This window comes from Streptosporangium sp. NPDC020072 (genome assembly GCF_040631445.1).
Classification (GTDB): Bacteria; Actinomycetota; Actinomycetes; order Streptosporangiales; family Streptosporangiaceae; genus Streptosporangium.
The window spans coordinates 56813-114483 of sequence record NZ_JBEYAB010000018.1 but is presented as its reverse complement, the minus strand read 5'-3'; the positions used below and the strand labels follow the sequence as shown (position 1 = coordinate 114483).

General features: G+C 71.7%; 44 protein-coding genes (1 of these 44 cut by a window edge). 33 read left to right on the top strand and 11 right to left on the bottom strand.

The genetic code is table 11. From position 1 onward, the window contains the following. The 6 genes in view from ABZ470_RS35640 to ABZ470_RS35615 are tightly spaced (at most 24 nt apart) and all read left to right on the top strand, a layout consistent with a single transcriptional unit that may run on beyond the window. Positions 1-1718 carry the 3' portion of a CRTAC1 family protein gene (locus ABZ470_RS35640; protein ID WP_362916997.1) on the top strand. Its footprint begins 250 nt before the window's first position, so 1718 of the gene's 1968 nt are visible here — the last part of the coding sequence; its start codon lies beyond the left edge, outside the window; it ends in the stop codon at positions 1716-1718. Further along, positions 1715-2698 carry an enediyne biosynthesis protein gene (locus ABZ470_RS35635; RefSeq protein ID WP_362916995.1) on the top strand — a complete coding sequence of 328 codons (984 nt, stop codon included), beginning with the start codon at positions 1715-1717 and terminating at the stop codon, positions 2696-2698. The genes ABZ470_RS35640 and ABZ470_RS35635 overlap by 4 nt, the downstream gene beginning before the upstream one ends. Then, positions 2695-8535, top strand: a complete 5841-nt coding sequence (locus tag ABZ470_RS35630; RefSeq protein WP_362916993.1) for a type I polyketide synthase — start codon at positions 2695-2697, stop codon at positions 8533-8535. The genes ABZ470_RS35635 and ABZ470_RS35630 overlap by 4 nt, the downstream gene beginning before the upstream one ends. Continuing rightward, positions 8535-8972 carry an acyl-CoA thioesterase gene (locus ABZ470_RS35625; RefSeq protein ID WP_362772111.1) on the top strand — a complete coding sequence of 146 codons (438 nt, stop codon included), beginning with the start codon at positions 8535-8537 and terminating at the stop codon, positions 8970-8972. The genes ABZ470_RS35630 and ABZ470_RS35625 overlap by 1 nt, the downstream gene beginning before the upstream one ends. A 24-nt stretch (positions 8973-8996) precedes the next feature. Next, complete coding sequence (locus ABZ470_RS35620) at positions 8997-9575, top strand: flavin reductase family protein (RefSeq protein WP_352012643.1); 579 nt, start codon at positions 8997-8999, stop codon at positions 9573-9575. Next, positions 9572-10978 carry a cytochrome P450 gene (locus ABZ470_RS35615; protein WP_352012642.1) on the top strand — a complete coding sequence of 469 codons (1407 nt, stop codon included), beginning with the start codon at positions 9572-9574 and terminating at the stop codon, positions 10976-10978. Before ABZ470_RS35620 ends, ABZ470_RS35615 begins: the two co-directional genes overlap by 4 nt. Positions 10979-11066: 88 nt before the next feature. Here the strand turns inward: ABZ470_RS35615 and ABZ470_RS35610 are convergent, their stop codons facing one another. After that, on the bottom strand, positions 11067-11813 hold the full coding sequence (locus ABZ470_RS35610; protein ID WP_352012641.1) for an AraC family transcriptional regulator: 747 nt from the start codon (positions 11811-11813) through the stop codon (positions 11067-11069). A 550-nt stretch (positions 11814-12363) separates the two neighbouring features. Between ABZ470_RS35610 and ABZ470_RS35605 the strand changes: the two genes are divergently transcribed. From ABZ470_RS35605 to ABZ470_RS35595, 3 genes are read left to right on the top strand one after another with little or no spacing between them, the layout of a single operon-like run. Beyond that, a complete protein-coding gene (locus tag ABZ470_RS35605; RefSeq protein ID WP_352012640.1) occupies positions 12364-12933 on the top strand; it encodes a DUF5987 family protein in 570 nt (189 codons plus the stop codon). Then, positions 12930-14585 carry a GMC family oxidoreductase gene (locus ABZ470_RS35600; RefSeq protein ID WP_362916991.1) on the top strand — a complete coding sequence of 552 codons (1656 nt, stop codon included), beginning with the start codon at positions 12930-12932 and terminating at the stop codon, positions 14583-14585. Before ABZ470_RS35605 ends, ABZ470_RS35600 begins: the two co-directional genes overlap by 4 nt. A gap of 54 nt (positions 14586-14639) precedes the next feature. Beyond that, the gene (locus ABZ470_RS35595) at positions 14640-15689 is read left to right on the top strand and encodes a carboxymuconolactone decarboxylase family protein (RefSeq protein WP_362916989.1); all 1050 of its coding nucleotides are present in this window, start codon (positions 14640-14642) and stop codon (positions 15687-15689) included. Positions 15690-15783: 94 nt separating this feature from the next. Here ABZ470_RS35595 and ABZ470_RS35590 read toward each other — a convergent pair whose 3' ends face one another. Then, the gene (locus ABZ470_RS35590) at positions 15784-16305 is read right to left on the bottom strand and encodes a hypothetical protein (protein ID WP_362916987.1); all 522 of its coding nucleotides are present in this window, start codon (positions 16303-16305) and stop codon (positions 15784-15786) included. A gap of 254 nt (positions 16306-16559) precedes the next feature. Between ABZ470_RS35590 and ABZ470_RS35585 the strand changes: the two genes are divergently transcribed. Further along, positions 16560-17681: an NAD-dependent epimerase/dehydratase family protein gene (locus ABZ470_RS35585; RefSeq protein WP_362916985.1), complete on the top strand. Its 1122-nt coding sequence runs from the start codon at positions 16560-16562 to the stop codon at positions 17679-17681. A gap of 101 nt (positions 17682-17782) precedes the next feature. Then, on the top strand, positions 17783-19324 hold the full coding sequence (locus ABZ470_RS35580) for an acyl-CoA carboxylase subunit beta (protein WP_362917096.1): 1542 nt from the start codon (positions 17783-17785) through the stop codon (positions 19322-19324). Positions 19325-19357: 33 nt separating this feature from the next. Here ABZ470_RS35580 and ABZ470_RS35575 read toward each other — a convergent pair whose 3' ends face one another. Beyond that, positions 19358-20053: a TetR/AcrR family transcriptional regulator gene (locus tag ABZ470_RS35575; protein ID WP_362916983.1), complete on the bottom strand. Its 696-nt coding sequence runs from the start codon at positions 20051-20053 to the stop codon at positions 19358-19360. Between the two features lie 84 nt (positions 20054-20137). Between ABZ470_RS35575 and ABZ470_RS35570 the strand changes: the two genes are divergently transcribed. The 6 genes from ABZ470_RS35570 to ABZ470_RS35545 all read left to right on the top strand — a co-directional run bounded on the left by ABZ470_RS35570 (position 20138) and on the right by ABZ470_RS35545 (position 27149). Beyond that, a complete protein-coding gene (locus ABZ470_RS35570) occupies positions 20138-21289 on the top strand; it encodes a carotenoid oxygenase family protein (RefSeq protein WP_362916981.1) in 1152 nt (383 codons plus the stop codon). Positions 21290-21567: 278 nt separating this feature from the next. After that, a complete protein-coding gene (locus ABZ470_RS35565) occupies positions 21568-23322 on the top strand; it encodes a non-ribosomal peptide synthetase (RefSeq protein WP_362916979.1) in 1755 nt (584 codons plus the stop codon). Positions 23323-23382: 60 nt separating this feature from the next. Further along, complete coding sequence (locus tag ABZ470_RS35560) at positions 23383-23598, top strand: MbtH family protein (RefSeq protein WP_362916977.1); 216 nt, start codon at positions 23383-23385, stop codon at positions 23596-23598. 240 nt (positions 23599-23838) lie between these two features. Beyond that, positions 23839-24888: a pyruvate dehydrogenase (acetyl-transferring) E1 component subunit alpha gene (gene pdhA / locus ABZ470_RS35555; protein ID WP_362917094.1), complete on the top strand. Its 1050-nt coding sequence runs from the start codon at positions 23839-23841 to the stop codon at positions 24886-24888. 27 nt (positions 24889-24915) lie between these two features. Next, a complete protein-coding gene (locus ABZ470_RS35550; RefSeq protein WP_362916975.1) occupies positions 24916-25893 on the top strand; it encodes an alpha-ketoacid dehydrogenase subunit beta in 978 nt (325 codons plus the stop codon). Further along, a complete protein-coding gene (locus tag ABZ470_RS35545) occupies positions 25890-27149 on the top strand; it encodes a dihydrolipoamide acetyltransferase family protein (protein ID WP_362916973.1) in 1260 nt (419 codons plus the stop codon). The genes ABZ470_RS35550 and ABZ470_RS35545 overlap by 4 nt, the downstream gene beginning before the upstream one ends. 60 nt (positions 27150-27209) lie before the next feature. On the opposite strand, the gene ABZ470_RS35540 is transcribed toward ABZ470_RS35545, so the two are convergent. Continuing rightward, positions 27210-27620: an SgcJ/EcaC family oxidoreductase gene (locus ABZ470_RS35540; RefSeq protein WP_362916971.1), complete on the bottom strand. Its 411-nt coding sequence runs from the start codon at positions 27618-27620 to the stop codon at positions 27210-27212. Between the two features lie 592 nt (positions 27621-28212). Between ABZ470_RS35540 and ABZ470_RS35535 the strand changes: the two genes are divergently transcribed. After that, positions 28213-29772 (top strand): 4-hydroxyphenylacetate 3-hydroxylase N-terminal domain-containing protein, encoded by a 1560-nt coding sequence (locus ABZ470_RS35535; protein WP_362772130.1) that lies wholly within the window; start codon positions 28213-28215, stop codon positions 29770-29772. A 207-nt stretch (positions 29773-29979) separates the two neighbouring features. Beyond that, positions 29980-31326, top strand: coding sequence for an ATP-binding protein (locus tag ABZ470_RS35530; RefSeq protein ID WP_362916969.1), 1347 nt, complete (start codon positions 29980-29982; stop codon positions 31324-31326). Positions 31327-31650: 324 nt separating this feature from the next. Here ABZ470_RS35530 and ABZ470_RS35525 read toward each other — a convergent pair whose 3' ends face one another. Together ABZ470_RS35525 and ABZ470_RS35520 are read right to left on the bottom strand one after the other, a co-directional pair. Continuing rightward, the gene (locus ABZ470_RS35525; RefSeq protein WP_352012626.1) at positions 31651-32277 is read right to left on the bottom strand and encodes a response regulator transcription factor; all 627 of its coding nucleotides are present in this window, start codon (positions 32275-32277) and stop codon (positions 31651-31653) included. 176 nt (positions 32278-32453) lie between these two features. After that, positions 32454-33113 carry a restriction endonuclease gene (locus ABZ470_RS35520; RefSeq protein WP_362772135.1) on the bottom strand — a complete coding sequence of 220 codons (660 nt, stop codon included), beginning with the start codon at positions 33111-33113 and terminating at the stop codon, positions 32454-32456. Positions 33114-33575: 462 nt separating this feature from the next. Here ABZ470_RS35520 and ABZ470_RS35515 point away from each other — a divergent pair, with 462 nt between their 5' ends. The 3 genes from ABZ470_RS35515 (at position 33576) to ABZ470_RS35505 (ending at position 39302) form a co-directional block, all read left to right on the top strand. Beyond that, the gene (locus ABZ470_RS35515; protein ID WP_362916967.1) at positions 33576-34526 is read left to right on the top strand and encodes a LysR family transcriptional regulator; all 951 of its coding nucleotides are present in this window, start codon (positions 33576-33578) and stop codon (positions 34524-34526) included. 244 nt (positions 34527-34770) lie between these two features. After that, on the top strand, positions 34771-35118 hold the full coding sequence (locus tag ABZ470_RS35510; protein ID WP_352012623.1) for a hypothetical protein: 348 nt from the start codon (positions 34771-34773) through the stop codon (positions 35116-35118). Between the two features lie 710 nt (positions 35119-35828). Beyond that, positions 35829-39302, top strand: a complete 3474-nt coding sequence (locus ABZ470_RS35505; RefSeq protein WP_362916964.1) for a M28 family peptidase — start codon at positions 35829-35831, stop codon at positions 39300-39302. 80 nt (positions 39303-39382) lie between these two features. On the opposite strand, the gene ABZ470_RS35500 is transcribed toward ABZ470_RS35505, so the two are convergent. Together ABZ470_RS35500 and ABZ470_RS35495 are read right to left on the bottom strand one after the other, a co-directional pair. Continuing rightward, a complete protein-coding gene (locus ABZ470_RS35500) occupies positions 39383-41266 on the bottom strand; it encodes an ABC transporter ATP-binding protein (RefSeq protein WP_362916962.1) in 1884 nt (627 codons plus the stop codon). After that, positions 41263-43083 (bottom strand): ABC transporter ATP-binding protein, encoded by a 1821-nt coding sequence (locus ABZ470_RS35495; RefSeq protein ID WP_362916960.1) that lies wholly within the window; start codon positions 43081-43083, stop codon positions 41263-41265. Before ABZ470_RS35495 ends, ABZ470_RS35500 begins: the two co-directional genes overlap by 4 nt. A gap of 308 nt (positions 43084-43391) precedes the next feature. On the opposite strand from ABZ470_RS35495, the gene ABZ470_RS35490 reads away from it, so the two are divergent. The 9 genes from ABZ470_RS35490 (at position 43392) to ABZ470_RS35450 (ending at position 53936) form a co-directional block, all read left to right on the top strand. Continuing rightward, positions 43392-43898 (top strand): hypothetical protein, encoded by a 507-nt coding sequence (locus ABZ470_RS35490; protein ID WP_362916958.1) that lies wholly within the window; start codon positions 43392-43394, stop codon positions 43896-43898. Positions 43899-43908: 10 nt separating this feature from the next. Beyond that, a complete protein-coding gene (locus tag ABZ470_RS35485; RefSeq protein WP_362916956.1) occupies positions 43909-45021 on the top strand; it encodes a histidine kinase in 1113 nt (370 codons plus the stop codon). Further along, positions 45018-45728, top strand: coding sequence for a response regulator transcription factor (locus ABZ470_RS35480; RefSeq protein ID WP_362916954.1), 711 nt, complete (start codon positions 45018-45020; stop codon positions 45726-45728). Before ABZ470_RS35485 ends, ABZ470_RS35480 begins: the two co-directional genes overlap by 4 nt. A 213-nt stretch (positions 45729-45941) precedes the next feature. Continuing rightward, positions 45942-46031 carry a K(+)-transporting ATPase subunit F gene (locus ABZ470_RS35475; protein WP_352012616.1) on the top strand — a complete coding sequence of 30 codons (90 nt, stop codon included), beginning with the start codon at positions 45942-45944 and terminating at the stop codon, positions 46029-46031. Further along, positions 46031-47692 (top strand): potassium-transporting ATPase subunit KdpA, encoded by a 1662-nt coding sequence (gene kdpA / locus ABZ470_RS35470; protein WP_352012615.1) that lies wholly within the window; start codon positions 46031-46033, stop codon positions 47690-47692. Before ABZ470_RS35475 ends, kdpA begins: the two co-directional genes overlap by 1 nt. A gap of 2 nt (positions 47693-47694) precedes the next feature. Next, entirely contained in the window at positions 47695-49848 is a 2154-nt protein-coding gene (kdpB, locus tag ABZ470_RS35465) for a potassium-transporting ATPase subunit KdpB (protein ID WP_362916952.1), read from the top strand. Then, positions 49849-50697, top strand: a complete 849-nt coding sequence (locus tag ABZ470_RS35460) for a potassium-transporting ATPase subunit C (protein WP_362916950.1) — start codon at positions 49849-49851, stop codon at positions 50695-50697. Positions 50698-50730: 33 nt separating this feature from the next. Further along, positions 50731-53271: a sensor histidine kinase KdpD gene (locus ABZ470_RS35455; RefSeq protein ID WP_362916948.1), complete on the top strand. Its 2541-nt coding sequence runs from the start codon at positions 50731-50733 to the stop codon at positions 53269-53271. Continuing rightward, the gene (locus ABZ470_RS35450; RefSeq protein WP_352012611.1) at positions 53268-53936 is read left to right on the top strand and encodes a response regulator; all 669 of its coding nucleotides are present in this window, start codon (positions 53268-53270) and stop codon (positions 53934-53936) included. The genes ABZ470_RS35455 and ABZ470_RS35450 overlap by 4 nt, the downstream gene beginning before the upstream one ends. Before the next feature lie 69 nt (positions 53937-54005). Here ABZ470_RS35450 and ABZ470_RS35445 read toward each other — a convergent pair whose 3' ends face one another. The 3 genes from ABZ470_RS35445 to ABZ470_RS35435 form a co-directional block, all read right to left on the bottom strand. Further along, positions 54006-54650 carry a 4'-phosphopantetheinyl transferase superfamily protein gene (locus tag ABZ470_RS35445; RefSeq protein WP_362916946.1) on the bottom strand — a complete coding sequence of 215 codons (645 nt, stop codon included), beginning with the start codon at positions 54648-54650 and terminating at the stop codon, positions 54006-54008. Next, entirely contained in the window at positions 54647-55486 is an 840-nt protein-coding gene (locus tag ABZ470_RS35440) for a metallophosphoesterase (protein ID WP_352012609.1), read from the bottom strand. Before ABZ470_RS35440 ends, ABZ470_RS35445 begins: the two co-directional genes overlap by 4 nt. 200 nt (positions 55487-55686) lie before the next feature. Continuing rightward, complete coding sequence (locus ABZ470_RS35435; protein WP_362916944.1) at positions 55687-56073, bottom strand: hypothetical protein; 387 nt, start codon at positions 56071-56073, stop codon at positions 55687-55689. Between the two features lie 180 nt (positions 56074-56253). Here ABZ470_RS35435 and ABZ470_RS35430 point away from each other — a divergent pair, with 180 nt between their 5' ends. Together ABZ470_RS35430 and ABZ470_RS35425 are read left to right on the top strand one after the other, a co-directional pair. Continuing rightward, positions 56254-56871, top strand: coding sequence for an SIS domain-containing protein (locus tag ABZ470_RS35430; RefSeq protein WP_352012607.1), 618 nt, complete (start codon positions 56254-56256; stop codon positions 56869-56871). Then, complete coding sequence (locus tag ABZ470_RS35425) at positions 56868-57572, top strand: SIS domain-containing protein (RefSeq protein ID WP_362916941.1); 705 nt, start codon at positions 56868-56870, stop codon at positions 57570-57572. Before ABZ470_RS35430 ends, ABZ470_RS35425 begins: the two co-directional genes overlap by 4 nt. Positions 57573-57671: the final 99 nt, after the last annotated feature.

Here is a 57671-nt window from a genome sequence, read left to right as displayed (position 1 = left end):
TCGCGATGAACGACCTCGACGGTGACGGCCTGTCCAACGACCTGTGCCTGGTCGACCCGCGCATCGACCAGACCGTGGTCACCCCCGTCCCCGGCGGGAAGACCGACAGGTACGCGCCCTTCGCGCTCGACCCCGGCGCGCTGCCCATGAACGACCACATCGCCCCCATGGGGTGCGTCCCCGGCGACTTCAACGAGGACGGCCGCCTCGACCTGCTCGTCTACATGTGGGGCCGTACGCCGATCCTCTACCTCGCCAGGCCGGGCGCCGCCAGGCTCGGCCCCGGCGCCTACCGGCCGGTCGAGCTGGTGCCCGGCCCCAACGCCACCGGCGGCCTCTACAGCGGCCCGCAGTGGAACACCAACGCCGCGACCGTGGCGGACTTCGACGGCGACGGACACGACGACGTCTTCATCGGCAACTACTTCCCGCAGAGCGCGGTGCTCGACTCCCGCGGCACCGGCCTGGTGCGCATGAACCACTCCATGTCCGACGCGCACAACGGCGGGGACGACTTCTTCTTCCGCTGGACCGGCTCGGTCACCGGAGCCGACCCCTCGGTCACCTACCAGCGGCTCGACGACGTCCTGCCCGAGACGGCCTCCAAGGGGTGGGAGCTCGCCGCCGCCGCCACCGACCTCGACGGCGACCAGCTGCCCGAGTTGTACCTCGCCAACGACTTCGGTCCCGACCGGATGTTCTACAACCGCTCGACTCCCGGCCACATCAGGCTCTCGCTCGTCGAGGGGGTGCGCTCGCCGCTGATCCCCAAGTCGAAGACGATCGGCCACGACTCCTTCAAGGGCATGGGCCTCGACTTCGGCGACCTCAACGGCGACGGCGTCTACGACATGTTCGTCAGCAACATCACCACCTCCTTCGGCATCGAGGAGAGCAACTTCCAGTTCATGTCCGCCTCCGGCGACAAGGCCGCCCTGCGCGAGAGGCTCAGCCGGGGCGAGGCGCCGTGGACCGACCGCAGCGCCCAGGCGCGCACCGCCTGGTCGGGCTGGGGCTGGGACGTCAAGATCGACGACTTCGACAACGGCGGGGACCTCAGCATCGTCCAGGCCACCGGGTTCGTGAAGGGCGAGGTCGACCGCTGGCCGCAGCTGCAGGAACTGGCCACGGCCAACGACCAGCTGCTGCAGAACCCCTACTGGTGGCCGAACGTGCGCGCGGGCGACGACGTCGCGGGAACCCAGACGCTGCACTTCTTCGTCAGGTGCCCCGACGGCACCTACGTCGACGTGGCCAGGGAACTCGGGCTGGCCGTACCGGTGCCGACGCGGGGGGTCGCGACCGGTGACGCCGACGGCGACGGCAGGCTCGACTTCGCGGTCGCCAGGCAGTGGGGCGAGCCCGTCTTCTACCGCAACCAGAGCCCCTCACCCGGGGCCTTCCTCGAACTGCGGCTGACCCGCGAGGCCACCCCGGTTCCCGGCGCGCTGCCCGCCCCCGGCTCGCCGGTGACCGGCGCGCAGGTCACGGTGACGACGCCGGACGGGCGCAGGCTCCTCGGCAGGGTGGACGGCGGCAGCGGGCACTCGGGCAAGCGCAGCAGCGAGGTGCACATCGGGCTCGGCAGGAACGTCACCGGTCCCGTGCGGGTCAACCTGCGCTGGCGCGACCGGGCCGGACAGGTACACGACCAGGATCTTCAGCTGACGCCGGGCAGGCACCGCCTCGAACTCGGCGGCCAGGCCAAGGAGAGATGACCGAGATGTCTGACAGGACGCACAACCCCCCGCGCCACGACCCCAAGGTCACCATCGCACTGCGCAACTTCGCGATATCCATCACGGTCTTCAACACCGTCGGCTACATCCTCCTCGGGTTCGAGCAGCCGTGGCTGTGGCCCTTCGTCGCCGTGGCGACCGGCTACGTGGTGGAGATCGCGCTCGAGTTCGTCTCGGCCAGGGCCGAGGGACGGGCGCCGCGCTACACGGGCAACGGCCCGCGCGGCCTGATGGAGTTCCTCTACCCGGCGCACATCACCAGCCTGGCCATGAACATGCTCATCTACGTCAACGACCAGATCCTGGTGATGATCTTCGGGGTGGTCGTCGCGGTCGGCGCCAAGTGGGTGCTGCGGGCACCGGTCCGCGGGAAGATGCGGCACTTCATGAACCCGTCGAACTTCGGCATCGCCGTCATCCTGCTGATCCTGCCCTGGGCCAGCATCGCGCCGCCGTACCACTTCACGGAGAACGTCGACACCTGGATCGACTGGCTCATCCCCGCGATCATCATCCTCGGCGGCAGCATGATCAACGGCAAGCTCACCGGGCGGATGTGGCTGATCGCCGCCTGGGTCGGCGGCTTCGCCGTGCAGGCGGTCCTGCGCGGCCTGTTCTTCGGCACCTCTATCTCCGGGGCGCTGGGCATGATGACCGGCGTCGCCTTCATCCTCTTCACCAACTACATGGTCACCGACCCGGGGACGAGCCCGTCGAGACCCGCGGCGCAGATGCTCTTCGGCGGCGGCGTCGCCCTGACGTACGGCCTCCTCACGGCCGTGCACATCCCCTACGGCATCTTCTTCGCCACCGCGGCCGTCTGCCTCGTCCGCGGGGTCTTCCTGTGGTCGCTCCACTTCGTGGACAAGGGCCGCGAGCAGCGCGAGACCCTGGCGCGCCTGACCGCGCGCGCCCAGGACGGCCTGGCGAGCACCGGCAAGGAGGTCGCCTCGGTATGAGCAGGATCGCGATCGTCGGCATGGCGTGCCGCTATCCCGACGCCGCCTCGCCGAGGGAACTGTGGGAGAACGTCCTGGCCGGACGGCGGGCGTTCCGCAGGCTGCCCGACACGCGCATGCGGCTTGAGGACTACTGGGACGCCGACCCGGCCGCCCCCGACCGCTTCTACGCGCGCAACGCGGCCGTCATCGAGGGCTACGCCTTCGACCGGATCGGTTACAAGATCGCCGGAAGCACCTACCGCTCGACCGACCTCACCCACTGGCTGGCGCTCGACACGGCCGCGCTCGCCCTGGCCGACGCGGGCTTCCCCGGCGCGGAGGGACTGGCCAGGGAACGCACCGGCGTCATCGTCGGCAACACCCTCACCGGGGAGTTCGCCAGGGCCAACCTGATGCGGCTGCGCTGGCCGTACGTGCGGCGCACCGTCGCGGCGGCGCTCAAGGAGCGGGACTGGGACGACGAACGGCTCGCCGGTTTCCTCGACGACCTGGAGGCCGCCTACAAGAGCCCCTTCCCCGTTCCCGACGAGGACACCCTGGCGGGCGGGCTCTCCAACACGATCGCCGGGCGCATCTGCAACCACTTCGACCTCAAGGGCGGCGGCTACACCGTGGACGGCGCCTGCTCCTCCTCACTGCTGTCGGTGGTCACCGCGGCCAGGGCCCTGGCCGACGGCGACCTCGACGTGGCCGTCGCGGGCGGGGTCGACCTGTCCATCGACCCGTTCGAGATCGTGGGCTTCGCCAAGACCGGCGCCCTGGCCAGGGGGGAGATGCGGCTCTACGACCGCGGGTCGAACGGCTTCTGGCCCGGCGAGGGCTGCGGGATGGTCGTGCTGATGCGCGAGCGGGACGCCGTCGAGGCCGGAAGACGGATCTACGCGACCGTCGCCGGGTGGGGCGTCTCCTCGGACGGAAGGGGCGGCATCACCAGGCCCGAGGTCAGCGGGTACCGGCTGGCGCTGCGCCGCGCCTACGAACGGGCGGGCTTCGGCATCGAGACCGTCGCCATGTTCGAGGGGCACGGCACCGGCACCGAGGTCGGCGACAGGACCGAGCTCACGGCCCTGACCCAGGCCCTCTCCCACGCCGGCGGCCCGCGTGCGGCGATCAGCTCGATCAAGGGGATGATCGGGCACACCAAGGCCGCGGCCGGGGTCGCCGGGCTCATCAAGGCCACCCTGGCGGTGCACCACCAGGTGCTGCCGCCGACCACGGGCTGCGTCGACCCGCACCCGGTGCTGACGCAGGAGACGGCGCGGCTGCGGGTGCTGCGCAAGGCGGAGCCGTGGCCCGGCGGGACGCCGGTGCGCGCGGGCGTGACCGCCATGGGCTTCGGCGGCATCAACACCCACGTGGTCCTTGAGAAGCCCGGCCCGCGCAGGCAGGCCAGGTTCGACGGCAGGACCAAGGCGCTCGCCTCCTCGGCCCAGGACGCCGAACTGCTGATGCTCGACGGCGCCTCACCGCCCGAGCTGCGCGAACGCCTGGCCGAGCTGGCGGACTTCGTGCCCGCCCTGTCGTACGCGGAGCTGGGCGACCTGGCCGCCACGCTCCAGCGTGAGCTGCGCGGCCTGCCGTACCGGGCGGCCGTCGTCGTCTCCTCGCCCGAGGACGCCGAACGCGGGCTGCGCCGGGTGCTCGCGGCCCTCGACGCGGGGGAGATCCCGCTGTTCTCCGCCGACGGCAGGGGCTTCCTCGGCCACGTGAGCGGGCCGGGCAGGATCGGCTACCTCTTCCCCGGGCAGGGTTCGGGCAGGGGCACCAGCGGCGGTGCCCTGCGCAGGCGTTTCGCCGAGGTCGAGGAGGTCTACCTCAGGGCGGACCTGCCCTCGGGCGGCGACATGGTCGCGACCGAGGTGGCCCAGCCGCGCATCGTCACCGGCTCCGTCGCGGGCCTGCGCGCCCTGGCCGTCCTCGGCGTCGAGGCGGACGTCGCCGTCGGCCACAGCCTGGGCGAGCTGTCCGCGCTGCACTGGGCGGGGGCGATGGACGAGGAGACCCTGCTGCGGGTCGCCGCGGCCAGGGGCAGGGCCATGTCCGAGCACGCCGCCTCGGGGACCATGGCGGGCATCGCCGCCTCCCCGGACGCGGTCACCGCCCTGACCGGGGACCTGCCCGTCGTGATCGCCGGATACAACGGCCCCCGGCAGACCGTCGTGGCCGGCCCGGCCGACGCCGTACGGGAGGCCGGGCGCAGGGCCCTCGCGGAGGGGCTGCAGTGGACCCCTCTGCGGGTGTCGCACGCCTTCCACTCGCCGCTCGTCGCGCCCGCCGCGCGGGAACTGGGCGAACGGCTGGCCGGAGAGGAGTTCGACCGGGTCGGGGCGCGCGTCGTCTCCACGGTCACCGGGGAGGCGCTGACGCCGGAGACCGACATCCCGGCGCTGCTGCGCAGGCAGGTCACCGACCCCGTGCTGTTCGCCCAGGCGGTGGAACTGGCGGCCAAGGACATCGACCTGTTCGTCGAGGTCGGCCCCGGACGGGTGCTCAGCGGGCTGGCCGCCGCGGTGACCGACGTGCCCGCGGTCGCGCTGGACACCGACGAGGAGTCGTCGGCCGGGCTGCTGCGGGTGGTCGCCGCCGCCTACGTCGCCGGAGCCCCGGTCGCGCACGAGGCGCTCTTCCACGGCAGGCTGGTCAGGCCGCTGCGGCTCGGCGCGCCGCTGTCGTTCTTCGAGAGCCCCTGCGAGCGGGCCCCCGAGGTACGGCTGAGCCCCGCCGTACGGCCCGCGGAGCGGCGGGAGACCCCGCGGGCCCCGCAGCCGCCGCAGGAGGGCGGCGAGGGGGAGAGCGCCCTGGACATGCTGCGGAGGCTGGCCGCGGAGCGCGCCGAGCTGCCCATGGACATGGTGCGTGCCGACAGCCACCTGCTCGACGACCTGCACCTGAGCTCCATCACGGTCGGGCAGATCGTCAACCAGGCGGCCCGGCGGATGGGCCTGTCCTCGGCGCAGGCGCCGACCAACTTCGCCACGGCGACCGTGATGGAGCTGGCCGACGCCCTGGGCACGCTCGCCGAGACAGGACAGGGCCAGGAGACGGCGGCGACGGTCGCCGGCGCCGCCGCCTGGGCCAGGCCGTTCTCGGTGGACCTCGACGAGGTGCCGCCGCCCGCCGCACGCGTACGGGAGGACAACGGCCGCTGGACGCTGCACACGGCGGGGGAGCACCCCTTCGCCGAGACGCTGCGCCGGGAGCTCGAAGGGGCGGGCGTCGGCCGGGGAGTCCTGGTCTGCCTGCCGCCCGAGTGCGCGCGGCAGGACCTGGAGCAGGCCCTGCTCGGTGCCCAGGCGGCCCTGGCGGCCGAGCCGGGGACCCGGTTCGTCCTGGTACAGCACGGCAGAGGCGCCGCCGGACTGGCCAGGACGCTCTTCCTTGAGGCGCCCCACCTGCGCACGACCGTCGCGCACGTGCCGGTGACCGGACAGGCCGTCGGCTGGGTCGTCGGCGAGGTCGCGGCGACCACGCGCTACGCGGAGGCCCACTACGACGAGGAGGGCACACGCCGGGTGCCGACCCTGCGCGCCATGCCCGCACGGCCCACCCGGGTCGTCCAGCCGCTGGACGGCACGGACGTGCTGCTGGTGACCGGAGGCGGCAAGGGCATCACCGCCGAGTGCGCGCTCGCCCTGGCCTCCGACAGCGGCGCCGCCCTCGTCGTCGTCGGACGCTCCGACCCGGAGCAGGACGAGGAACTCGCGGCCAACCTGCGGCGGATGTCCGACACCGGGGTGACCGTCAGGTACGCCAGGGCCGACGTCACCGACGCGGACGGGCTGCGCGCGGCCGTGGCGGAGGCGACGGCGGAGACCGGGCCGGTCACCGCGGTGCTGCACGGAGCGGGACGCAACGAGCCGGGGGCGATCACCGGCCTGGACATGGCGGCCTTCCACCGCACCCTCGCCCCCAAGGTCGACGGGCTGCGGGCGGTGCTCGACGCGGTCGATCCCGGCTCGCTGCGCCTGCTGGTGACCTTCGGCAGCATCATCGGCCGGGCGGGACTGCGCGGGGAGGGGCACTACGCCACCGCGAACGAGTGGCTGGCCTGCCTCACCGAGGAGGTCGCCCGTGACCACCCCGGCTGCCGTGCCCTGTGCGTCGAGTGGTCGGTCTGGTCGGGTGTCGGCATGGGGGAGCGGCTCGACGTCGTCGAGACGCTGTCCCGGGACGGCGTCACCCCGATCACCCCCGACCAGGGGGTAAGGATCATGCGCAGGCTGCTGGCCGACCCCGAGACGCCCACCGTCGTGGTGGTCAGCGGGCGCACCGAGGGCGTCGGCACCGTCCGCCACGACCTGCCCCCGCTGCCGCTGCTGCGCTTCGTCGGCAGGCCGCTGGTCCGCTACCACGGCGTCGAACTGGTCGTCGAGACCGAGCTGAACGCGGGCACCGACCTCTACCTCGCCGACCACCACCTCGACGGCAACCTGCTCTTCCCCGCGGTCTTCGGCATGGAGGCGATGACCCAGGTGGCCGTGGCGACCCTCGGCACGGCCCGGGAGAGGCCGCCGACGATCGAGCAGGCCGAGTTCCTGCGGCCCATCGTGGTGCCGCCGGACGGCACGACGACGATCAGGATCGCCGCCGCCGTCACCGGGGACGAGACCGTCGAGGTCGCCGTGCGCAGCGCGGAGACCGGCTTCGACGCCGACCACTTCAGGGCGCGGCTGCGCTTCGACGGGGAGGCGGCCCAGGACGGGCCGCCGGAGCAGGTCGCCGAGGGGCTGCCCCCGGTGCCGCTCGACCCGGCGGCCGACCTGTACGGCGAGATCCTGTTCCAGGGCGGGCGTTTCCAGCGGCTGCGCCGCTACCACAGGGCCGCGGCCAGGCACGTCGACGCCGACGTGGCGGCGGACGGGGACACCGGCTGGTTCGCCGGGTTCCTCTCCGGTGAGCTGCTGCTCGGCGACCCCGGCGTACGCGACGCGCTGATGCACGGCAACCAGGTCTGCGTGCCGGACGCGACGCTGCTGCCCTCGGGGATCGAACGCCTCCAGCCGGGCGGCGCCGCGCTGGCCGAGGCGGGCGGGTTGCGCTACTGCGCGACCGAACGGCTGCGCGACGGCGACACCTACGTCTACGACATCGCCGTGCGGGACGGCGCGGGCCGGGTCGTCGAACGCTGGGACGGGCTGCGGCTGCGGGCCGTACGTAAGGGGGACGGGCGGGGGCCGTGGGTCGCGCCGCTGCTCGGCCCCTACCTGGAGCGTACGGTCGAGGACCTGACCGGGGCCGCCGTCGCCGTCGTCGTCGAACCCGGCCCCGCCGAGCCTGACCCTGGGCCCGGCCCCGACCTGCGGAGCCTGCCCGACCTGCCCCACCTGCCGGAACGGACCGGGAGCACGGCGGAGCGCAGGGCCATGACCACCGTGGCGGCCGGGCGCGCCCTCGGGCGTCCCGTCGAGGTCCGCCACCGCCCCGACGGGCGGCCCGAGGTGGACGGCGGCAGGACGGTCTCGGCCTCCCACGGCGCCGGGCTGACCCTGTGCGTCGTGGCCGTCGGCACGACCGGCTGCGACGTCGAGGCCGTGCGGGAACGGACGGTCGAGGACTGGCGGGGACTGCTCGGCCCGCACTTCGGGCTCGCCGAGCTGGTCGCGATGGAGCTGGGCGGCAGCCTGGACGCCGCGGCGACACGCGTGTGGGCCGCCGCCGAGTGCCTGCGCAAGGCGGGCCTGCCCCCTGGGGCGCCGCTCACCTGGACCTCGGAGCGGCGGGACGCGTGGACGGTCCTCGCCTCCGGCGGCCTGCGGGTCGCGACGCTGGTGACGACGCTGCGGGACGCCGTGGAGCCGGTGGTCTTCGCGATCCTCACCGAGGGGCGGCGGTGATGGGCAACTACTTCGAGTATCTGCACACGGTCGGCTTCGAGGAGACCAACCTCGTCGGCAACGTCTACTACGTCAACTACCTGCGCTGGCAGGGGCGCTGCCGGGAGATGTTCCTCAAGCTCCACGCCCCCGACGTACTCGGCGAGCTGCAGGAGGACCTGAAGCTGTTCACGCTGCGGGTGGACTGCGAGTTCTTCGCCGAGATCACGGCCTTCGACGAGCTGTCCATCAGGATGCGCCTGGTGGACCTCGCCCAGACCCAGATCGAGTTCGGCTTCGACTACGTCCGGCTCGACCCGGGAGAGGCCCCATGCGGGGAGACGCTGGTCGCCAGGGGCAGGCAGCGGGTCGCGTGCATGCGCGGCCCGAACAGCCGGACCGTCCCGGCCAGGGTCCCCGAGCCGCTGACCCGCGCGCTCGAACCATACCTGTCCTAGGAACGGCCAACCGGGGAGATCAGTATGAGCGTCAATCCTGAGCCGTCCCACGAGACGGGTTCCGCCGGACCGGAGCCGGAAACCGGGACGAGCGCCGTGGCGGACCCCAAGGCGATGCGCAGGGCGTTCGGGATGTTCGCCACCGGCGTCACCGTGGTGACCGTCGGCGGCGGCGGTCCGCACGCCATGACGGCCAACTCCTTCACCTCGGTCTCGCTCGACCCGCCGCTCGTGCTGGTCTGCGTCGACCGCGGCGCGATCATGCACGGCTGCCTCGCCGCGGAGGGGACCTTCGGGGTCTCCGTCCTGGCCGCCGGCCAGGAGCCCCTGGCCAGGCACTTCTCCAACCGGTGGCGGCCCCTGGGAGCCGCCCAGTTCGACACCGTCGACTGGCTTCCCGGGCCGCTCACCGGCGCCCCGCTGCTCGCGGGCACACTCGCGCGCTTCGAGTGCGAGCTGTGGCGCGCCTACGACGGAGGCGACCACTCGATCTTCGTCGGGCGGGTGCTCTCCATGGAACAGCAGGACGACCGGGACGGCCTGCTGTTCTTCCACGGCAGGTTCCGCCGGATCATCCCAGATCGAAGCGAGGTGACAGCTTGAACCCCACCGGAGGAGGCGCCGCGGCCGTGCCGGGCGGCGGGGCGTCGTCCCCGGCGCCCGGCCGGCTGAGACCGCCCGGACCGCCGCGCAGAGCCGCGATGGGCCTGTTCCTGAAACTGGCCCGTGACCGGCTCTCGCTGATGACGTCGGCCGCCGAGCGGTACGGCGACGCGGTCCGGATCTCCCTCGGGCCGAAGACGCTCTACTTCTTCAACCACCCCGACCACGCCAAGCACGTGCTGGCCGACAACAGCGCCGGCTACCACAAGGGGATCGGACTGGTCCAGGCGCGCCGTGCCCTCGGGGACGGGCTGCTGACCAGCGAGGGCGAGCTGTGGCGCAAACAGCGCAGGATGATCCAGCCCGCCTTCCAGCACCGGCGGATCGCCCAGCAGGCGGGTGCCGTCGCGGAGGAGGCGGCGGGACTGGTCGGCAGGCTGCGGGCGCACCGGGAGGGCGAGCCGGTCGACGTGCTGGGGGAGGTGACCGCCCTGACGCTCGGGGTGCTCGGCCGTACCCTGCTGGACGCCGACCTGGGAGCCTTCGGCTCGGTCGCGCACTCCTTCGAGGCCGTGCAGGACCAGGCGATGTTCGAGATGGTCACGCTCGGCGCGGTGCCGACATGGCTTCCGCTGCCCAGGCAGCTGCGCTTCCGCCGGGCCCGTGAGCAGTTGCAGCGGGTCGTCGACCGCCTGGTGGCCGAACGTTCGGCGCGCGGCGCGGCCGAGGGGGACGACGTGCTGTCCCGGCTGATCGTCTCGACCGGGCAGGAGACCGATCCCCGGGTCGGCGGCAGGCGGATGAGGGACGAGCTGATCACCCTGATGCTCGCCGGGCACGAGACGACGGCCAGCACCCTGGGGTGGACCTTCCATCTGGTGGACCGCAACCCCGGGGTGTGGGACGGGCTGCACGCCGAGGCGGTCGAGGTGCTCGGTGACCGGCTGCCCGGCTACGAGGACCTGCACCGGCTGAGGTACACCACGATGGTGGTCGAGGAGGCCATGCGGCTCTACCCGCCGGTGTGGATCCTGACGCGCAGCGCGCAGCGGGACGACCTGGTCGGCGCCTACCACGTGCCGGCCGGGGCGGACGTGCTGATCTGCCCCTACACGCTGCACCGGCATCCGGGGTTCTGGAGGGACCCTGAGCGCTTCGACCCGGAACGGTTCGCCCCCGAGGGAGCCGCCTCCCGGCCGAGGTACGCCTACATTCCCTTCGGCGCCGGTCCCCGCTTCTGCGTCGGCAACAGCCTGGGCATGATGGAGGCGGTCTTCGTGGTCGCGATGGTCGCCAGGGAGCTGCGCCTGACCGGGGTTCCCGGCCACCGGGTGGTCGCCGAGCCCATGCTCTCGCTCAGGATGCGCGGAGGGCTTCCGATGACGGTGCGCCCGGCCGGGTGAGGGGGTTTCGGGGCGGGAGGTTCCCGGGACGGGACGGCGACGGCCGCAGGCCTTCATGGCTGCGGCCGTTTCCGATGGGCGCGGGAGGTCAGCTCGCCACCGAGTTGAGCGCCACCAGGCGCACGTCGAGCAGGGCGAGCAGCACCGGGGGGTCGAGGGTTCCCATCGGCCGCAGCTGTACGTCGGCGGGCTTGACCACGACGTCGCGCCGCACCGTGATCGGTCCGTAGCTCCCGACGTAGAGTGACGGGTCCCTGCCCAGACTGCTGATGATCTTCTCATTTCCCGGGGCGACGGAGTGGGCCAGCAGATGCCAGGTGCCCTGGGGCACCCTCTCAAGCACGTAGGGGCCGGGCCTGCGCAGCACCGTGCAGCGGACCGGCGGCCCCTGTGGGATACAGGTGGGGAAAAGCCCGACGAAGATGAGGCCGCACTGACCCGTGGTCGGAGCCCAGATCTTGCCCTGGACGGTCGTCAGCCGGGTCTCCTCACCGTCGTTCCTGCCGCTGGTGAGGATCAGCGGGGCGAAACCGCCGTGCTGCCGGTAGGTGGTCGGCGCGAGACCGACGCAGCTCTTGAAACGGGAACTGAAGGTGCCGACGCTTGAGTAGCCGACCTGGATGCTGATGTCGGCGACGCTCAGCGAGGTCGACAGGAGCAGCCGTTTGGCCTCCTGCAGCCGCAACGCCGACAGGAAACGCCCAGGTGAGATACCGGTTACCTGTCTGAAGACCCGGGAGAAGTGAAATTTGCTGAACATGGCGGTGCGGGCCATGTCATCGATGGTGAGCTCGTCGCCGAGATGCTCACGCATGGTCTCGATAACTCGTCTCACAGCTTTCTCAAGAACTTCCTCCATCATTCCTCTCCGTGTGTTGAATATTCATCAATATGAATGACGGGAAAGGTCGGCCTGTAGTCGGCTGGTCGTCTCGGAGAGTTCGACTCCCATATTCATTCGCCCCTTCCGGGGCTTGTATGTGCCAGTCGAACGACTAATAAAAAAGATCGGCATCAATATTTCTAAATCAACATCTGACTGCTGTCAACTGTGCTAGTGAAGCGTGCTCACCGTGTCTGAGCTGCTACTCTAGGTTGTGAGCGGCGTTAATTGGGTGTTAGTGCGCCACAGAAAACCCTGAAGAATGAGGCTTGACAGGACGGCAATTCAGAAGATGCGTCGGACGGGGTGCCGCTCGGACGATGGATCAGACCGGAACTGAATTCGATATGTGAGTTCCAATTGGTCGCAGATCCCGCCGTGCCGGGCCAGGGCCTCGACGTCCCGCGCCCGCTGCCGGGCCGGTCCGTGAAACGAGGGTTCGGCCGACGCGCCGGCTTCCGGCCCCCACGCCGCACCCCCTCGCCGACAGGAGGAAACGCCGGTGCAACCGGGTATCCCAGACGAAGAACAGGCCAGGACCATGACGCTGGAGGCCTTCGCGGACACGATCGTCCCCGGTGAGAAGCGCTCACCCGGCGACGAGGCGGTCGCGGGGGCGGCGGCGGGCGGGGGCGCGGTCGCCGCGGGCGCCGTCGAACTGCTCGAAACCCCCGCGGCCGGGCTGGCGCCCGCGCTCGGTGACCTCGCCCGGCTGCTCAACGAGCACGCGCGGGCCTACGCGGACCAGAACGGGATCGACCTGACCGCGGCGCTGCCGCCGTTCGTGGCCCTGCCGTTCCCGCATCGGACCGCCCTGGTCGGGATACTGACCTCCCCCGGTCACCCGGAGCGGGAGGTGTGGGTCAGCGTCGCGCTGTTCAGCAACATGGCCTTCGACACCGCGGCCCACATGCACACCCTCGACGCCCTGGCCGCCGGTCACCCGGGGCTGACGGCGATGGGCTTCTCCGGGCCGCAGGAGGACGGCCTGTGGCGCTTCCCCGTCTACTCCTACGGCCGCGAACTGGCCCGCCTCCACCCGGCGACGACCTCAACGGGGAGCCCCGCATGACCGTGACCGAGACGACGGACGTCCTCGTGGTCGGCAGCGGCTTCGGCGGCGCGATCACGGCCTACCACCTCGCGGCGGGCGGCGCGCGGGTCGTGGTGCTCGAACGCGGTCCCTGGCTGCAGGGCGAGGACTTCGACCACGACTTCAAACTCGGGTCGAGCTACACGCGGATCTTCGACTTCGTGGTCGGCGACGGCATGAGCCTGCTCGGCGGCAACTGCGTCGGCGGCGGCAGCGTCGTGTACTTCGCCGCCATGCCCCGCGCCCCCCGCTTCGTCTTCGACCGCAGGGGGGCCATCGGCCGCAGGATGTGGCCCAAGGCCGTCACCCGCGACACCCTGGAGCCCTGGTACGACCGGGTGGCCGAGGCACTGCCCGTGACCAGGCAGGACTGGGACGCGGTCACCTACTCAGGCGGCCTGTTCGCGGCGGCGTGCGCGCACGCGGGGCGCACGGCCAACCCGGTGCCGGTCGCCATCGACGGCGAGAGGTGCACCAACTGCAACTGGATGATGGCCGGGTGCCGCTTCGACGCCAAACGGTCACTGCTGTTCAACTACCTGCCCGCCGCGGTGGCGCACGGCGCCCAGGTACGGCCCATGCACGAGGTGCAGCGCCTGACCAGGAACGACGACGGCGGCTACCGGGTGCACTACGACATCGTCGACGACGAGGACTACCGGGTGCACACCGGGAGCGGGACGATCGACGCCAAGATCGTGATCCTGGCCGCGGGCGCCGGGGCGACCCCGGTGATCCTGCAGCGCTCCGCGCCGGACCTGGGGGCCATGCCGTACGCGGTCGGCAGGTACTTCTCCGGCAACGGCGAGCGGCTCAACACCGCGATCCTCAACGAGGACAGGGTCCGTGACCTGCTCGGGCTGTCCCGCGGAGACGGCCCGGCCTACGCGGCCTCCCAGATCGGCAAGGGGCCGTGCGTGGCGAGCTGGGACCGCCTGGACGGCACGCTGCCTGAGTACTCCCGCTACTCGCTGGAGCAGCTCTACTTCCCGCCCGGCTTCGGCACCATCCTCGCCCAGGTGCCCGACGCCACCGGCCCGACCTGGTTCGGCGCGGAGAAGAAGGAGATCGTACGGCGCTGGCAGTCGTGGCTGACCGTCTTCACGATGAGCGAGGACGACAACGAGGGCGTCTTCGGACCGCCTCCGCCGACGGGCAACGCCGTACGGATCTCACAGCAGATGCTCGGGCGCGGCCCCATCCAGTACCGCCCGACCGCCAACACGCTGCGCGGCTGGGAACTGGCCGACGCCGAGGTCCGCGACATCCTGGAGCGCGACGGGCTGTCCAGGGTGATGCCGTGGACCAACGACGTGGTCGGCGCCTACACCGTGCACCCGCTGGCCTCCTGCCGCATCGGCGACGACCCCAGCACCTCGGCGCTCGACGACCGCCACGAACTGCGCGGGCACCCGGGCATCTTCGTCACCGACGGCTCGGCCGTGCCGGGGGCGCTGACGGTCAACCCGGCGATGACCATCGCGGCGCTGGCCGAACGCGCCGTCCCGGGCATCGTGCGGGCCGCCAGGCAGCGCGGCGTCGAGGTCACCTACGGCGCCCCCTCCCCGGACGGCGCCACGAGCGGCAGGCGCGCCGCGCTGCCGTTCGTGGCCGGCCTGACGCACAAGTAGCCCCCCGGGCGCGGGCGGGTGAGCCCGCGCCCGGCCGACCTCAGGGAGCGCGCGATGGAAACGACACTCCTGCGGCGGGTCCTCAGGAAACCGCTGCGCGGCTCGCTCCGCCAGGTCAGGCACGTCCGCCCGGTGCCGCCCGCGCGGGCGCGGGGCCTGGTCGCCGAGGTGTACACGCGCTCGGAACGGGAGTTCGGCATGCTGGCGCCGCCGGTCGCCCTGCACTCGCCCGCCCCGGAGATCCTGGCCGCCTGCTGGATGATGCTGAGGGAGACGCTGCTGACCGGCGGCGGACCGGGCCGGGCGGTCAGGGAGGCGGTCGCGACCGGCGTCTCGCTGGGCAACGCCTGCCCCTACTGCGCAGACGTGCACGGCGCCGCCCTGGGCGGCCTGGTCCCCCCGGAGGGTGGCGCGCGGCGTGACCTCGCGCCGGTCGAGGAGTGGGCCAGGGCGAGCGGGACGCGCGGGCGGGCGACGCCGTTCCCCGGGGAACAGGCCGCCGAGCCCGTCGGGGTCCTCGTCGGAGTCGCGGTCACCTTCCACTACCTCAACCGCATGGTCAACGTGTTCCTCGACGAGACGCCGCTGCCGCCGCGGACACCGGGGATGGCACGCGGCGCCCTCATGCGGACGCTGGGCCGGCTCATGCGGCCGACCGGTGGGGGCGTCGAGCCGGGCGGCTCGCTCGACCTGCTGCCCATGGCCCCGCTGCCCGGCGACCTGTCCTGGGCGGCGGGCGCGCCGGGCGTCGCGGGCGCCTTCGCCCGCGCGGCCTCGGCGATCGAGGCGGCGGGCCGCCGTTCGGTGCCGGGCCCCGTCCGTGACCTGCTGGCGGCCAGGCTGGCGGCCTGGGACGGCGGCCACCCCGGGCTCGGCGGGGCGTGGGCGGAGGAGGCGGTCGCGGACCTGGCCGCCGAGGACCGCCCCGCCGGGCGGCTGGCCCTGCTGACGGCCTTCGCCTCCTACCGGGTCGGCGAGGCCGACGTGGACGCCTTCAGGGAGAGCCGCGGGACGGGAGACCGGGAGCTGGTCGAACTGACCGCGTGGGCGAGCATGGCCGCGGCCAGGACGGTGGGCGGCTGGACGCGCGGGGAAAGTCCGTGAATCCCTTTCCCCGGCCGGTGGAAAACGCCCGGCCGCGGCACGGGAAACGCGCCGCGGCTGGACATTCGAGAAAGCTTTCCTTTTCCGGGGGCCCTCAGGCGCGCGCCGTCGCGCAGCCACACGCCATGGCCGACCGCTCGGATTCGTTCGGACGGCGGTGCAGGACCATCGCGACCACCATCGGGGCGAAGACGACGGCGTTGTAGAACAGGTGCAGCTCGACCCGGGGAAAGAAGACCTGCAGGACGCTCGTGGGGACCGGCCTGCCCATCAGGTGGTTGCCGGTCATCGCCTGCAGGAGCAGCAGCAGGTGCTCGAAGTGGTGCCAGACCTGGATGCCGAGTGAGATGTTCCACCAGGTGCGGGAACGGCCGGTGAACCCCTTCCTGAGCATGACGAGACCGATGAGCATGAACAACGCGTAGCCGTAGTGCATCCACTCGGAGGTCACCAGCCACGGGAACGGCAGCCCGAGCACGCCGCGCGCCTGCGGGACCGGCCAGCCGAGGACGTAGATCTGCACGGCCTGCGCCACGTGCTCTGCCCAGTGGGCGACGACGAGCACGAGGAAGACGTTCAGCCAGGTCCTGTGCCGGGGTCCGTTGACAATTGCCATTCTTCCAGGAAAGCGACCCGCCGAAGCCGCCTCAGAAGCCATGCGGAAACCTCCGCTCTCGCGCCGAACAATTTCTCTGACGTTGCGACGACAACGTCGTCAACCGTAGCGGTGCCGAATCGGCCGCTTCTTCTCCTGGATTGCCGAATTCGCCTTACGCGGACGATAACGCCGGTCCGCTGAAAGCACAATGGGAGAAGACAATGGGATCTTCACTCGTGCACGCTTGCTGCGAAACGCCCAGTGATTCCGCCATGAGCGAGGTATTTCTGATGCTGGTGAGCGTGACAGGCGGCACCGGATTCGTCGGGGCCCATTCGGTCGCGGCGTTCCTGCGGGCGGGGCACCGGGTCCGCCTGCTCGTCCGCGAACCGTCCGGGGTCGCCCGCGCCCTGGCCCCTCTCCTGCCCGGCCCGGCGCCGGGCGGGAGCGCCGACGAGGACACCTTCGCGGACACCTTCGGGGACACCTTTGGGGACGTCGTCGAGGTGGTGACCGGAGACGTCACCGACGGCGAGGCGGTCGGCCGGGCGGTGCGGGGGGCGGACGCCGTGCTGCACGCGGCGGCGGTCTACACCTTCGACAGCAGGCGGCGCGCGAGTGTGCGGCGGACCAACGAGCGGGGCGCCGAGGTCGTGCTCGGGGCCGCGCGCGCGGCGGGAGCCGACCCGATCATCCACGTCTCCAGCGTCGCGGCGTTGTTCCCCGCCCCCGGCCGGGTCGTCCGCGAGGACACCCCCGTCGGCAGGCCCCGCGAGCCGTACATGGCGAGCAAGGCGGCGGCCGAGGCCGTGGCCCGGGGCCACCAGCGGGAGGGCGCCCCGGTGGTGATCACCTACCCGCCGGCCCTGCTCGGCCCGCACGACCCCAGGCTCGGCGACCAGACCGCCAGGCTCCGTGACGTCCTGCGGGGCCTGATGCCGGTCTGGCCGCTCGGCGGGCTGCCCCTCGGCGACGTGCGGGACACCGCCGCGCTGCACGCCGAACTGCTCACGCCGTACGGCGGCGGCCCGGCCAGGCACTTCGGGCCCGGCCACTACCTGACGACCCGGCGCTATGTGGAGGTGCTGCGCGAGGTGACCGGACGCCGCCTGCCGACGCTCTTCCTGCCCGCCCGCGCCATGCTCCCGGCCGGGCTGCTGGCCGACCTCGCGCAGCGGGTGTGCCCCTGGCACATCCCGGCGCAGTACGGCGCCGTCTACGTGTGCGCCTGCGCGACACGGGTGGCGAAGGGGGCGAGCACCGGCGGCGTCGTCCCGCGTCCCGTCGCCGAGACGGTCGGCGAGACCGTGCGCTGGCTGCACGCCAACGGGTCGCTGTCGGACCGGCAGGCGGGCACGGCGCGCGGGGACCTGACGCCGGTGAGGGCGTCGTGACCCCGGCAGGCAGGCGGACCGGCCTGCGGGACGACGTCAAAGATGTGCCCGCCCCCTCCGGCGCGGGAGGGGAGGACGGGCCCGGCGAGCCGCCACGCTCGATGGACCTGCTGCGTGAGCGGCACGACAGGCTGCGCGGCCGGATCGCCGCGGGCTCCCGGGCCGCGGTCGAGCGGCAGCGGTCGCTGGGCAAACGGACGGCGCGGGAGCGGCTCGACCTGCTGCTCGACGAGGGCTCCTTCACCGAGATCGACATGTACCGCCGCCACCAGGCGAACGACCTGGGGATGGGTGAGCGGCGCCCGCACACCGACGGGGTGGTCGCCGGCTCGGGCACGGTGGACGGGCGCCGGGTCTTCGTCTACGCCCAGGACTTCACGATCTTCGGCGGCTCGCTGGGCCACGCGCACGCGGCGAAGATCCACAAGGTGATGGACCTGGCGATCGCCACCGGAGCGCCCCTCATCGGGCTCAACGACAGCGGCGGCGCCCGTATCCAGGAGGGGGTGATGTCCCTGGACGGCTACGGCGGCATCTTCCGCCGCAACGTCCAGGCCTCCGGAGTGATCCCGCAGATCAGCGTGATCCTCGGCCCCTGCGCCGGGGGAGCGGCCTACTCCCCGGCCCTGGCCGACTTCACCTTCATGGTCCGCGAGACCGCGCGGATGTACCTGACCGGCCCCGACGTCGTCGAGGCGGTCAGCGGCAGGCGGGTCACCCACGACGAACTGGGCGGCGCCGAGGTGCACGGCGGTCGCTCCGGGGTGGCCACCTTCGTGCACGACGACGAGGAGAGCGCGCTTGAGGACGTGCGCTACCTGCTGTCCCTGCTGCCGAGCAACAACCTGGAGCCGCCGCCCGCCGGGCCGCCGCGCCAGGCCACGACCGACCACCGGCCCGGGTTCGCCGAGATCGTGCCCGTCGAGCCGAACAGGCCGTACGACATCCGCTCGGTCGTCGCCGAACTGGTCGACGACGGCGAGTTCCTCGAACTGCAGGAGGGCTGGGCGCCGAACGTGGTGTGCGCGCTGGCCCGCGTCGACGGCGAGGTGGTCGGCCTGGTCGGCAACCAGCCCATGGTGCTCGCGGGGGTCCTGGACGTCGCGGCGTCACAGAAGGCGGCGAGGTTCGTCCGCTTCTGCGATGCCTTCGGCATCCCGCTGGTGACACTGGTCGACGTCCCCGGCTTCCTGCCCGGCCCCGACCAGGAGCACGCGGGCATCATCAGGCACGGCGCCAAACTGCTGTACGCCTACTGCGAGGCCACCGTGCCCCGCGTCCAGGTCATCCTGCGCAAGGCGTACGGCGGCGCCTACATCGTGATGGACTCCCGCTCCATCGGCTGCGACCTCTCCCTGGCCTGGCCGACGAACGAGATCGCCGTGATGGGCGCGCAGGGAGCGGTCAACGTCATCTTCCGCAAGGAGCTGGCCGCCGCGGCCGACCCGGCCGAACTGGCCGCCGAACTCGTCGCCGAGTACTCCGAGCGGCTCATGCACCCGCACTACGCCGCGGAACGGGGGCTGGTCGACGACGTGATCGACCCGGCGGAGACACGCGCCGCGGTCGCGCGCGCCCTGGCCATGCTGCGCAACAAGCGCCAGACGCCGCCGCAGCGCAAACACGGCAACATCCCCCTCTAGGTTCCGTTCCGCGGAGCCTCACGCCCGCCGCGGTCACGCAGGCGGTGCCTCGCGGAACAGGCCCTGACCTCCGGTCTCCTCGACCTCGGCCCGCATCCGGTCCCTGGACAGGGCGACCGATCTCCTCGCGCTGTCCAGGTCGTCCCCCGAGCTGACCATCAGGGCGGTGAGCTGGGCCTCGAAGCAGCGCTCGGCGTCGTAGGGGGCGATGAGGTAGCCGCCGAGCTCCAGGGTGACCAGCCCGTGGATCGCGCTCCACATCTGGTGGGCGACGAGTTCGGCGTCCTCCGCCCTGAACCGGCCCGTCTCGAAGCAGCGGGTGGCGCACTTGACGACGTTGCCCAGCGTGTAGCGCCCGTGCTGGCGGTCCTCCTCCGTCAGGGAGAAGCCGGCCAGCGACGCCCCGCCGAACATCACCGCGTACAGATGCGGGTTGGCCAGCGCGTTGTGGCGGTAGGCCCTGCCGAGCAGCGCCATGTCGGCCACCGGGTCACCGGTCTGGCGCACGTGGGTGAGATGGCGCTGCAGCCGGGCGAACCCCTCGTGCACGATCTCCCGCACCAGCCCGCTCATGCCCCCGAAGTGGGTGTAGACCGCCATCGTCGAGCTGTCGGCCTCGGTGGCGAGCCGCCGGGTCGACAGGGCCTGCGGTCCCTCCTCGGCGAGCAGCCGGGCGGCGATGTCGACCAGTGCGGGACGTGTCCTGGGGTCTGCTCGGCGGGGACTCATGTTGACAAGTATTACATAACGCCGATATGTTTCTAAGCACAACACCGTTATGGTATTGCTGACCCCGCCCGGAGGAGGCGCCTCATGGCCGCCCCAGCTCGCGCGTCCGGCCAGGCCCCCGCCTGGGTGCCGTCACCGTTGCGGCTCCCCGTCGAGGGAGCCCTTCCCGAGGGGCTCGACGGGTGCTTCCTCCAAGCCTTCCCGCATCCCCTCGGCGACGGCAGGACCCTCCTGTCCGGCGTCGGCCTGCGCGGGGGAGAGGCCTTCCGGCACCGCGCCCGCACGACCGTCCCCCCGGCGAGCCCCTTCGGGCCGGTGCCCGCCCTGGCCCCCGCCGTACGGCCCGCGAACCCCGGCGGCCGGGTCCCCGGGCCCCTCTCGCTCGCCAGGCCCGTCCGCGACCCCGCCACCGGCCGGTGGCACGCCGTCGCCTCCTACCCCGGGCTGGGACACGCCGAGCACCTGGTCGCCGACTCCGGCGGCGCCGTCCGCCACGCCCGGCCCTTCGCCCTCGACGGCGCGCCCCTCATGAGCGCCGCCGCCCTCACCGGGCACCACGTCGTCGTGTTCGACCCGCCGGTCCTCCACGACCGCGCCGCCGCCCTGGCCGGGACCCGCCCGCCGTACTCCTGGCGGCCGGGCGCGAGGGCGCGCGTCGGCCTGCTGCCCCGCGAGGGGGCGCCGGAGCCGCGCTGGTTCGAGATCGGCCCCTGCCACGTCTCCCGGGCGGTGAACGCCTACGAGGAGGACGGGAAGGTCGTGGTCGACGCCGTGCGCCACCCCCGGGCCTATGACGGGGCTCCCGGCCCGCAGGGGTCGCCGCGGCTGTGGCGCTGGACACTCGACCCGGTCACCGGCGCCGTCGGGGAACGGGAGCTGGCACCGGGGGCGGAGACGGCCCTGGCCGACGAACGGGCGACGGGTCGCGCGCACCGCCACGTGTTCGGCTCCCGTGACCCGCGGGAGGGCGCCGCGCTCGTCCGGTACGACCTGACGACCGGCGGCCTCCGGGAACACCGGCTCGGCGCGGGGAAGCGCGCCGGGGACCCCGTGTTCGTGCCCCGGGGGCCCGCTGAGGGCGACGGCTGGCTCCTCGTCTTCGTCCGGGACGACGCCAGGCGAGAGGGCGGGTTGCTGGTGCTCGACGCGCTCGACCTGGCGGCCGGGCCGTACGCCGTCGTCCACGTCCCCTGCCCGCCGCCCGCCTACGGCCGCGCCGCCTGGCTGCCCGCCTGACCCCGGCGGAGAGCCGCACCGGAGAGCACCGGAGAGCGCCGGAGAGCGCCGGAGAGCATCGCAATCCGGGAGATGCGCTGTACAGCGGGCGGATGTGACGCTGACTGCGTGACCGGACGCGACGGCGGCCGTCCACGGCGGGGGTGACGGCCCCGGCCGCCGGCGCCCGCCCGTGCCCGTCGTGCCCGCGAATCCGCCCCGCCCCCGGCCCCCGGCTCCCGCCCGCGCGGGCGGCCCGCACGGCGGGCTCAGGCGGAACGAACGGATTGGAGTACGCGATGGCTTCCCCTTCCACCCAGGGTTCCGTCCAGGGACGCTTCGCCGCCCAGGCGGCGCTGACCCCGGACGCGACGGCCGTCTCCTTCGGCGACCTCCGCCTGACCTACCGGGAGCTGGACGAACGGGCCAACCGGCTCGCGCACCTGCTGCTCGGACGGGGAGCCCGTCCGGAGAGGCCGGTCGCGGTGCTGATGGAGCGTTCGGCCGACATGGTCGCCGCCATCCTGGCGGTGCTCAAGACCGGGGCGTTCTACCTGCCGCTGCACACCTCCCACCCGCCGGAGCGCATCCAGTGGATCATGGACCACGCGGGCGCGCCGATCCTGCTCGCCGACGCGACGACCCTCGGGCGCGGCCTGCCGGAGGGCGGCCCGCTCGTCGTCGTCGACGGAGGCCGTGAGTCGGCGGGGGAGTCCCCGGCCGACCCGGGCGTGGACTCCCACCCGGACCAGCTCGCCTACCAGATGTACACCTCGGGCTCGACGGGAGAGCCGAAGGGCGTCGGCGTCACCCACCGGGGCGTCCTCGGGCTGGCCTTCGACTCCTGCTGGGAGGGCGGGCGGCACGAACGGGTGCTGATGGTCGCGCCGCACGCCTTCAGCGTCTCCACCTACGAGCTGTGGGTGCCGCTGCTGAACGGCGGCCGGATCGTCGTCGCGCCCCCCGGCGTCCTCGGCGTGGCCACCCTGGGCAGGCTCGTGACCGAGGAGGCGATCACCGGTCTGCACCTGACGGCCGGGCTGTTCCGGGTGCTCGCCGAGGAGGCGCCCAAGTGCCTGGCCGGGGTGCGCGAGGTGCTGACCGGCGGGGACGTGATCGCGCCCGAGGCCGTACGGCGGGTGCTCGACGCCTGCCCGGACACGGTGGTCAGGGCCATGTACGGCGCCACGGAGACGGCCCTGTTCGTCACCCACGGCCCGATGACCGCCCCCTACACCGAGGAGGGCGCCGTACCGGTCGGCGGCCCGCTCGACGACGTACGGCTGCGCGTCCTCGACGAGACCCTCACCCCCGTCCCGCCCGGCACGGTCGGCGAGCTGTACGTGGGCGGCACCCGCCTGGCGCGCGGCTACGCGGGCCGGGCCGACCTGACCGCGCAGAGCTTCGTCGCCGACCCGTTCGCGGGACCCGGCGAGCGGATGTACCGCACCGGCGACCTGGTACGGCTGACCGCCAAGGGACAGCTCGACTTCGTCGGCCGCGCGGGCGACCAGGTGAAGATCCGGGGCTTCCGGGTCGAACCCGCCGAGATCGAGGCGGTCCTGGCGAGACACCCCGGGCTCGCCCACGTCGCGGTCGTCGCCAGACGGGCCGAGGACGGAGAGAGAAGACTGGCCGCCTACGTCGTGCCCGGACCCGGTGGCGCCGACGTGGAGGCGTTGCGCGCCCACGCGGCGCGGGCGCTGCCGGACTACATGGTGCCCGCCGCGTTCGTCGTGCTCGACACCCTGCCGCTGACCCCCAACGGGAAACTGGACCGCGCGGCGTTGCCCGAGCCCGACTTCACGGGCCTGCCCGCCTACCGAGCCCCGAGCGGCCGGCTTGAGGAGACCCTGTGCGCCCTGTTCGCCGAGGTGCTCGGCGTGACGCGGGTCGGCGTCGACGACAGCTTCTTCGACCTCGACGGCCAGTCACTGCTGGCGATGCGGCTCATCAGCCGCATCCACGCGGAACTGGGCGAGGACCTGCCGATCAGCGCCCTGTTCGACACCCCGACGGTCGCGGGCCTGGCGGCGCGGTTCGGTGGCGCCTGACGGCTTGTCAGCTCTTCGAGCCCTCGCGTCCGAAGCCCGGTAACGGAGAAGGAGAACGAGATGGCCAACCCCTTCGAGAACCCGGACGGAACCTTCCTCGTGCTGGTCAACGAACAGGGTCAGCACTCCCTGTGGCCCGTCTTCGCCGCCGTGCCCGCGGGATGGGCCGTCACCCACGGCCCCGCGGGGCGTGAGGACTGCCTCGGCCACGTCAGGCGGCACTGGACCGACACCCGGCCCCGTGGCCTCGCCGCCCACCTGGACACCCCGCGCTGAACGCCCGGGCCGGGGCCGTACGCCGCGATCCGCCCGGGTCCCTCACCGGCCGTTCGCGGGTTCCGCGGACACGCGGGGGCCCGCACCCACGGACACCACCGGCAACCGGCCGCGCGCCGGTTCCCGACCACCGCAACGCACGAGGAGTGGCACGTGACCATCGACGCCGCGCGCGGTACGCCCCCGGGGACCGTCACAGCGCCCCCGCCGCCCCCGCCGCCCCCGCAGGAACCCGTCCGGCTGCTCACCCCGGACGGCAGGCGGGTCGAGCACCCGGACTACGACGCCGTCTTCACCGCGCGGGAGGTCAGGAGCCTCTACCGGGACCTGGTGATCGTCAGGAGACTCGACGAGGAGGCCCTGGCCCTGGCCAGGCAGGGAGAGCTGGCCGTCTGGCCCTCGCTGCGCGGCCAGGAGGCGGCGCAGGTCGGCTCGGCCCGCGCCCTGCATCCCGGGGACATGGCCTTCCCCAGCTACCGCGAGCACGGCGTCGCCTGGTGCAGGGGCGTCGACCCGGTGCGGGAACTCGGCTCCTTCCGGGGGATCAACCACGCCGGGTGGGACCCCAGGGAGCACAACCTGCACCTGCCGACGATCGTCATCGGCAGCCAGGTCCTGCACGCGACCGGCTACGCCATGGGCGTCCAGCGCGACGGCGCGGAGGACGCGGTGATCGCCTACTTCGGTGACGGCGCGACCAGCGAGGGCGACGTCAACGAGGCGTTCGCCTGGGCGGCCGTGCAGAACGCGCCGATCGTGTTCTTCTGCCAGAACAACCAGTGGGCGATCTCCGAACCCACCGAGCGGCAGTCACGCGTCCCGCTGCACCGGCGCGCGGACGGCTTCGGCTTCCCCGGCGTCAGGGTGGACGGCAACGACGTGCTGGCCTGCCTGGCGGTGACCGCGAGGGCGCTGGACAACGCGCGCAGCGGGCAGGGGCCGACGCTGGTCGAGGCGTTCACCTACCGGATGGGGGCCCACACGACGACGGACGACCCCGGCCGCTACCGCCCGCGCGCCGAGACCGAGGCCTGGCTGCTCAAGGACCCCGTCGAACGGGTCAGGACCTACCTGCTGTCCTGCGGCGCCGCGGACGAGGCCTTCCTCGCCGAGGTCGAGGCGGAGGCGGAACGGATCGGGGCGGACCTGCGCACCCGGTGCCGGGAACTGCCCGATCCGGACCTCGACGAGCTGTGGGACAACGTCTACGCGGCCGAGCACCCGCTGGTCGAGGACGAGCGCGCCGCCTTCGCCGCCTACCTCGCCTCCTTCGAGGACACGCCGCGATGAGGGAGACACGCGAAGGGAGGCACGACGGTGGGCGTTGAGACCCTGTCTTTGTCCCGGGCGATGAACGAGGGCCTGCGCAAGGCCATGGAACGCGACCCCAGGGTCCTCGTCATGGGGGAGGACGTCGGCAGGCTCGGCGGTGTCTTCCGGGTGACCGACGGCCTGCAGAAGGACTTCGGCGAGAGCAGGGTCATCGACACGCCCCTGGCCGAGTCGGGCATCGTCGGCACGGCCATCGGGCTCGCGCTGCGCGGCTACCGCCCGGTGTGCGAGATCCAGTTCGACGGGTTCGTGTTCCCCGCCTTCAACCAGATCACCACCCAGCTCGCCAAGATGCGGTTGCGTTCCCTCGGCACACTCGAACTTCCCGTCGTCGTCCGGATCCCGTTCGGCGGCGGCATCGGCGCCGCCGAACACCACAGCGAGTCCCCCGAGGCGTACTTCACCCACACCGGCGGCCTGCGCGTGGTCGCCTGCTCCAACCCCTCCGACGCCTACACGATGATCCAGCAGGCCATCTCCTGCCCCGACCCGGTGATCCTGTTCGAGCCGAAACGGCGCTACTGGGACAAGGCGCCGGTCGAGCTCGACCCGTCGGGAGCGGTGCCCCTCGGCCGGGCCGTGGTCGCCCGCCCGGGGCGGGACGTGACGCTGCTGGCCTACGGCCCGGCCGTACGGACCTGTCTCGAAGCCGCCCAGGCCGACGAGAGCCGCTCCGTCGAGGTCGTCGACGTCCGCTCGCTCAGTCCCCTGGACGAGGCGACGGTGCTGTCCTCGGTGCGCAGGACCGGCCGGTGCGTCGTCGTGCACGAGGCCCCGGTGTTCAGCGGGTACGGCGCGGAGCTGGCGGCGAGGATCACCGAACGGTGCTTCTACGACCTGCGGGCCCCGGTGCTGCGGGTCGGCGGCTTCTCCACGCCCTACCCGCCCTCGCGCCTCGAACGGCACTACCTTCCCGACCTCGACCGCGTCCTCGACGCCGTCGACCGGACCATGGCCTGGTGAGCATGAGCGAGCTGAGACGGTTCGCGCTCCCCGACGTCGGTGAGGGGCTCGTCGAGGCGGAGATCGTCAGGTGGCACGTGCGCCCCGGCGAGCCCGTGCGGGTCAACCAGGTCGTCCTTGAGATCGAGACGGCCAAGGCCGTCGTCGAGCTGCCCTGCCCCTTCGCGGGCGTCGTGGGGGAACTCCTCGTCGAGGAGGGTACGACGGTCGAGGTCGGCACACCGCTCATCACCGTGGCCGTCGGCGGGGACGCCCCCCGGGTGGCCCCGCCCGTCGCCTCTCGGGAGCAGGAGCGGGTTCCCGTGCTCGTCGGGTACGGGGCCATGCCGGGCGCGACGAGCCGCAGGCCGCGCAGGCGGACCGCCCCTGAAAGGCCCGGAAGATCCGAAAGGCCCGGAGGGAGCGGAGACGGTGGCGCGGGCGAGCCGACCGTCCGCAGACTGGCCAAGGACCTCGGCGTCGACCTGGCCGCCCTCGCCAGGACCGGCCCGGGAGGATCGGTCACCCACGAGGACGTCCGGCGGGCGGCGGCCGTACCGGACCCGGAGCCCGGCGGCGGGCAGGAGCGGATCCCGGTCAGGGGGGTGCGCAGGCGCACGGCGGAGGCGATGGTGCGCTCGGCGTTCACCGCCCCGCACGTGACCACCTGGCTGCAGGTCGACGTCACCGCGATGACGGAGCTGGTCACGAGGCTGCGCGGGCTGGCCGACTTCGCCGGGACCAGGGTCTCGCCGCTGCTGCCCGTCGCCAGGGCGCTGGTGATCGCGGTCAGGCGCAACCCGATGATCAACTCCTCGTGGGACGAGGCCGCCCAGGAGATCGTGCTCTGGCGGCGGGTGAACCTCGGCGTCGCCGTCGCCACGGAACGCGGGCTGATCGTCCCCAACGTCAAGGGAGCCGACGACCTGTCGCTGCCCGCCCTGGCCCGCGCCCTGACGGAGCTGACCGAGACCGCGCGGGCGGGCGGGACCACCCCCGGGGACCTGTCGGGGGGAACCGTCACGATCACCAACACGGGCGTCTTCGGGGTGGACGCCGGAACCCCGATCCTGCCGCCGGGTGAGTCGGCGATCCTCGCGCTCGGCCAGATCAGGGACATGCCCTGGGTGCACGAGGGACGGGTCACGGTCCGCAGGGTCGCCACGCTGGCGCTGTCGTTCGACCACCGGATCGTGGACGGCGAACTGGGCGCCACGGTGCTCCGCGAGATCGGCGCCATGCTGGAGGATCCGCTCCTGATGCTCGCCTGGTCCTGACCGGCCCCGGCACGAGGACGCCGCCCGGCCGTGGGGCCGGGCGGCGTCCGCGCGGGCGGGTCAGGCCGGGTTGACGGGGCTGTTCTGGTAGGCGGCGAGCCGCCACTGGCCGTCCTCCTTGACGACCAGCCAGGAGGCCCGGATGGCACGTTCCGGGGAGACCTCGGTCTCACCCGGAGTCAGTACGCCGCCCTGCGTGATCAGCACCCCGGTCGTCTCGCCGAGGAACCTGATGTCGATCGGGCGCCCGGTCACCTGGGTGCCCTTGAACGGGCCCTCGAACGCCTCCGCCATGAACGAGTGGATCTCCTGACGGCCCTTGCGGTAGAGGCCGGGCAGGATCATGCTCCCGTCCTCGGTGAAGACGCCGGCGAAGGCCTCCGCGTCGTGTTCGGCCCACGCGTCGACGACGCGCTGGGGGACGGCCGCCACGGCGGCCCTGTCAGCGTCCGAGGGGCTGGTCGTTGTCATGTTTCTCCCTTTCTCCTGGCTGTCCGATGGTCGTCGGGAAGTCTCAGGCGGCCTCGTCCGGAATCTCCCAGGCGGGGGACGGGCACGCGCGGGCACGCGCCGCCCTCCTCCGTGCCAGGGTCCAGGTCACACCCTCCGTCTCCTTGTCGTCCCCCGGCGGACAGGACGGGTCCTCCCGCCGGGCCGGGGGCAACTCGGACACGCGGCCGGTCGGCCGTCCTGATGCGGGAACGTCGGCGGTCAGCACCATTTCCTCCTGGGAACCAGCTGGGAACTAGCGGATGAGAACCGGGAGGCGTGCCGCTCGTACGGTCACGGAAGGCGGGAGAGCGGTGGTCCCCATGAGACGGTCGGGAACCGCCCGGAGCCGGACGCCCCTGTCATCCACTGTCATCCACCGGCGATGGCGGCGACCGCCTCCGGTGTGCTCACCCTCCGACCGTCCCACCCGGTCCGGGGGCCCCGCATCTCTCGGATTGCGCTGTCCGGGAGAACCGCGGTGATCAGCGCAATCTGGGAGAAAGGCATCGCCACCACCGGGTGCCACCATTGAGTTCCGCGGCGCCGCCCACAACTTCCCCGAGGAGTCGAGGTGCGAGACGAGCAGACAGGCCCCGTGACCCGCCCGCTGACCGGTGAGGAGTACATCGAGAGCCTGCGTGACGACCGTGAGATCTACGTGTACGGCGAACGCGTCAAGGACCCCACGACCCACCCGGCCTTCCGCAACCCCATCCGGATGACGGCGCGGCTCTACGACGCGCTGCACGACCCGGCCAGGCGCGAGGTCCTCACCGCGCCGACCGACACGGGAAGCGGCGGATACACCCACAGGTTCTTCACCACGCCGCACAGCGCCGAGGACCTCGTCGCCGACCAGCGGGCCATCGCCGAGTGGGCGCGCATGAGCTACGGCTGGATGGGCCGCAGCCCCGACTACAAGGCCTCCTTCCTCGGCACGCTCGGCGCGAACGCCGACTTCTACGAGCCCTTCGCCGACAACGCGCGCCGGTGGTACGCCGAGTCGCAGGAGAAGGTCCTCTACTGGAACCACGCCATCGTCCATCCCCCGGTCGACCGCAGCCGCCCGCCGGACGAGGTCGCCGACGTCTTCGTCCACGTGGAGCGGGAGACCGACGCGGGCCTGGTCGTCAGCGGGGCCAAGGTGGTCGCCACCGGCTCGGCGCTCACCCACTACAACTTCATCGCCCACTACGGACTGCCGATCAAGAGACGGGAGTTCGCGCTGGTGGCCACGGTGCCGATGGGCGCGCGGGGGATGAAGCTGATCTGCCGCCCCTCCTACACCGCCGCCGCAGCGGTGATGGGCAGTCCCTTCGACTACCCGCTCTCCTCGCGCCTCGACGAGAACGACACCATCCTGGTGCTGGACAAGGTCCTCATCCCCTGGGAGAACGTCTTCGTCTACGGCGACGTGGGAAAGGTCCAGCTGTTCACCGGGCACTCCGGCTTCATCGAGCGCTTCACCTTTCACGGCTGCACCCGCCTGGCGGTGAAACTGGAGTTCATCGCGGGCCTGCTGGCCAAGGCGCTTGAGATCACCGGCACCAGGGACTTCCGGGGCGTGCAGAGCAGGATGGGCGAGGTCCTGGCCTGGCGGAACCTCTTCTGGGCGCTGTCGGACGCCGCCGCGCGCAACCCCGTCCCGTGGCGCAACGGCGCGGTGCTGCCCAACCCCCAGTACGGCATGGCCTACCGGTGGTTCATGCAGGTCGGCTACCCCAGGATCAGGGAGATCGTGCTGAAGGACGTCGCCAGCGGGCTGATCTACGTCAACTCCAGCGCCGACGACTTCAAGAACCCGGACATCCGTCCCTACCTGGACAGATTCGTCCGGGGCTCGAACGGGGTGGACGCCGTCGAGCGGGTCAAGGTCATGAAGCTGCTGTGGGACGCGGTCGGCACCGAGTTCGGCGGCCGGCACGAGCTGTACGAGCTCAACTACGCGGGCAACCACGAGAGCACCCGCGTCGAGCTGCTGCTCGGGCAGGGCGCGTCGGGGCAGATCGACGACTACAAGGCGTTCGTCGAGCGGTGCCTCGGGGAGTACGACCTGAACGGCTGGACCGTCCCCGACCTGTCCTCCTTCGACGACCTGCGCCACGCCAGGAACGACCTGCTCAACGGCTGACCCCGCCGCGCCGTCCGGACACGCCCGGACCGGGACAACCGTGGGTTCGCACCGTTCCGCGGGCGGCGCGGCCTGAGGTGGCCACGCCCTCCGCATGGCGCGGGCCGCGTCTTCGGTGAAGACTGACGGGGAAGTACACGGGGGTGTGACGGGGGGTGTGACGGTCGGCGGACCCCGGAACGGCGCCGGGGAGAGTGGAGAGAACGGGTGCGGCGCTCATGCTCCCTTGGCTGGCGTGACTCCGAGTACCTCGCGGCCCGGCCGGGACGGGATCGGGTCAACCGGTTCGTCGTGATGCTGCTGGTCCTGCAGCGCGCGAGCTACCTGGTGCCCGCCGTCGCGGGAGTCTTCAGCGCCGACCGCCTCTACCGGAGCGCCGCGCTGAACGTGGTCCTGCTGGCCGTCGCGGTCGCCTGGAACGCCGCGCTGGTCGTGACCACCCGGCGCCGGGGCTGGTTCGCCCGCTGGGCGGTGGCCGCGGACGTCGCGGTGACCTGCGGGCTCCTGCCGGCGGTCGGCGCCAACTGCCTCGGTGACTCCCGAGCCCCGGCGAACTGGTCGTCGTCGGCCCTCATGGCCACGGGGGCGTTGACCGGGGCGGTCGCGGAGTCCCTCGCGTGGGCGTGGGCGCTGCTGCCGCCCGCGCTGGCCTACCTGGTGGCGCACGCGGGCGACCTCGGCAGCAGGTACCCGTTGCCGATCGACATCGTGGTGCGCCTGAACTCCTACCTGTGGTTCGCGGTCATCGTCTGCTTCATCCACCGTTACCTGCGGGCGCAGGCGAACCGCCTGGACGACCTGGCCGACCGGCGGCTGGCCACAGAGACGGGCCACGTCGCCGACCAGGCGCGTTCCGCCGAGCGTCTGGCGCACTACCGGCGGCTGCACGACACGGTGCTCACCACCCTGACGGCCATCGCCCGTGGCGGTCTCGACCACAGGGAGGAGCAGGTACGGCTGCGCTGCGCCGCCGACGCGGAGTACGTCAGGCTGCTCATCGGGCGCGAGGGCACCGGAACGGCCGCCCGCCTGGAGGACAGCCTGGCCAAGGTGATCACCAGGGCCTCCGGGCTCGGGCTGCGGGTCCGCTACGCCGCGGCCTGCCTGCCCGAGCGGGTGCCCGCGGCCGTCGTCTCCGCTCTCGCGGACGCCTCCCAGGAGGCGCTCAACAACGTGGCCCTGCACTCGGCGACGAAGGAGGCATGGCTGACGGTCATCGGCGAGGACGCGCACGGGAACGTTCCTGAGGACGGCCGGGGCCGTCGGGTGACCGTGCGCGTCGTGGACCGGGGGAGAGGCTTCGACCCGGCCTCCACAGCCCCGGGCTTCGGGCTCGCCTCCTCCGTCGCCGGCCGCATGCGGGAGGTCGGCGGTCAGGTCACCGTCCTGTCCGCCGAAGGCGAGGGCACCTGCGTCGAACTGGTCTGGCCCGGTGACCCGGCAGGGAGCGGGACGGGGCCGATCCTCGACGGTCACGTCAACCGAGACGGAGCCCGGCCCCCCACCGGGCCCGGAGGGGCCGGGCGTCAGAGTGACCGCGGCGCACACGGCTGACCCGCGGTGCACGACCCCGTCGTGCCCTCCACCAAGTGGCCCGCAGAAGGACCCTCAAGAGATCCCCTCGCCCGTGAGGCGCCTTACGGGGTTCCCCACTGTCTCCGACGCCAGAAGTGAAGAGCGTCGGCTTGTGCCTTACCCGGTGTCGTGCGCGAGGGGTTTGACCTTGTGCTTTACCGGCGCCAAGTATGAGGGGTTTCGGCTTGGGCGCGTCGGCGCTTGGACTGAGGAACGCAGGAGCACAGCGACGGAGTGACGAGGGAAAGCGCCGACTCGAAGCGCCCAAGCCCGCGACGCCGAAGGCGGAGCAAAAAGACACAGCTATCTCAACCAGCCGTCCTCCCTCACCCGGGTGGCGAGGTCGAGTTTGGTGTAGGCGGGTCTGCCCGCTCTGCGGTACTTCTCCTTGACCCGGTCGAGGTAGTTCTTGGCGGTTCCCGGCTGGACTCCCGCGCTGCGGGCCGCCGCGGACAGCGTCATCCCCGACGCGTAGGCCAGCAGTACGGCCCGTTCCTGGGGGGAGAGCACGGGGCGGTCGGCGGCGCGGTCGGACAGCCAGCAGAGCGCCAGTTCGGGGGAGTGCGTGCTTCCCCGGGTGGCGACCTCGCGGACGGCGGAGGTCAGCACGCTCAGGTCGTGGTCCTTGGTGAGGTATCCACCGGCTCCGGCCCTGACGACCTGGGAGCCCATGCTCGGTGAGGTGATCACGCTGACCACGAGCACCCGGCTGCCCGTGGCCACGATCCTGCGTACGTTGCCGATCGGGTCGGAGCGGTCGGCCAGGAGCAGGTCGAGGATCACCACGTCGGCGGGGGCGTGTCCTCTGGAGAGCAGTTCTGTGACCGTGCGGGCGGTGCCCGCCAGGCGTATGTCGGGGACTCCGGAGAACCAGGCGGTCAGTCCGTCGAGCAGCATCCGGTCGTCGTCGACCACTGAAACCGCGATCATGGTTGCCCTTCCCGGCACCGAGGAAACGGGGTGGTCTCGCCGTGATATGAACGCGTCAAAATCCCATTATGTCCTTACTTTTCGACCTGACTAACATAGATCATTAAGCCGGTCGAAGTGCGAAATATGACATATACCAAGGCATACAGCGCCTGAGTCACGCCCGGTGGGAGGGCTCAGCCCCCGCGAGCCGTACGGCCGGGCAGGAGGGCCTCGCCGCCGAGCCAGGCGGCCAGCCGCTCACGCTCGACGAGGATCAGCCCGCCCTGGTTCGCCTCGGTCAGGGCGGGGCGGGTGAGGCGGCCGGAGGTGACCAGGACGCCGGTGTGCCCGGCGAAGGCGTGGGCCAGCGCGCCGAGGAAGTCGCGGACCTGGGGGGCGCCGACGCTGCCGGTGTAGCGCTTGCACTGGAAGGCGAAGGGACGGCCACCGGGGCCGATCGCGGTCAGGTCGACGCCCCGGTCGCCCGCGCCGCCGAGCAGCCTGACATGACGGAAGCCGTCCCGGCGCAGCAGTTCCGCGGTGAGCCTCTCGAACTCCGCCCCCGTCAGCCGGTCGACCCGCTCCAGCTCGGAGTTCTCCCGGAACCACCTGCGCTCCCGCTCGGCCGTCACTCTGGCACGCGCCACGGCGAAGGCCGTGGCCAGGACGAGCGCGGCGACGGCGGCGGCCACGAACCACGGCCAGTTCCGCTGCAGGAAGGGCAGGGCCGCCCTGAGCAGCAGGAACACCAGCGCGGCGCCGAAGAGCCAGAGCAGGAGACCGGTCTCGCCTCCCTTCCCGCGCTTTCCCGCGCCCGAGGGTCGTCTTCTTCCGGCCGGTCGCCGGTCCGCCATCGTGTCAGCTCCCGTCGTCAGGGGGTCGAAGCAGTGAGTGTGAACGACGTCTCCGACAGAAACGGTCATGAGAGGAGGGAGAGTTCCCCCTTTCGCGGAAGAAAGTCCCCCGGGGGCCGATCGCGTTGGCGAGGCCGTACGAAAGGGAAAAACCATAAAAGAGCGGATAGTTCGCCATATAAGGCTTATGGAGAGAACGCGAACTTCATTTGGGTGCCGCCCCGTGGCCCCGAGGGGCGCCGCCCGGATCGGGTCCCGGTACGGCCCGGCGGGGGCGAGGTGGCGGTGCCGCCGTACCGCGCGGTGGGGGGCGCCGGGGCGCGCGGGGCGGCGGAGGACCGGGGAGCGCTCTCTCGTTTGACCCGGAAAGATGTGCACAGTCTTGGAACCCTGTGAAATCGCTATTGGATTTTGATTTAAAATGGTAGGGTTTCTCCCTATCATCGCCGCATGGACATGGAAATGCGCCATCTTCGGGTCATCCATGCGATCGCCGAGCACGGCAGTATCTCCAAGGCGGCCTCCTCCCTCGGACTGTCCCAGCCCGCGCTGGCCGGTCAGCTGCAGCGCATAGAGCGCATGCTCGGCGGCCAGCTGTTCGAACGGGCCCACGAGGGCAGCCGCCCGACCGCGCTCGGCGGATGGATGCTGGAGCGGTCGAGTTCGCTGTTGCACGCCTTCGGCACCCTGCAACGGGATGCGCGCCACTACGTCGAGCGGGGTACGGGGAAACCTCTCGTGCGGGTCGGCTGTGCGCCGATGTCGCTGGCGGGATACGTCAGCAACTGCATGTACGACCTGGTGCCCGGGGTGGACTTCACCATCCGTACCGAGGAGTGCATGGACACCCTGCACTCCTTCATGGAGACGGGCAGGCTGGAACTGGCCGTCCTGGGTGACTATCCGGGCTACGAGCTGACGCCGCCGCCCGGGGTGGTGTACGAGATCCCGGTGATCGAACCGATCTTCATCGGGCTCGCGGAGTCCCATCCGCTGGCCCGGCAGGAGGAGATCGACCTGGCCGACCTGGCCGGCGACGACTGGGCGATGCCCCCGCAGGCGGAGGTGGGCCACAGGGAGCACTTCTGGGACGCCTGCAGGAAGCACGGCTTCGCCCCCAGGCTGAACTTCTCGGTCAGTCCCGCCCTGGCCTACGACCTGATCAGAGCGGGCAGGTGTGTGGGAATGTTCCAGGCGATCTACCAGCCGCACCCGGGGATCGTGGTCCGCCCGCTGGTGGGCACCCCCATGTTGTTCCGCTACATCATCGCCTGGACCCGGCACGGTCCGCTGGCCGAGCACGTGGTCTCCCTGATCAGCAGTGCGATCCGCAGGTACTGGAGCGAGGCGCTGAAGGTCCCCGTCTACGCGGCCTGGCTCGAACGCCACGGACAGCCCCTGCGTTTTCCGTAGTGTCCCATGCCGGTCGTCTTGATGGGGTTCATGCGGCAAATCTGGTTCGAGTGAAAAAATTGGAAAAGTGAAGACGTATCATATCAAGGGGAAAGATTTTCATCTTCCGGATGAGCGTGCCGAGAAGGCTGTGGCCGATGCTTTTGAGGCCACAAACCATGGGATTAGACCGCTGCTGCTCATGTTCTGACATCGTGGAAACGCCGCAATGATCAGCGGCTCAGAACACGATTCCGGAGGATCAATGAAGCTCTATCGCTCATCGCTCCGAAGCGCCGCGACGGCCGCCGCCGTCGCGGCGCTTCTCGGGAGCGGATTGACCACCGTATCGGCCATTCCCGCCCAGGCGGCCCCCTGCACCGTCAACATCTACAAGGTCAACACAGGTCATGGCGGGTCGAGTGTGTACGTCAGTTACATGGGCGCCGAGCTGGTCTATCAGGATCCGAAGGCGGATGATTCCCCCGTTACCGGGCCAAGTTCCTATGTGATGAAGCCCAACCAGGTCAATGGCAGACGTGCTGTCTACCTGGCCGGTGGCCGTCTGGCCTGGATGTACGCTCCGGCGCTGGAATACGAAACCTGTCGTTAGCCGGATTCGAGAGGGCGGCCCGCGACCGTGCGGCGCCGCCCTCTTCTCTTTTCCTCCGGGCGAACCTTTCCGTGGAGGCCGCCCGGACGGCCCGGGGAAAGCCCGGCCCGGGAAACGGCGCCCGTCTTTGCGGTGGTCGGCCCGGACGGAAAAGGTGTGTCCGAAACGGACCGCCGTTATTCATTGCACAGGAAGGTTTCCTATTTAATACTGTTGTCAACGCGGCGTGTCCACGGTGCGGGGCGCAGTCTCTCCGCATCCCGGCCGCTCCGCCGTACCCCCCGGCGGTTCGTGTGGTCATTGGCCTCGGGGCGCTGACCGGCCCGGTCGTTCTCCCGTGGGCGATGACCGGGCCTGACAACGACATTGACTCCGGTTGTGCCGGAGGTCTTTGGCGCCGCCCCTGATGTTCGCGGGATGGGGAATGACCTGCGGACGCTCAAGAACGGCCTGGTCGCGCGACCGTCGGCCGGCATATGACATCGACGATTTCAGCCGCTCATCCGATGGGTAACGGGTGTCCGCTGACCAGTGAATACGCGCCTGTCCCCTGTCAAGAGATGAACGCCTGATCACCCCATAGTGGCGGACTATGGGCAGCTGGAGGGTTCCTGACATGTCGTAGTAATGGCACCTTTGGTCCAGCCCTGGCCGGCCACGGCTCCTTGGTCCCTTTCCCCCCAGGGGACTTGTGAGAGGAGTCATCCAGAGTGAGATCCAAGCTCAGAACAGGTGCCGTCGCCGTACTGGCGACAGCGGCGCTGGCGGCTTCCACGTTCGCGAACGCGCCCGGCGCCTACGCGGCCAAGCCCGCGGTGGACGCGAAGCCCACCCCCGTGGGAGCGGCGCAGAAACTCGACAGGGCGTTCACCCCACCCAACGCCAGAGGCCGCGAGCGTGCGATCGCGAACGCGGGCAAGGCGCTGGCCGCGGAGTCCGGGACACTGCGCAAGAGCGCACAGGACAAGTTCACCCTGGCCAAGACCATCGACGGTGCGTACGGCCTGCAGTACCTGACCTACGCCCGCACCCACCGAGGGCTGCCGGTCTACGGCGGCGACGTGATCGTGACCACCGACCGGGCGGGTGACCAGCTCGGCCAGGTCGCCTCCGGCCAGCGGGCGGAGATCAAGGTCGGGGTCACCCCCAGGGTCAGGCCCTCGACGGCGGCGGCCACCGCCCGCGCCAAGCTCGCCAAGGTGGAGAGCGCCGACGCCCCGACCCTGCTGGTCCACGCGGCGGGCACCCAGCCGAAGCTGGCCTGGGAGGTCGTGGTCAGGGGCGCCACCGAGAAGGCGCCCAGCGTGCTGCACGTCTTCGTCGACGCGCTGACCGGCTCGGTGCTGGACTCCTACGACGAGGTCCGCGCGGGCACCGGCAACAGCTTCTACAACGGCAACCCGGTCACCATCCAGACCTCGGGGTCGTCCGGTTCCTACACCATGCGTGACACCACCCGCAGCGGCCTGGCCTGTGGCGGCCAGAACGGCTCGGCCTACACCAAGAGCACCGACTCCTGGGGCAACGGCTCCGGCACCAACCTTGAGACCGCCTGCGTCGACGCCCTCTACGCGGCGCAGACCGAGTGGAACATGCTCAGGGACTGGCTGGGCCGCAACGGCTTCAACGGCCGGGGCGGCGCCTTCCCCATCCGCGTCGGCCTCAACGACGTCAACGCGTACTGGAACGGGTCCTACACCAACTTCGGCCACAACCAGTCGAACAACCAGCAGGCGACCCCGATGGACGTCGTCGGCCACGAGTTCGGCCACGCCATCTTCCAGTTCTCCGGCTCCGGGGACGGCGGCAGCGGCAACGAGGCCGGCGGCCTGAACGAGTCGACCGGTGACATCTTCGGCGCGCTGCTCGAAAGCTACGCCAACAACCCCAACGACCCGGCGGACTACCAGGTCGGCGAAGAGGTCAACCTGGTCGGCCAGGGGCCGATCCGCTACATGTACAAGCCGAGCACCAACGGCGACCCGGACTGCTACAGCTCCTCGATCCCGAACACCGAGGTGCACGCGGCGGCCGGTCCGCAGAACCACTGGTTCTACCTGCTGGCCGAGGGCACCAACCCCGGCGGCGGCAAGCCCACCAGCCCGGTCTGCTCCGGATCGTCGAACCTGACCGGCATCGGCATCCAGAAGGCCGGCCAGATCTTCATGGCCGGGCTCAACAACAAGACCTCGCCGTGGACCCACGCCAAGGCGCGCGCCGCCACGGTCGCCGCGGCCAAGCAGCTCTTCCCCAACAGCTGCGTCGAGTGGAACGCGGTCAGGGCGGCCTGGAGCGCGGTCAACGTCTCCGCCGGTTCCGGTGAGGGCACCTGCACCATCCAGAACCCGAACGACTTCTCGGTCTCCCTCAACCCCACCTCGGGCAGCGTCCAGGCGGGCCAGCAGGCGACCTCGACCGTCGGCACCACGGTGACGGCGGGCAGCGCCCAGTCCATCACGCTGCGGGCCTCCGGCCTGCCTTCGGGGGCGAGCGCCTCCTTCAGCCCGCCGACCATCACCGCGGGCCAGAGCTCGACGCTGAGCGTCACGACCTCGTCGAACACGCCGAACGGCACCTCGTCGATCACGGTCACCGCGGACGGCACCGACGTCGACAGGACCGCGACGTACTCGCTCACGGTCAGCGGCGGCCCGCCCGGCGGCGGTGAGGCACCGGACATCAGCCTCGCCAACGTCAAGGCGCACCTGCAGCAGTTCCAGTCCATCGCGTCGAGCAACGGCGGCAACCGCCGTTCGACCGGCGCCGGCTACACCCAGTCGGTCAGCTACGTGGAGAACAAGCTCCGCGCCGCGGGCTACACCGTGACCCGGCAGAGCTGCACCTCCGGCTGCAGCGGCGGCGCGGGTCCCAACCTGATCGCCGACTGGCCGGGCGGCGACGCCAACCAGGTCGTCATGTCCGGTGCCCACCTCGACAGCGTCTCCGCCGGTCCCGGCATCAACGACAACGGCTCGGGCTCCGCCACCCTGCTTGAGGTCGCGCTGACCCTCGCCGCGAAGAACCCCACCATGACCAAGCACGTGCGGTTCGGCTGGTGGACCGACGAGGAGCAGGGCCTGCTCGGCTCGAAGTACTACGTCGGCTCGCTCAGCTCGGCCGAGCGCTCCAAGATCAAGGTCTACTACAACTACGACATGGTCGGCTCGCCCAACGGCGGCTACTTCATCAACAACATCGCCACCGCCGCGGCGGCCGATCTCAAGGCCTTCTACACCAAGATCGGCGTCCAGACCGAGGAGAACGTCGAGGGCGCCAACCGCTCCGACGACGCCTCCTTCCGCAACGCGGGCATCGCCACCTCCGGTGTGGCCGCGGGCGCCAGTGACATCAAGACCTCGGCCCAGGCCACCAAGTGGGGAGGTACGTCGGGCAGGGCGTACGACTCCTGCTACCACTCCTCCTGTGACACCACCAGCAACATCAACGACACCATCCTCGACCGGGCGGCCGACGCCGCCGCGTACGCGGTCTGGAAGGGCGCCGTCGGCGGCGACACCCCGCCCCCGACCGACGACTTCTCGGTCTCGGTCAGCCCGTCCTCGGCCACGGTCCAGGCCGGTGAATCGGCCTCGGCGACGCTGAGCACCCAGGTCACCTCGGGCAACGCCCAGTCGGTCTCGCTCAACGCCGGCGGCGTGCCCTCCGGCGCGAACGTGAGCTTCAGCCCGGCGACCATCACCAGCGGGCAGAGTTCCTCGGTCAGCATCACCACCTCGTCCGCGACCCCGGCGGGCACCTACTCCATCAGCCTCAACGGCAACGGGACGAGCGCCAACCGCTCGGCCGTCTTCACCCTCACCGTCGGCGGGACCGGCGGCGGGCGCACCTTCACCAACGACACGCCCTTCGAGATCAACGACGGCTACCAGGACTACACCGACATCGACGTCGCCCTCGACGGGGAACCCGAAAGCACGTTCACCGTCACGGCCGACATCCAGCACACCTGCTCGCAGGACGTGCGCATCACCCTGTACCAGCCGAACGGGTCCGCCCGGGTGCTGAAGTACGAGGGCTACGAGGCCTGCACCCCCTACGACGGGCCGGTCACCTTCACCGTGAGCAACCCCTCCAGGCTCGGCAACGGCACCTGGTCGCTCATGGTCGGCGACTACTTCCAGGGAGACACCGGAGTGGTCAACTCCTGGAGCATCTCCTTCTAGCGGGAACACCCCAAGAAACCGGAGAGCGAGCACCCGGCGGTGGCCCGGACCTGTGAGGGTCCGGGCCACCGCCCCCGCCGTTATCCGGGAAGCCTGCCCGGCAGGTCGGAGACGCTCTCGCGCCAGGCCCGGTGCAGGTCCGCGAACCGGCCCGCGTCCCGGACGAGCCGATCGGGCGGCCCGTCCTCGACGATCTCGCCGCCCTCCATGACCAGGACCCGGTCGGCGATCTCGACGGTCGAGAGGCGGTGCGCGATGATCAGGGCGGTCCGGTCGGCGAGGATCGTGCGCATCGCCCGCTGCACCAGCCGTTCTCCCGGTACGTCGAGACTTGAGGTCGCCTCGTCGAGGATCAGCACCGCCGGGTCGGCGAGGAAGGCCCTGGCGAAGGCGACGAGTTGCCGCTGTCCCGCGGAGAGCCGTCCGCCGTGCTTGCCGACCTGGGTGTCGTAGCCGTCGGCGAGCGCGGAGACGAAGCCGTGGGCGCCGACCGCCTTGGCGGCCTCGACGACCTCGGCCGTGGACGCCTCCGGCCTGCCGAACCTGATGTTGTCCGCGACCGACCCGGTGAACAGGAAGTTCTCCTGCGTCACCAGGACCACCGCCGCGCGCAGCGTCTCGTCGTCCAGGTCGCGCAGATCGACCCCGTCCAGCAGCACACGCCCGGCGACCGGGTCGTAGAACCTGGCCACGAGCTTGGCCAGGGTGGTCTTGCCCGCCCCCGTCGTGCCGACCAGCGCCACACTCTGCCCGGCGGGAATCGTCAGGTCCATCCTGGGCAGTACGGGGGTCCCGTCGAGGTAGGAGAACTCGACCGCCTCGAACCGGACGCCACCGCGTGGCCGTACCAGCGGCACGGGGTCACGCGGCTCGGCGACGTCGGGTCTCTCCTCCAGCACGCCGGAGAGCTTCTCCAGCGCCGCGCCCGCCGACTGGAAGGCGTTGTAGAACTGCGAGATCTCCTGCATCGGCTCGTAGAACTGACGCAGGTAGAGCAGGAACGCGGCCAGCACGCCGACCGTGACGTGGCCGCCGAGCGCCAGCCACCCGCCGTAGAGCAGGATCGCGGCGATCGTGACGTTCCCGATCAGTTTGACGACCGGTGCGAAGATCGAGATCAGGCGCATGCCCCGGATGTTGGCGTCGCGGTAGTCGACGTTGAGCCGGCCGAAGATCTCCTGGTTGCGCGGCTCCCTGCGGAAGGCCTGGACCGCCCTGACACCGGCCATCGACTCCACGAAGTGGACGATCAGCAGCGCGACCGTCTCCCGTGTCCTGCGGTAGGCGATGCTCGACTGCCGCCGGAACCAGCGGGTGAACAGCAGCAGCACCGGCAGCGGGAGCAGGGCGACCAGGCCGAGCCGTACGTCGAGGACGAGCAGCAGGACGGCGGTCCCGGTCAGGGTCAGCACCGCGGTGACGAGCCCGTCGAAGCCGGATTCGAGCATCTCGTAGATGGCGTCGATGTCGGAGGTGAGCCGGGAGACGACCCGGCCGGAGGTGTAGTCCTCGTGGAAGGACAGCGACAGCCGCTGGAAGTGGGCGAAGACCCGCCGCCGCAGTTCGAGCAGGACGTCCTGGCCGATACGGCCGGAGCGCCTGAGGAACACCTGCCGGGTCGCCGCCTGGAGCGCCGCGGCCACCAGCACCGCCATGACCACCGCGACGAGCGTGCCCGGTCCCTGTCCCGAGGTCATCGGCGGGATGCCCGAGTCGATGCCCACCTTGACCAGGAACGGGATGGCCAGCGAGGCCCCGTTGCAGACCACGATGACCGCGACGAGCACCGCGATCTCCCGCCGGTACGGCCGCAGCAGCTCGGCCAGCAGCCGTCGCGACCGGGCGCGCAGCAGGAAGGAGGCCCGCTCGGACAGCTCGTCCTGGTTCTCCGCGGCGACGCCCCGCCAGCCCGGGCTCTCGCCGGTCGTCTCCGTCTTCTGGTTCTCCTTCGTGGTCCCGCTCACAGCAGCGCCTCCTGTTCGTCCAGCGGCTCGTCGAGGGCCGCCGACAGCAGCTCGCGGTACTCGGGAACGGTCGCCATCAGCTCGTGGTGCGGGCCGACGTGGGTGATCGTGCCGTCGAGCAGCAGGGCGACCCGGTCGGCGAGCAGCACCGTCGAGGCGCGGTGCGCGACGACGATCCCGGTCGCGTCCCGCAGCACCCGCCTGAGCGCCTCCTCGACCAGGGCCTCGGTCTCGACGTCCAGGGCGGAGAGGGTGTCGTCGAGGACGAGGACCTTCGGCCTGGCCAGCACGGCGCGGGCCAGGGCCAGGCGCTGACGCTGGCCACCGGACAGCGACATGCCCTGCTCGCCGATCCTGGTCTCCAGCCCCCACGGCAGGTCGTGGACGAACCCGGCCTGGGCGATCTCGACGGCCGCCGCCATCTCCTCCTCGGTGGCGTCGTGCCGTCCCAGCGTGAGGTTCTCCCTGACGCTCATCGAGAACAGCGTCGGCTCCTCGAAGGCGGTGGCGACCATGGTGCGGAGCGCGGTCAGGGACAGGTCCCGCACGTCGTGGCCGTCGAGGGTGACCCGGCCCTCGGTGACGTCGTACAGGCGGGGCACCAGCGAGGTCAGCGTGGTCTTGCCCGACCCCGTCGCGCCGACGACCGCCACCGTCTCCCCCGGACGGACGTCCAGCCAGACGTCGCGCAGCACCGGCCTGTCCGCGCCGGGGAAGGTGAAGCCGACCCCCTCGAAGCGCAGGTGCCCGCGGGGCCGTTCGACCGCGTCCGTGCCGCCGACGATGGCGGGCTCGGTGTCCAGGACCTCCATCACCCGGTCGGCCGCGGTCATCGCCTCCTGGCCCATCACCAGGATGAAGCCGAGCGCGGAGATGGGCCACACCAGCTGCAGCATCAGCGTGGTGAAGGCCACCATCGTGCCCAGGGTCAGCGCTCCCGTGCCGACCGCGAGCGCACCGGTCAGCAGTACCACGGCGAGGGTGACGTTGGGGACGACCTCAAGGAAGGTGAAGAAGCGGGAGGACAGGCCCACCTTCTCCATCGCGGTGCGGTAGATCTTCAGCGCCGCGTCGCCGAAGACGCCGCCGACGTACGGCCCCCGCCCGAAGGCCTTGATCGTGCGGATGCCCGCCGCGGACTCCTCGACCAGGGTGGCCAGGTCGCCCTGCTGGTCCTGGACCCGGCGTGAGGCGTCGACGTACCCCCGCTCGAAACGCAGCGAGATGAGGGCGATCGGCAACGCCGAGGCGGCGACCAGCAGGCCGAGCGGCCAGTACATGTTCAGCAGCAGGCCCGTGACCGTCACGATCTGGACGCTGATCAGGACGAGGAAGAGCATGCCGAAGCCGAGGAAGCGCCGGATCGCCGACAGGTCGGTCGTCGCGCGGGACAACAGCTGCCCGGACTGCCAGGAGCCGTGGAAGCCCATCGGCAGCCGCTGGAGGTGGGCGTAGAGGTCGTCGCGGATGCTGGTCTCCACGCCGAGGACGGCCTCGCCGAGCATCCACCTGCGCAGCAGGACCAGCAGCGCCTCACCCGCGCCGAGGGCCAGCGCGAGCAGGAACAGCGGGAGCAGCGCGTCGGTCTCACCGCTGGCGACGGGGCCGTCGATGACCTCCCTGCCGATCAGCGGGATGACGATGCCGATCCCGACCCCGGCCAGGGCGGCCAGCCAGATGACGATCAGCCGGGTCGTGTAGGGACGGAGGTAGGGCCGCAACCGCCACAGTGACGAGATCCTGGCGCGGCGGGGGTGGGGGAGAGGGGAACGGGTGGTACCGGATTCTCGCGCTGAGGCGACGGTATCGGAGGGCATCAGCAGGCAGCACGCTCCTTACTGGGTTCAGCACTGTCCTCGCAGAAGGGCCCGTAAAGGCTAAAACCCCCGTCAAACGGTTTTCCGCGTCACGGGCCCCGGTGAACGCCCGCCGGATCGGTCCCCCCGTCCGGCGTGCGGCGACCATCAGAGTGTCCGCAACGGTTCAGACGCCGACAACTGTCCTGAAAGTGGGCCTCCCCTGACATCGGGGCCACACGACCCGCGTCTCCACCCACGGGTGGAGTTCTCCTGTCTCCACCCGTGCTCCGATCCGCGCCGGGGCCACCGTCCCTACCGTCGGTGACATGGATTCGCTGCAGATCGCCGTCTTCTCCCTCGTCGTCCTCGCCCTCGTCGTCTACCGCCAGATGCGGACCCGGCCCGCCGCGGGACGCGGCCTACTGGTCTTCGGCCTCATCCTGACGGGGGCCGGGGTGTACGGCGGCGGCCTCCTGGAGGAGATCCCGTCCGTCCTCGGCGTCGCCGTGATCGCCGTCGAGGCGGTCATGGCCGTCGCCTTCGGCGCCCTGCGCGCCTGGACCGTGCGGGTGTGGCGGGAGGCCGACGGGGTCGCCTGGGCCAGGGGCACCGCATGGACCCTGGCGGCCTGGGTGGTCTCCTTCGCCGCCCGCCTGGCCCTGTTCGCCGCGGGCGGCGCGCTCGGCCTCACCTACCGGCCGGCCGCCGCCCTCGTCTTCGCGGGCCTGACCGTCGCGGCCCAGGCCGTCCTGGTCGCCAGGAGGGGGCGGATGCTCGGCGAGGCCGTACCGGCGTGGGTGCCCGCCTCGCAGCCGGCCGGGCGGGATCGGTAACGTCCGTGGCGTGACGACGCGACTCAGGGACACCACGATCGCCCCCGTTGTCCTGCGGGCCGGGGTGATCGTGTTGTTCCTGGTCGCGCAGGCGGGTGCCGGGGCCGGGTTCGGCCTGTCGGGGGAGAGGCTCGCGGTCACGCTCCTGGCCTTCGCCGTCGCCGGGTTCCTCGCCGTGGCGATCCTGCCGTCGGCGACCGGGCCCTCGCCGCGCCTGCCGCTCCTCGGGGTGCCGGTCAAGGTCGTGGCCCTCGGCCTGGCGGTGCTGCTCGCGCTCTGGCTGGAGATGGTGGCCGTCGACGGACCGGCCGTCGCGGTCCTGCTCTTCGGCGTGGGGACCGCCGCGGTCAGGTATCCCCTCGCCCGCTCGCTGCCGATCGGAGGGCTCGCGCTGGGCGGGCTGCTGGTGGCCGGGGCGGTGACCGGCGCCCTGGAGCGGGACCTCAGCCTGGCCTTCAGCCTCTGCATGGTCTTCATGATCGCCTACTCGATCAGGGAGCGCAGGGCCGCCAGGAGCGCGCAGGAGCGGGAGGCGGTGCTCGCCGAGCGCGCCCGTATCGCCAGGGAGATACACGACATCCTCGCCCACAGCCTGTCGGCGCAGATCGTGCACCTGGAGGGGGCCAGGATGCTGCTGCGCGCCGACCGGGCGGGAGAGGCCCTGGAACGGGTCGAGCGCGCCGGTGACCTGGCCAGGAACGGGCTTGAGGAGGCACGAAGGGCCGTGTCCGCGCTGCGGGAGAACCAGCCGCCGCTGCCCGAGGCGCTGCGGAGGCTGGCCGAGGAGTTCCACGCCGCGACCGGGCAGGAGTGCGCCCTGCTGACGTCGGGCAGGCAGCGGCGGCTGCCACCGGAGACCGAGCTGGCGGTGATCCGCACCGCCCAGGAGGCGGTCACCAACGTGCGCCGGCACGCGCCCGGCTCCCCGGCGACCGTACGGCTCGGCTTCCACGGCGGCTCGTGCGAACTGGAGGTCACCAACCCCCTGGCGGACTCCCCGGGGACGCCCGGGGGAGGATACGGGATCGTGGGCATGCGGGAACGGGCCGAGCTTCTCGGCGGGACGCTGGAGTCGGGGGAGCGGGAGGGGATCTTCCTGGTCCGGCTGCGGGTGCCCGCGTGAGCGCCCGGGTGCTGGTGGCCGACGACCAGGCCGTGGTCCGCGAGGGGCTGGTCCTGCTGCTCGGCCTGCTGCCGGACGTCGAGGTGGTCGGCTCGGCAGGGGACGGGCTGGAGGCGCTGCGGCTGGTCGCGGAACTGCGTCCCGACGTGGTGCTGATGGACCTGCGGATGCCGAGGATGGACGGGGTCGAGGCGACCCGGGAGATCCGTGCCGCCTTCCCCGCGACCCAGGTCGTGGTGCTGACCACCTACGCGGACGACGAGTCGGTCTTCGCCGCGCTGCGCGCCGGGGCGCGCGGATTCCTCACCAAGAGCGCGGGCGCGGAGGAGATCGGCAGGGCCGTCGCGGCGGTCGTCAACGGTGACGCCCAGCTCGACCCCGGCGTGCAGCGCCGCCTGCTCAACGCCGTGATGGGGGAGCCGCCCCCGCCGCCGGGCCGTACCCGGCCTGCGGAGCGGGAGCGGCAGGAGCGGCGGGGGCGGGGGCCGCTGCCCGACGGGCTGACCCCGCGTGAGGCGGAGGTGCTGCGCCTCATCGCCAGGGGACTGTCGAACGCCGAGATCGCCGCCGTCCTGTTCATCGGCGAGGCCACCGTCAAGACGCACATCAACAACCTGTTCGCCAAGGCCCGGCTGCGCGACCGGGTCCACGCCGTCACCTACGCCTACCGCGTCGGCCTGGCGGAGCCGGAGACCGGCGGGGCGTAGGGAACGCGTCAATAAACGGTGCGAAGGCGTATGGAACCCATCAAGGCGCGCAAAAACCCATAAATCCCGCGATTTCCTTGTCGCATGGCCGCCAAACGGCGGCCGGGAACGTATGCGCCAACAAGGAGTGAGGATGGCCGACGTCATCTTCGTCGCCCTGACGATCGCGATCTTCGCGGTCCTCGGGCTCGTCGTCAAGGCGGTGGAACGGCTGTGAGCGCCGTCAACGCCATCGGCCTGGTCGTGGCCGTCGTGCTGGCGGCCCTCATGGTCGCCGCCCTGTTGTTCCCGGAGCGCTTCTGATGTCACCGGCCCTGTCGGGGATCGTGTTCATCGCCTCCCTGATCGTCGCCCTCGCGGTGGTCCACCGCCCGCTCGGCGACTACATGTACCGCGTCTACACCGCCCCCGGGCACCTGGCCGCCGAGCGGGTGATCTACCGGCTGGCCGGGGTCCGCCCCGAGGCCGGGCAGCGCTGGAGCGCCTACGCCCGCGCCGTGCTCGCCTTCTCCGCGGTCTCGGTCCTGCTGCTGTACGGCCTGCAGCGCCTGCAGGAACGGCTGCCGCTGAGCCTGGGCATGCCCCCGGTCACCGGCCACGTCGCCTGGAACACCGCGGTCAGCTTCGTCACCAACACCAACTGGCAGGCCTACTCCGGCGAGTCCACCATGGGACACCTGGTGCAGATGGCCGGGCTCGCGGTGCAGAACTTCGTCTCGGCCGCGGTCGGCATGGCCGTGGCGATCGCCCTGGTCCGCGGCTTCGCCCGCGGCCGGAGCGAGGAACTGGGCAACTTCTGGGTCGATCTCGTACGCGGCTCGGTCCGCATCCTGCTGCCGATCGCCTTCGTCGGGGCGCTCGTGCTGGTCGCGGGCGGCCTGGTGCAGAACCTCGCCGCGCCGTACGAGGTGACCACCCTGACCGGCGGCACCCAGGCGATCACCGGTGGCCCGGTCGCCAGCCAGGAGATCATCAAGGAACTCGGCACCAACGGCGGCGGTTTCTACAACGCCAACTCCTCCCACCCGTTCGAGAACGCCACCGGCTGGACGAACTGGGTGGAGATCTTCGCGATCCTGCTGATCCCGTTCGCGCTGCCGCGCACCTTCGGCCGCCTGGTCGGCGACCGGCGGCAGGGATACGCGATCGTCGCGATCATGGCCACCCTCGCCGTCGTCAGCGTCGCGGTGCTGACCGGCCTGGAGCTGGCCCACAACGGCACCGTCCCGCAGGCTGTCGGTGCCGCGACCGAGGGCAAGGAGGTGCGCTTCGGCGTCGCGAACTCCGCGACCTTCGCCGCGGCCACCACGCTCACCTCGACCGGCGCCGTCAACTCCTTCCATGACTCCTACACCGCGCTCGGCGGCATGGTCACGATGGTCAACATGATGCTGGGCGAGGTCGCGCCCGGCGGCGTCGGCTCCGGTCTGTACGGCATGCTGGTACTGGCCGTGATCACGGTGTTCGTCGCCGGGCTGATGGTCGGCCGCACCCCCGAGTACCTGGGCAAGCGGATCGGCGCCCGCGAGATCAAACTCGCCTCGATGTACTTCCTGGTCACCCCCGTCCTGGTGCTCGTCGGCACCGCGCTGGCGATGGGCTCGTCCGAACAGCGCGCGAGCATGCTCAACGGCGGGCCGCACGGCCTGTCGGAGGTGCTCTACGCCTTCACCAGCGCCTCGAACAACAACGGCTCGGCCTTCGGCGGCCTGACCGTCAGCACGCCGTGGTACGACACCGCGCTCGGGCTGTGCATGGCGTTCGGCCGGTTCCTGCCGATCGTGTTCGTGCTGGCCCTGGCCGGCTCCCTGGCCCGCCAGGACCCGGTTCCGGTCTCGGCGGGCACGCTGCCGACCCACCGGCCGCAGTTCGTCGGCATGGTCGTCGGCGTGACGGTCGTCCTGGTCGCGCTGACCTTCCTCCCCGCCCTGGCGCTCGGCCCGCTCGCAGAAGGAATCCGGTAGACGTGTCCACCCCAACGCTCCAGGCCCCGGCCCCGGGGAGCCCGCGCAAGGAGAGCCGGGTCGGCGGCGGCCTGCTCGACCCCGCCCAGCTGATCACCTCCCTTCCCGCCGCGTTCACGAAGCTCAACCCGGCCACGCTGTGGCGCAACCCCGTCATGTTCGTCGTCGAGGTCGGCGCGGTCTTCACCACCGCCCTCGCGATCCTCGACCCCTCGTTCTTCGCCTGGGCCGTCGTGGTCTGGCTCTGGCTGACCGTGCTCTTCGCCAACCTCGCCGAGGCCGTGGCCGAGGGCCGGGGCAAGGCGCAGGCCGCCACACTGCGCGCCGCCAAGCGCGACACCGTCGCCCGCAGGCTCAGGGACTGGCGGCCCGGCTCCGAGGAGCCCTCCTACGACCAGGTCGGCGCGCCCGAACTGCGGCAGGGCGACCACGTGGTCGTCGAGGCGGGGGAGATCATCCCCGGCGACGGTGACGTGGTCGAGGGCATCGCCAGCGTGGACGAGTCGGCCATCACCGGCGAGTCAGCGCCCGTCATCCGCGAGTCCGGCGGCGACCGCTCCGCCGTCACCGGCGGCACCAAGGTCCTCTCCGACCGGATCGTCGTACGGATCACCCAGAAGCCCGGGGAGAGCTTCATCGACCGAATGATCGCCCTGGTCGAGGGCGCCGACCGGCAGAAGACCCCCAACGAGATCGCCCTCAACATCCTGCTGGCCGCGCTGACCGTCATCTTCCTGACCGCGACCGTCACCATGCAGCCCCTGGCCGTCTACTCCAAGGCCGTCAACCCCGGGGTCCCCGACTCGCTCGCACTGACCGCCGACGGCGTCAGCGGGATCGTGCTCGCGGCCCTGCTGGTCTGCCTCATCCCCACCACGATCGGCGCCCTGCTGTCGGCGATCGGCATCGCGGGCATGGACCGGCTCGTGCAGCGCAACGTGCTGGCCATGAGCGGCCGCGCGGTCGAGGCCGCGGGGGACGTCTCCACGCTGCTGCTGGACAAGACCGGCACCATCACGCTCGGCAACCGGCAGGCCGCCGAGTTCGTCCCGGCACCCGGCGTCTCCGCCGAGGAACTGGCCGAGGCGGCCCAACTGTCCAGCCTCGCCGACGAGACCCCGGAGGGCCGCTCCATCGTCGTGTTCGCCAAACAGGCCTACGGCCTGCGTGAACGCGCCCCCGGTGAGCTGGCCCACGCCGAGTGGGTGCCCTTCACCGCCCAGACCCGCATGTCCGGGGTCGGGGTGGACGGCCGCCAGGTCCGCAAGGGCGCGGCGACCGCGGTGATGAAGTGGGTGCGCGACCACGGCGGCCACCCGACCGGCGAGGTCGGCGCGATCGTGGACGCCGTCTCCGCCTCCGGAGGCACCCCGCTGGTCGTCGGCGAGATCACAGGCGGCCCCGGTGGCACCGCCAGGGTGCTCGGCGTGATCCACCTCAAGGACGTCGTCAAACAGGGCATGCGCGAACGTTTCGACGAGATGCGCAGGATGGGCATCCGCACCGTCATGATCACCGGCGACAACCCGCTGACCGCCAGGGCCATCGCCGACGAGGCCGGGGTCGACGACTTCCTGGCCGAGGCCACCCCGGAGGACAAACTCGCGCTGATCCGCAAGGAACAGCAGGGCGGGCGGCTGGTCGCGATGACCGGCGACGGCACCAACGACGCCCCCGCCCTCGCCCAGGCCGACGTCGGGGTGGCCATGAACACCGGCACCTCCGCCGCCAAGGAGGCCGGGAACATGGTCGACCTGGACTCCAACCCCACCAAGCTCATCGAGATCGTGGAGATCGGCAAGCAGCTGCTCATCACCCGGGGCGCGCTGACCACCTTCTCCATCGCCAACGACGTCGCCAAGTACTTCGCGATCATCCCGGCGATGTTCGCCGCCGTCTACCCGGGCCTGGACGCGCTCAACGTCATGCGGCTGACCGGCCCGCAGTCGGCGATCCTGTCGGCGGTGGTGTTCAACGCGATCGTCATCGTCGCGCTCATCCCACTGGCCCTGCGCGGGGTGCGCTACCGCCCTGCCAGCGCCTCCAGGCTGCTCAGCCGCAACCTGTACGTCTACGGCCTCGGCGGCGTCGTCGCGCCGTTCGCCGGCATCAAAGTCATCGACCTGCTCATCCAGTTCCTTCCAGGGATGTCTTAAATGGAACGCCTGCCCGGCTGGCTCAGCCGTCACCTCGCCGCGCTGCGCGCGCTGCTCGTCCTCACCCTGCTCCTCGGGCTGGCCTACCCCCTTCTCGTCACCGGAGTCGCCCAGGCCGTGTTCGGCCACCAGGCCGACGGATCCCCCGTCCAGAAGGACGGCAAGGACGTCGGCAGCGAACTGATCGGCCAGAACTTCACCGGCAAGGACGGAACCCCCGTCAGGAAGTACTTCCAGAGCCGTCCCTCGGCGGCGGGCGACGGCTACGACCCGCTGGCCAGCGGTGCGAGCAACCTGGGCCCCGAGGACGTCCTGGACGTCCTCCCCGTACCGGGTGACGCCGGTAGGCCGTCCCTGCTGACGCGGGTCTGCGCCCGCTCCAGGGCGGTCGGGGAGCTGGAGGGCGTCAGCGGCGCCAGGCCGTACTGCACGCCGGACGGGGTCGGCGCGGTGCTGAAGGTCTTCCCCACGACCGGCACCCCCCAGCGGGTGGTCAGCGCCAACCAGGCCTGCCCCGTCACGCCGTTCCTCACCGCCTACCAGGGCGTCAGGGTCACCTGCGCCAAGCCGGGGGAGGACCTGTCGGCGGGCCGTACGGTCCCGGTCCGCGGCACGGCGGTCGCGGTCGTGCCCGCCGACGCCGTCACCGCGAGCGGCTCAGGGCTCGACCCGCACATCTCCGTGGCCTACGCCGAACTCCAGGCCCCCCGGGTGGCCGGGGAACGCGGCCTGGGCGTGGCGCGGGTCAGGGAACTGATCAGGGAGCACACGACCGGCAGGCCCCTGGGCTTCATGGGCGAGGCGGCGGTCGACGTCCTGGAACTCAACCTCGCCCTCGACAGGGGATGATCGTAGGAAGAGGCGAGAGGAGATGAGCGGGCGATGAGCGGGGCGCGCGGGAAACTGCGGATCTACCTGGGCGCGGCCCCCGGCGTCGGCAAGACCTACGCGATGCTCGACGAGGGGCACCGGCGCCTGGGACGCGGCACGGACGTGGTCGTGGGGCTCGTCGAGACCCACGACCGGCCCCGCACCGCGGCGCTGCTCGACGGCCTTGAGACCGTCCCCCGCGCGACCCTGGTCCACCGGGGGGCGAGCTTCACCGAGCTGGACGTGGACGCCGTCATCGCCCGCAAACCGAAACTGGCGCTGATCGACGAGCTGGCGCACACCAACGTGCCCGGCTCGCGCAACGCCAAGCGCTGGCAGGACGTCGAGGAGATCCTGGACGCGGGGATCGACGTCATCTCCACCGTCAACATCCAGCACCTGGAGTCGCTCAACGACGTCGTCCAGGAGATCACCGGCGTTCCGCAGCGCGAGACCGTCCCCGACGAGGTGGTACGGCAGGCCGACGCCGTACAGCTGGTGGACATGGCGCCGGACGCGCTGCGCCGCAGGATGGCCCACGGCAACATCTACCTTCCGGAGAAGGTGGACGCGGCCCTGTCGAACTACTTCAGGGTCGGCAACCTCACCGCGCTGCGGGAGCTGGCGCTGCTGTGGGTCGCGGGCAAGGTCGACGACCAGCTCGACCGCTACCGCGCCGAACACGGCATCGCCGGGACCTGGGAGGCGCGCGAACGCGTCGTGGTCGCGCTGACCGGCGGCCCCGAGGGCGACACCCTGGTACGGCGGGCCGCCAGGATCGCCGCCAGGACCAAGGGCGCCGATCTGCTGGCCGTCCACGTCACCCGTTCCGACGGGCTGAACGGCACCGACCCGGCGCACCTGGCCCGCCAGCGCGCCCTGGTGGAGAGCCTGGGAGGCACCTACCACCAGGTGGTCGGCGACAGCGTCCCGCGCGCGCTGCTCGACTTCGCAGGCGGGGTCAACGCCACCCAGCTCGTGCTCGGCGCCTCCCGCAGGGGACGTTTCGCGCAGCTTTTCTCCCGGGGGGTCGGAGTCACGACCACCGCGCTGTCCGGCTCCATCGACGTCCACATGATCACGCACGGCGAGGTGGGCAGAGGAGCCGGGCGCGACCGGCCGAGGGCGGCGCTCACCCGAGGACGCAGGATCGCGGGCTGGGTCATGGCGCTGCTGGGCATCCCGGCGATCACCGCGCTGCTCGCCCCGCTCAGGGACGGCCTGAAGCTGTCGAGCGCGATCCTGATGTTCCTGCTCATGGTGGTCTGCGTCGCCCTCGCCGGAGGGATGTGGCCCGCGGTCACCGCGGCCGTCGCCGGGTTCATGCTGCTCAACTACTACTTCACCCCGCCGGTCGACCGGTTCACCATCGCCGACCCGGAGAACATCTTCGCGCTCAGCGTCTACGTGCTGGTCGCCGTCATGGTCAGCGCGGTGGTCGACCTGGCCGCCAGACGGACCAGGGAGGCGGCTAGGGCGAGCGCGGACGCCGAGGTGCTGTCCACCCTGGCGGGACACGTGCTCAGAGGGGAGGCGGCGCTGGCTTCCCTGCTGGCGCGGCTGCGCGAGACCTTCGGGCTGACCTCCGTCACGCTGCTCGAACGCACCGGCGAGCCCGCCCCCGAGGACCGCTCCGAGCCCGCGGCGTGGCGGATCGCGGCCACCTCGGGAGGGCCGCCCTGCGCCACCCCCGGCGCCGCCGACACCGACGTGGTGATCGACCGCGACCTGGTGCTCGCCGCGCGCGGCAGGCTGCTCGACGCGGCCGACCGCAGGGTCCTGGAGGCCTTCGCCGCGGAGGCGGCCGTCGCCCTGCGCCAGGAGCGGCTGCGGCGTGAGGCGGACCTGGCCGGGCCGCTGGCCGAGGCCGACAGGATGCGCACCGCGCTGCTCGCCGCCGTCAGCCACGACCTGCGCACCCCCCTGGCCTCGGCCAGGATCGCGGTCGACAGCCTGCGCAGCACCGAGATCGACTGGAGCGAGACGGACCGGCGGGAACTGCTGGCCACCGCGGACGAGTCGCTGGTCAAGCTCGACCGGCTGGTCGCCAACCTGCTCGACATGAGCCGCCTGCAGGCGGGGGTGCTCGGACTGGCCCTCGAACCCGTCGCGGTGGGGGAGGTCGTCCCGCGCTCCGTCGACGACCTCGGGCCGCTCGGCGAGCGTGTCGAGGGCGACATCCCGCCCGGCCTGCCCGAGGTCGTCGCCGACCCGGCCCTGGTCGAGCGGATCCTGGTCAACGTGATGTCCAACGCGGTGCGTTACACCCCGGGAGACCACAAGGTCCTGGTCACCGCCAGCTCCTACGGCGACAGCGTCGAGGTCCGCGTCATCGACCGGGGCCCCGGCGTGCCGAGGGAGGCGCACGACCGGATCTTCATGCCCTTCCAGCGCCTGGGCGACCGCGACAACCACACCGGTGTCGGCCTCGGCCTCGCCCTCTCCAGAGGGCTGGCCGAGGCGATGGGCGGGACGCTCACGCCGGAGGAGACACCAGGGGGAGGCCTCACCATGATCCTGAAGCTGCCCATCGCCCCCGAGGAGCGGACATGACCCGCGTCCTCGTCGTCGACGACGAACCGCAGATCCTGCGCGCGCTGCGCATCAACCTCCTGGCCAGGCACTTCGAGGTCGCGGTCGCCGACGGCGGCGGCGCCGCCCTGCGCGAGGCCGCCGACTGGCACCCCGACCTCGTCGTCCTGGACCTCGGGCTGCCGGACATCGACGGGATCGACGTCATCCACGGGCTGCGCGGCTGGACCAAGGTGCCGATCATCGTGCTGTCCGGACGGGCGGGCAACCAGGACAAGGTCGAGGCCCTGGACGCCGGGGCCGACGACTACGTCACCAAGCCGTTCAACATCGACGAACTGCTGGCCCGCATCAGGGCCGTCACCCGCAGGACCACCGTCCACGAGGCCGAACTCGCCCGCGTCGAGGTCGGCGCGCACGTGGTCGACCTGGCGGGCAAGACGATCTCCGGAGGGGTACGGCTGACGCCGACCGAGTGGCAGCTGCTGGAGATCCTGCTGCGCAACCCGGGCAAGCTCATCAGCCAGCGCCAGCTGCTGACCGAGGTCTGGGGCGCCGCCTACGTCAGGGAGACCCACTACCTGCGCCAGTACATGGCCCAGATCCGCAGGAAACTGGAGCCCGACCCGGCCCGCCCGGTCCACCTGCTCACCGAACCCGGCATGGGCTACCGCTTCCAGCCCTGAACGAACCCCGTCCTGGGAGGGCGGGCGACGGGACAGCACCGTAATCCTGAAAAATCAGGAAAAGGCGGCTCATGCCGTGCGAGGGCGTGCGATGGCCGTCATCAGCAGGCCGCCGGACACCAGCCACCGGCCGTCGAACCCCGTCAGCGGGCGCCCCTCGACCAGCGGGCCCTCGACGAGGATGCGGGCGCTGAAGGCACCCGAAGGGTCGAAGGTGACGTGGGCCTCCTCGAAGCCGAGCCAGCGCCGGGCCAGGGGATACCAGGCCTTGTAGACGCTCTCCTTGGCGCTGAACAGCAGCCGGTCCCAGTGCACGTCCCCGCCGAGCAGTTCGAGCTCCTTGCGTTCGCCCTCCGAGGAGACGGCCCCGAGCACGTCCTCGGGGAGCGGCTCGTGGGGCTCGGCGTCGATGCCGACGGTCAGGGCCTCAAGAGAGACGGCGGCGGCGCGGTAGCCCGCGCAGTGGGTGATGGCGCCCGTCACCCCGCCGGGCCACGTGGGTGCCCCGCGCTCGCCGGGCAGGATCGGCACGGGCGGCAGTCCGAGATCGGCCAGCGCCCGCCTGGCGCAGTGGCGCGCGGTGGTGAACTCGATCCGCCGTTTGCCGACCGCGCGGGCGATGACGGCCTCCTCCTCGGGGAACAGCGTGGCCTCGGGCGGGTCGTCGAAGGCCTCGGCGCTCACCACCCAGGACGGCAGAATCCTGTCGATCACGAGGCCGCCCCGGGGGAGGACAGGATCAGGCGCGGCCTGCCGGGCGGGGTCGGCCGGGGCCGCCACTCACGGGGATAGCCGAGGGAGACCTCCTCGAAGCGCACGCCGTCGTGCCAGGTCGTCCTGGGGATGTGCAGATGGCCGTAGACGACCGCGGCGGCGTCGAAACGCAGGTGCCAGTCGGCGGTCAGCTCGGTGCCGCACCAGATCGCGAACTCCTGGTGCCGCAGGATCCTGGTCGGCTCACGGACCAGCGGATAGTGGTTGACGAGCACGGTGGGCACGCCCTCGGGGCGTCCGGCGAGCCTGCGTTCGGTCTCGGCGATCCTGGCCCGGCACCAGGCGGCACGGGAGGGGTACGGGTCAGGGTGCAGGAACATCTCGTCGGTGCACACCACCCCCTTCTCGTACGCCAGGGCCAGCGCCTCCTCCTCGGTCGCCGCGCCGGGCACCCGGAAGGTGTAGTCGTAGAGCACGAACAGCGGGGCGACGGCCACCGGCCCGCCGGGCCCCTCCCACACCGGGTAGGGGTCCTCGGGGGTCACCACCCCCAGGTTCTGGCAGACCTTCACCAGGTGCCGGTAGCGTTCCTCGCCGCGCAGCTGGACGGGGTCGCTGGGATGGGTCCACAGCTCGTGGTTGCCCGGCGCCCACACGACCTTCGCGAAGCGCTCGGAGAGCAGGCGCAGTGCCCACTCGACGTCGGCGACCGCCTCGGAGACGTCCCCGGCGACCAGCAGCCAGTCGGAGGGGGAGTCCGGCCGCAGCCCCTCGACGATCCTCCGGTTCTCCTGGTATCCGATGTGCAGGTCGCTGATGGCCAGCAGCGAGGTCATGCTTGCACCGCCCTCGGTGGTTCAGAGGTCTCCCGGGCCACGGCGGCCCGGGGTCGTCCGCCGGGGCGGCCCCACGCGGCCGCGCCGTACGGCGTCGCCGCCTCCGTCCCCGTCCGCCCCGATGCCAGGAAGATATCCGGAACCCCCGCGATCACCAAGAGGGTGGGTTCGGGGAGCCACGGCCGTACGGCACGGGCGGGTCAGGGCGGGCGCCGGTCCCCGGAGAGGGTGAGGGCGCGTTCCAGCAGGCCGAGCAGCCGGGTGTGCTCCCGGCCGCCGCGCTGTTCCGGGGGAAAGGTGTTCAGCGCGGCCCGCAGCCAGCAGGCGGCGACCCCCGGAGCCGACTCCATGACCGCCGCGGCGGCCTCGCCCAGGGCCGTCAGGTGCTCGTGCTCCGAACACGCGGGCGTGGGTCTCGCGGCGGTGCCCCGGCCCGTCCCCTCGTGGGGCGAGCCCGACCGTGGCCGCGCCCGTCTTCCGTGCGCGGTTCTCTCACATGTGGTTCTCTCACGCGCGGTGCGGACCCGCTTCCACCGGACCGCCGACTTGTCGCCCGCCACGCCATCACCCGACCAGACCGACTCCATAATGTCAATATTACCTACCGATTTATAGGGTATATCTGCGATGTGTGACTTCGGGAGCGGGAGGCCGGTGGCGGCATGCCCATGATCAGACCTTTACCCCGGTTTGCAGCGCCGGAGGTGTCGGCGTCTCGGACACGCGTCGTAGCCTGACGACTACCGCGGACAACGGAGCGTTCACCCATGCCAGTGACATCGACCATGCATCCGGCTGTCGGCGCGGCCTTCCTCAGACGTGACCGTGCGGGCCGGGCACTCGCGGCGGACGCCGAACGCGTCGCCCTGGCCTGCCGTGAGATGGCGTCGCGGTTCCGCAGGGGCGGAAAGCTGATCGTCTTCGGCAACGGCGGCTGCGGCACGGACGCGGCCCACATCACCGCCGAGTTCATGCACCCGGTCATCGTCGGCAGACGGACGCTTCCCGCGCTGGCGCTGAGCAACGACTGCGCGACCGTCACCGGGGTGAGCGGAAGGGAGGGCCTCGCCGAGGCCTTCGCCCACCAGGTGCGCCGCTGGGCGGACCCGGCCGACATGGCGCTGGGGATCTCCCGCGACGGCCGCTGCGAGAACGTGCTGCGCGGCCTGGAGACGGCGGGGGAACTGGGCCTGCTGACCGTCGCGCTCACCGGGGGCGACGGCGGGATCACGGCCGGGCGGGGCGTTGCCGACCATCTGCTGACGGTCGACTCCGACGACCCCGCCGTGGTCAAGGAGGTCCACGTGACCCTCTGCCACCTGCTGTGGGAACTGGTCCACGTGTTCTTCGAGAAGGCGGGACCCGTGGGCGAGGGAGCGCGATGAGCACGCTTGAGGATCCCGCCGCCGGGGCGGTGCCCGCCCTCTACCCCTTTCCCGCCCCGGGACGGCGGATCGCCGCCCCCGCACGATCCGACTCCGCCGCGGCGCTGGCCGAGGCCCGCAGGTCGGCCGAGGAGAAGGCGGCCGAGATCGTACGGCTGCGCTGGCAGGTCGCCGAGGTCGCGGGTGACGAACTGGCCGAGTGCGCCCAGGAGATGGCCATCAGGTTCGCCGCGGGAGGCAGGCTGTTCGCCTTCGGCAACGGTGGCGGCAGCGCCGACGCCCAGCAGGTCGCGACCGCCTTCCTGCACCCGGCCTACGGCCTGTCGCTGCCCGCCCTCAGCCTGACCGGCGACGTCGCCGTGATCACCGCGCTCTCGAACGACGTGGGCTTCGAGGCCGTCTTCGCGCGTCAGCTGGCCACGCTCGGAAGGCGCGGCGACATCGCCCTCGGCCTGTCCACGAGCGGCGGCTCCTTCAACGTCCTGCGGGCCCTGGAGGAGGCCGCGCACCAGGGCATGCTCACCATCGGCCTGGCCGGTGACCAGGGCGGCAGGATGGCCGGGCTCGGCCTGCTCGACTATCTCTTCGTCATCCCGTCGTCGTCGGCGCACCGGGTCCAGGAGGCCCAGGCGACGGTCTACCACGTGCTGTGGGAACTCACCCAGCGAGCGCTCGGGGTGAACCCGCCGGGCACGGGCTGAGGGCGGGCGGCGACAGGACAGAGACACAGGACAGAGACACAGGACGGTGGCACAGCGGCGACAGGGTATCGGCGGGCGACGGGCGCGAGGTGGCGGGAG

Excerpts from the sequence above, each read along its gene's own strand:
- ABZ470_RS35495 (WP_362916960.1), bottom strand. The coding sequence starts at position 43,083 with ATGCCCTCCGATACCGTCGCCTCAGCGCGAGAATCCGGTACCACCCGT.
- ABZ470_RS35540 (WP_362916971.1), bottom strand. The coding sequence starts at position 27,620 with ATGACAACGACCAGCCCCTCGGACGCTGACAGGGCCGCCGTGGCGGCC.
- ABZ470_RS35630 (WP_362916993.1), top strand. The coding sequence starts at position 2,695 with ATGAGCAGGATCGCGATCGTCGGCATGGCGTGCCGCTATCCCGACGCC.
- ABZ470_RS35620 (WP_352012643.1), top strand. The coding sequence starts at position 8,997 with ATGAGCGTCAATCCTGAGCCGTCCCACGAGACGGGTTCCGCCGGACCG.
- ABZ470_RS35520 (WP_362772135.1), bottom strand. The coding sequence starts at position 33,113 with ATGGCGGACCGGCGACCGGCCGGAAGAAGACGACCCTCGGGCGCGGGA.
- ABZ470_RS35560 (WP_362916977.1), top strand. The coding sequence starts at position 23,383 with ATGGCCAACCCCTTCGAGAACCCGGACGGAACCTTCCTCGTGCTGGTC.
- ABZ470_RS35490 (WP_362916958.1), top strand. The coding sequence starts at position 43,392 with ATGGATTCGCTGCAGATCGCCGTCTTCTCCCTCGTCGTCCTCGCCCTC.
- ABZ470_RS35450 (WP_352012611.1), top strand. The coding sequence starts at position 53,268 with ATGACCCGCGTCCTCGTCGTCGACGACGAACCGCAGATCCTGCGCGCG.
- ABZ470_RS35515 (WP_362916967.1), top strand. The coding sequence starts at position 33,576 with ATGCGCCATCTTCGGGTCATCCATGCGATCGCCGAGCACGGCAGTATC.
- ABZ470_RS35590 (WP_362916987.1), bottom strand. The coding sequence starts at position 16,305 with ATGGCAATTGTCAACGGACCCCGGCACAGGACCTGGCTGAACGTCTTC.
- ABZ470_RS35435 (WP_362916944.1), bottom strand. The coding sequence starts at position 56,073 with ATGGAGTCGGTCTGGTCGGGTGATGGCGTGGCGGGCGACAAGTCGGCG.
- kdpA (WP_352012615.1), top strand. The coding sequence starts at position 46,031 with ATGTCACCGGCCCTGTCGGGGATCGTGTTCATCGCCTCCCTGATCGTC.
- ABZ470_RS35580 (WP_362917096.1), top strand. The coding sequence starts at position 17,783 with ATGGACCTGCTGCGTGAGCGGCACGACAGGCTGCGCGGCCGGATCGCC.
- ABZ470_RS35625 (WP_362772111.1), top strand. The coding sequence starts at position 8,535 with ATGGGCAACTACTTCGAGTATCTGCACACGGTCGGCTTCGAGGAGACC.
- ABZ470_RS35575 (WP_362916983.1), bottom strand. The coding sequence starts at position 20,053 with ATGAGTCCCCGCCGAGCAGACCCCAGGACACGTCCCGCACTGGTCGAC.
- ABZ470_RS35600 (WP_362916991.1), top strand. The coding sequence starts at position 12,930 with ATGACCGTGACCGAGACGACGGACGTCCTCGTGGTCGGCAGCGGCTTC.
- ABZ470_RS35460 (WP_362916950.1), top strand. The coding sequence starts at position 49,849 with ATGGAACGCCTGCCCGGCTGGCTCAGCCGTCACCTCGCCGCGCTGCGC.
- ABZ470_RS35585 (WP_362916985.1), top strand. The coding sequence starts at position 16,560 with ATGAGCGAGGTATTTCTGATGCTGGTGAGCGTGACAGGCGGCACCGGA.
- ABZ470_RS35565 (WP_362916979.1), top strand. The coding sequence starts at position 21,568 with ATGGCTTCCCCTTCCACCCAGGGTTCCGTCCAGGGACGCTTCGCCGCC.
- ABZ470_RS35525 (WP_352012626.1), bottom strand. The coding sequence starts at position 32,277 with ATGATCGCGGTTTCAGTGGTCGACGACGACCGGATGCTGCTCGACGGA.
- ABZ470_RS35455 (WP_362916948.1), top strand. The coding sequence starts at position 50,731 with ATGAGCGGGGCGCGCGGGAAACTGCGGATCTACCTGGGCGCGGCCCCC.
- ABZ470_RS35510 (WP_352012623.1), top strand. The coding sequence starts at position 34,771 with ATGAAGCTCTATCGCTCATCGCTCCGAAGCGCCGCGACGGCCGCCGCC.
- ABZ470_RS35425 (WP_362916941.1), top strand. The coding sequence starts at position 56,868 with ATGAGCACGCTTGAGGATCCCGCCGCCGGGGCGGTGCCCGCCCTCTAC.
- ABZ470_RS35595 (WP_362916989.1), top strand. The coding sequence starts at position 14,640 with ATGGAAACGACACTCCTGCGGCGGGTCCTCAGGAAACCGCTGCGCGGC.
- ABZ470_RS35635 (WP_362916995.1), top strand. The coding sequence starts at position 1,715 with ATGACCGAGATGTCTGACAGGACGCACAACCCCCCGCGCCACGACCCC.
- ABZ470_RS35430 (WP_352012607.1), top strand. The coding sequence starts at position 56,254 with ATGCCAGTGACATCGACCATGCATCCGGCTGTCGGCGCGGCCTTCCTC.
- ABZ470_RS35570 (WP_362916981.1), top strand. The coding sequence starts at position 20,138 with ATGGCCGCCCCAGCTCGCGCGTCCGGCCAGGCCCCCGCCTGGGTGCCG.
- ABZ470_RS35440 (WP_352012609.1), bottom strand. The coding sequence starts at position 55,486 with ATGACCTCGCTGCTGGCCATCAGCGACCTGCACATCGGATACCAGGAG.